The 57,671-nt window shown below is 34.7% G+C and carries 57 protein-coding genes, 1 pseudogene and 1 riboswitch (2 of these 59 running past the window's edge); of the genes and pseudogenes, 32 read left to right on the top strand and 26 right to left on the bottom strand.

Going from position 1 to position 57,671, the window contains the following annotated elements:
• From AK212_RS02010 to AK212_RS01985, 6 genes are all read right to left on the bottom strand, one after another.
• Positions 1-4: the 5' end (the start) of an amidohydrolase family protein gene (locus AK212_RS02010; RefSeq protein ID WP_053028884.1), read on the bottom strand. Its footprint begins 944 nt before the window's first position; 4 of the gene's 948 nt are visible here — the first part of the coding sequence; it begins with the start codon at positions 2-4; its stop codon lies beyond the left edge, outside the window.
• A gap of 6 nt (positions 5-10) precedes the next feature.
• Positions 11-643 (bottom strand): nuclear transport factor 2 family protein, encoded by a 633-nt coding sequence (locus AK212_RS02005; RefSeq protein ID WP_053028883.1) that lies wholly within the window; start codon positions 641-643, stop codon positions 11-13.
• 25 nt (positions 644-668) lie between these two features.
• Positions 669-1,505 carry an alpha/beta fold hydrolase gene (locus AK212_RS02000; protein WP_053028882.1) on the bottom strand — a complete coding sequence of 279 codons (837 nt, stop codon included), beginning with the start codon at positions 1,503-1,505 and terminating at the stop codon, positions 669-671.
• Between the two features lie 80 nt (positions 1,506-1,585).
• Positions 1,586-2,533 (bottom strand): amidohydrolase family protein, encoded by a 948-nt coding sequence (locus AK212_RS01995; protein WP_053028881.1) that lies wholly within the window; start codon positions 2,531-2,533, stop codon positions 1,586-1,588.
• A 226-nt stretch (positions 2,534-2,759) separates the two neighbouring features.
• Positions 2,760-3,464: an SDR family NAD(P)-dependent oxidoreductase gene (locus tag AK212_RS01990; RefSeq protein WP_053028880.1), complete on the bottom strand. Its 705-nt coding sequence runs from the start codon at positions 3,462-3,464 to the stop codon at positions 2,760-2,762.
• The gene (locus tag AK212_RS01985; protein WP_053028879.1) at positions 3,464-4,021 is read right to left on the bottom strand and encodes a TetR/AcrR family transcriptional regulator; all 558 of its coding nucleotides are present in this window, start codon (positions 4,019-4,021) and stop codon (positions 3,464-3,466) included. Before AK212_RS01985 ends, AK212_RS01990 begins: the two co-directional genes overlap by 1 nt.
• Positions 4,022-4,144: 123 nt before the next feature.
• Between AK212_RS01985 and AK212_RS01980 the strand changes: the two genes are divergently transcribed.
• Genes AK212_RS01980 through AK212_RS01970 form a run of 3 tightly spaced genes read left to right on the top strand, consistent with a single transcriptional unit; the run spans position 4,145 to position 5,678 of the window.
• On the top strand, positions 4,145-4,444 hold the full coding sequence (locus AK212_RS01980) for a DUF2316 family protein (protein ID WP_053028878.1): 300 nt from the start codon (positions 4,145-4,147) through the stop codon (positions 4,442-4,444).
• 12 nt (positions 4,445-4,456) lie between these two features.
• On the top strand, positions 4,457-5,275 hold the full coding sequence (locus AK212_RS01975) for an NmrA/HSCARG family protein (protein ID WP_053028877.1): 819 nt from the start codon (positions 4,457-4,459) through the stop codon (positions 5,273-5,275).
• Positions 5,276-5,300: 25 nt separating this feature from the next.
• Positions 5,301-5,678: a VOC family protein gene (locus tag AK212_RS01970; RefSeq protein WP_053028876.1), complete on the top strand. Its 378-nt coding sequence runs from the start codon at positions 5,301-5,303 to the stop codon at positions 5,676-5,678.
• 91 nt (positions 5,679-5,769) lie between these two features.
• Here AK212_RS01970 and AK212_RS01965 read toward each other — a convergent pair whose 3' ends face one another.
• The 7 genes from AK212_RS01965 to AK212_RS01935 all read right to left on the bottom strand — a co-directional run bounded on the left by AK212_RS01965 (position 5,770) and on the right by AK212_RS01935 (position 11,711).
• Complete coding sequence (locus tag AK212_RS01965) at positions 5,770-6,639, bottom strand: DMT family transporter (protein WP_053028875.1); 870 nt, start codon at positions 6,637-6,639, stop codon at positions 5,770-5,772.
• Positions 6,632-7,057: an NUDIX domain-containing protein gene (locus tag AK212_RS01960; RefSeq protein ID WP_053028874.1), complete on the bottom strand. Its 426-nt coding sequence runs from the start codon at positions 7,055-7,057 to the stop codon at positions 6,632-6,634. The genes AK212_RS01965 and AK212_RS01960 overlap by 8 nt, the downstream gene beginning before the upstream one ends.
• A gap of 347 nt (positions 7,058-7,404) precedes the next feature.
• Complete coding sequence (locus AK212_RS01955) at positions 7,405-7,641, bottom strand: DUF896 domain-containing protein (RefSeq protein WP_011274805.1); 237 nt, start codon at positions 7,639-7,641, stop codon at positions 7,405-7,407.
• A 12-nt stretch (positions 7,642-7,653) separates the two neighbouring features.
• Positions 7,654-8,598: an LLM class oxidoreductase gene (locus AK212_RS01950; RefSeq protein WP_053028873.1), complete on the bottom strand. Its 945-nt coding sequence runs from the start codon at positions 8,596-8,598 to the stop codon at positions 7,654-7,656.
• 207 nt (positions 8,599-8,805) lie between these two features.
• Entirely contained in the window at positions 8,806-9,372 is a 567-nt protein-coding gene (locus AK212_RS01945; RefSeq protein ID WP_053028872.1) for a TetR/AcrR family transcriptional regulator, read from the bottom strand.
• Positions 9,373-9,455: 83 nt separating this feature from the next.
• Complete coding sequence (locus tag AK212_RS01940) at positions 9,456-10,193, bottom strand: DUF4811 domain-containing protein (protein ID WP_053028871.1); 738 nt, start codon at positions 10,191-10,193, stop codon at positions 9,456-9,458.
• On the bottom strand, positions 10,194-11,711 hold the full coding sequence (locus AK212_RS01935) for an MDR family MFS transporter (RefSeq protein WP_053028870.1): 1,518 nt from the start codon (positions 11,709-11,711) through the stop codon (positions 10,194-10,196).
• 136 nt (positions 11,712-11,847) lie between these two features.
• Here AK212_RS01935 and AK212_RS01930 point away from each other — a divergent pair, with 136 nt between their 5' ends.
• The 12 genes and pseudogenes from AK212_RS01930 (at position 11,848) to AK212_RS01875 (ending at position 25,432) form a co-directional block, all read left to right on the top strand.
• Positions 11,848-12,441, top strand: a complete 594-nt coding sequence (locus AK212_RS01930) for a TetR/AcrR family transcriptional regulator (RefSeq protein ID WP_053028869.1) — start codon at positions 11,848-11,850, stop codon at positions 12,439-12,441.
• 221 nt (positions 12,442-12,662) lie between these two features.
• Positions 12,663-13,202 carry a M23 family metallopeptidase gene (locus AK212_RS01925; RefSeq protein ID WP_174841357.1) on the top strand — a complete coding sequence of 180 codons (540 nt, stop codon included), beginning with the start codon at positions 12,663-12,665 and terminating at the stop codon, positions 13,200-13,202.
• A 309-nt stretch (positions 13,203-13,511) separates the two neighbouring features.
• Positions 13,512-14,570: pseudogene (locus AK212_RS01920) on the top strand (PTS sugar transporter subunit IIC).
• Positions 14,571-14,711: 141 nt separating this feature from the next.
• Complete coding sequence (locus tag AK212_RS01915) at positions 14,712-16,139, top strand: phosphate--AMP phosphotransferase (RefSeq protein WP_053028867.1); 1,428 nt, start codon at positions 14,712-14,714, stop codon at positions 16,137-16,139.
• A 435-nt stretch (positions 16,140-16,574) separates the two neighbouring features.
• Positions 16,575-17,276, top strand: coding sequence for an aggregation-promoting factor C-terminal-like domain-containing protein (locus tag AK212_RS01910; protein WP_053028866.1), 702 nt, complete (start codon positions 16,575-16,577; stop codon positions 17,274-17,276).
• Between the two features lie 166 nt (positions 17,277-17,442).
• Positions 17,443-17,928, top strand: a complete 486-nt coding sequence (locus AK212_RS01905) for a glycosyl-4,4'-diaponeurosporenoate acyltransferase CrtO family protein (protein ID WP_053028865.1) — start codon at positions 17,443-17,445, stop codon at positions 17,926-17,928.
• Between the two features lie 2 nt (positions 17,929-17,930).
• On the top strand, positions 17,931-19,439 hold the full coding sequence (locus AK212_RS01900; RefSeq protein WP_053028864.1) for a phytoene desaturase family protein: 1,509 nt from the start codon (positions 17,931-17,933) through the stop codon (positions 19,437-19,439).
• Between the two features lie 13 nt (positions 19,440-19,452).
• The gene (locus tag AK212_RS01895; protein WP_053028863.1) at positions 19,453-20,580 is read left to right on the top strand and encodes a glycosyltransferase family 2 protein; all 1,128 of its coding nucleotides are present in this window, start codon (positions 19,453-19,455) and stop codon (positions 20,578-20,580) included.
• A 20-nt stretch (positions 20,581-20,600) separates the two neighbouring features.
• On the top strand, positions 20,601-21,458 hold the full coding sequence (locus tag AK212_RS01890) for a phytoene/squalene synthase family protein (RefSeq protein WP_053028862.1): 858 nt from the start codon (positions 20,601-20,603) through the stop codon (positions 21,456-21,458).
• A gap of 9 nt (positions 21,459-21,467) precedes the next feature.
• Positions 21,468-22,973: a phytoene desaturase family protein gene (locus tag AK212_RS01885; protein ID WP_053028861.1), complete on the top strand. Its 1,506-nt coding sequence runs from the start codon at positions 21,468-21,470 to the stop codon at positions 22,971-22,973.
• An 80-nt stretch (positions 22,974-23,053) separates the two neighbouring features.
• Positions 23,054-23,161: riboswitch (SAM riboswitch) on the top strand.
• Between the two features lie 78 nt (positions 23,162-23,239).
• Positions 23,240-24,400, top strand: coding sequence for an aminotransferase class I/II-fold pyridoxal phosphate-dependent enzyme (locus tag AK212_RS01880; RefSeq protein WP_053028860.1), 1,161 nt, complete (start codon positions 23,240-23,242; stop codon positions 24,398-24,400).
• 33 nt (positions 24,401-24,433) lie between these two features.
• Positions 24,434-25,432, top strand: a complete 999-nt coding sequence (locus AK212_RS01875) for a D-lactate dehydrogenase (protein ID WP_053028859.1) — start codon at positions 24,434-24,436, stop codon at positions 25,430-25,432.
• 159 nt (positions 25,433-25,591) lie between these two features.
• On the opposite strand, the gene copZ is transcribed toward AK212_RS01875, so the two are convergent.
• The 3 genes from copZ to AK212_RS01860 form a co-directional block, all read right to left on the bottom strand.
• Entirely contained in the window at positions 25,592-25,798 is a 207-nt protein-coding gene (gene copZ, locus AK212_RS01870; protein ID WP_053028858.1) for a copper chaperone CopZ, read from the bottom strand.
• Between the two features lie 88 nt (positions 25,799-25,886).
• Positions 25,887-28,274 (bottom strand): heavy metal translocating P-type ATPase, encoded by a 2,388-nt coding sequence (locus tag AK212_RS01865; RefSeq protein WP_053029055.1) that lies wholly within the window; start codon positions 28,272-28,274, stop codon positions 25,887-25,889.
• A gap of 251 nt (positions 28,275-28,525) precedes the next feature.
• On the bottom strand, positions 28,526-28,732 hold the full coding sequence (locus tag AK212_RS01860; RefSeq protein ID WP_053028857.1) for a hypothetical protein: 207 nt from the start codon (positions 28,730-28,732) through the stop codon (positions 28,526-28,528).
• A gap of 231 nt (positions 28,733-28,963) precedes the next feature.
• On the opposite strand from AK212_RS01860, the gene AK212_RS01855 reads away from it, so the two are divergent.
• The 3 genes from AK212_RS01855 (at position 28,964) to AK212_RS01845 (ending at position 33,648) form a co-directional block, all read left to right on the top strand.
• Positions 28,964-29,833, top strand: a complete 870-nt coding sequence (locus AK212_RS01855; protein ID WP_053028856.1) for an SDR family oxidoreductase — start codon at positions 28,964-28,966, stop codon at positions 29,831-29,833.
• Between the two features lie 486 nt (positions 29,834-30,319).
• The gene (locus AK212_RS01850) at positions 30,320-30,895 is read left to right on the top strand and encodes a sugar O-acetyltransferase (protein WP_053028855.1); all 576 of its coding nucleotides are present in this window, start codon (positions 30,320-30,322) and stop codon (positions 30,893-30,895) included.
• A gap of 248 nt (positions 30,896-31,143) precedes the next feature.
• Positions 31,144-33,648: a glycosyltransferase gene (locus tag AK212_RS01845; RefSeq protein WP_053028854.1), complete on the top strand. Its 2,505-nt coding sequence runs from the start codon at positions 31,144-31,146 to the stop codon at positions 33,646-33,648.
• A 243-nt stretch (positions 33,649-33,891) separates the two neighbouring features.
• Here AK212_RS01845 and AK212_RS01840 read toward each other — a convergent pair whose 3' ends face one another.
• Positions 33,892-34,842: an NAD-dependent epimerase/dehydratase family protein gene (locus tag AK212_RS01840; RefSeq protein WP_053028853.1), complete on the bottom strand. Its 951-nt coding sequence runs from the start codon at positions 34,840-34,842 to the stop codon at positions 33,892-33,894.
• Between the two features lie 279 nt (positions 34,843-35,121).
• On the opposite strand from AK212_RS01840, the gene pruA reads away from it, so the two are divergent.
• Positions 35,122-36,666: an L-glutamate gamma-semialdehyde dehydrogenase gene (gene pruA, locus AK212_RS01835; RefSeq protein WP_053028852.1), complete on the top strand. Its 1,545-nt coding sequence runs from the start codon at positions 35,122-35,124 to the stop codon at positions 36,664-36,666.
• 133 nt (positions 36,667-36,799) lie between these two features.
• Here the strand turns inward: pruA and AK212_RS01830 are convergent, their stop codons facing one another.
• Together AK212_RS01830 and AK212_RS01825 are read right to left on the bottom strand one after the other, a co-directional pair.
• The gene (locus tag AK212_RS01830; protein ID WP_053028851.1) at positions 36,800-37,249 is read right to left on the bottom strand and encodes a VOC family protein; all 450 of its coding nucleotides are present in this window, start codon (positions 37,247-37,249) and stop codon (positions 36,800-36,802) included.
• A gap of 132 nt (positions 37,250-37,381) precedes the next feature.
• On the bottom strand, positions 37,382-37,930 hold the full coding sequence (locus tag AK212_RS01825; protein WP_053028850.1) for a TetR/AcrR family transcriptional regulator: 549 nt from the start codon (positions 37,928-37,930) through the stop codon (positions 37,382-37,384).
• A gap of 274 nt (positions 37,931-38,204) precedes the next feature.
• Here AK212_RS01825 and AK212_RS01820 point away from each other — a divergent pair, with 274 nt between their 5' ends.
• Both AK212_RS01820 and AK212_RS01815 read left to right on the top strand, forming a co-directional pair.
• Complete coding sequence (locus tag AK212_RS01820; RefSeq protein ID WP_053028849.1) at positions 38,205-38,675, top strand: hypothetical protein; 471 nt, start codon at positions 38,205-38,207, stop codon at positions 38,673-38,675.
• Between the two features lie 161 nt (positions 38,676-38,836).
• Entirely contained in the window at positions 38,837-39,787 is a 951-nt protein-coding gene (locus tag AK212_RS01815) for a CorA family divalent cation transporter (RefSeq protein ID WP_053028848.1), read from the top strand.
• A gap of 227 nt (positions 39,788-40,014) precedes the next feature.
• On the opposite strand, the gene AK212_RS01810 is transcribed toward AK212_RS01815, so the two are convergent.
• Positions 40,015-40,335 carry a YrhK family protein gene (locus tag AK212_RS01810; RefSeq protein ID WP_053028847.1) on the bottom strand — a complete coding sequence of 107 codons (321 nt, stop codon included), beginning with the start codon at positions 40,333-40,335 and terminating at the stop codon, positions 40,015-40,017.
• A gap of 91 nt (positions 40,336-40,426) precedes the next feature.
• On the opposite strand from AK212_RS01810, the gene AK212_RS01805 reads away from it, so the two are divergent.
• The gene (locus AK212_RS01805; RefSeq protein ID WP_053028846.1) at positions 40,427-40,948 is read left to right on the top strand and encodes a methylated-DNA--[protein]-cysteine S-methyltransferase; all 522 of its coding nucleotides are present in this window, start codon (positions 40,427-40,429) and stop codon (positions 40,946-40,948) included.
• A gap of 84 nt (positions 40,949-41,032) precedes the next feature.
• Here the strand turns inward: AK212_RS01805 and AK212_RS01800 are convergent, their stop codons facing one another.
• Positions 41,033-42,199, bottom strand: coding sequence for a hydroxymethylglutaryl-CoA synthase (locus AK212_RS01800; protein WP_053028845.1), 1,167 nt, complete (start codon positions 42,197-42,199; stop codon positions 41,033-41,035).
• A 295-nt stretch (positions 42,200-42,494) separates the two neighbouring features.
• Between AK212_RS01800 and AK212_RS01795 the strand changes: the two genes are divergently transcribed.
• Positions 42,495-43,646: a thiolase family protein gene (locus AK212_RS01795; RefSeq protein ID WP_053028844.1), complete on the top strand. Its 1,152-nt coding sequence runs from the start codon at positions 42,495-42,497 to the stop codon at positions 43,644-43,646.
• Between the two features lie 4 nt (positions 43,647-43,650).
• Positions 43,651-44,925 (top strand): hydroxymethylglutaryl-CoA reductase, degradative, encoded by a 1,275-nt coding sequence (locus AK212_RS01790; RefSeq protein WP_053028843.1) that lies wholly within the window; start codon positions 43,651-43,653, stop codon positions 44,923-44,925.
• Positions 44,926-45,025: 100 nt separating this feature from the next.
• Here the strand turns inward: AK212_RS01790 and AK212_RS01785 are convergent, their stop codons facing one another.
• Positions 45,026-45,460, bottom strand: a complete 435-nt coding sequence (locus AK212_RS01785) for a CHAP domain-containing protein (RefSeq protein ID WP_053028842.1) — start codon at positions 45,458-45,460, stop codon at positions 45,026-45,028.
• A gap of 327 nt (positions 45,461-45,787) precedes the next feature.
• Positions 45,788-46,003, bottom strand: a complete 216-nt coding sequence (locus AK212_RS01780) for a sterile alpha motif-like domain-containing protein (RefSeq protein WP_053028841.1) — start codon at positions 46,001-46,003, stop codon at positions 45,788-45,790.
• A gap of 192 nt (positions 46,004-46,195) precedes the next feature.
• Here AK212_RS01780 and cidR point away from each other — a divergent pair, with 192 nt between their 5' ends.
• From cidR to ptsG, 5 genes are all read left to right on the top strand, one after another.
• The gene (gene cidR, locus AK212_RS01775) at positions 46,196-47,080 is read left to right on the top strand and encodes a cidABC operon transcriptional activator CidR (protein ID WP_053028840.1); all 885 of its coding nucleotides are present in this window, start codon (positions 46,196-46,198) and stop codon (positions 47,078-47,080) included.
• Positions 47,081-47,393: 313 nt separating this feature from the next.
• Positions 47,394-47,780 carry a CidA/LrgA family protein gene (locus tag AK212_RS01770; protein WP_053028839.1) on the top strand — a complete coding sequence of 129 codons (387 nt, stop codon included), beginning with the start codon at positions 47,394-47,396 and terminating at the stop codon, positions 47,778-47,780.
• 1 nt (position 47,781) lies between these two features.
• Complete coding sequence (locus AK212_RS01765) at positions 47,782-48,468, top strand: LrgB family protein (RefSeq protein WP_053028838.1); 687 nt, start codon at positions 47,782-47,784, stop codon at positions 48,466-48,468.
• Between the two features lie 52 nt (positions 48,469-48,520).
• Positions 48,521-50,260, top strand: a complete 1,740-nt coding sequence (locus AK212_RS01760) for a pyruvate oxidase (RefSeq protein WP_053028837.1) — start codon at positions 48,521-48,523, stop codon at positions 50,258-50,260.
• A 388-nt stretch (positions 50,261-50,648) separates the two neighbouring features.
• Positions 50,649-52,715: a glucose-specific PTS transporter subunit IIBC gene (gene ptsG, locus AK212_RS01755; protein WP_053028836.1), complete on the top strand. Its 2,067-nt coding sequence runs from the start codon at positions 50,649-50,651 to the stop codon at positions 52,713-52,715.
• Between the two features lie 60 nt (positions 52,716-52,775).
• On the opposite strand, the gene AK212_RS01750 is transcribed toward ptsG, so the two are convergent.
• The gene (locus AK212_RS01750; RefSeq protein ID WP_244881396.1) at positions 52,776-53,333 is read right to left on the bottom strand and encodes a LysE family translocator; all 558 of its coding nucleotides are present in this window, start codon (positions 53,331-53,333) and stop codon (positions 52,776-52,778) included.
• Between the two features lie 205 nt (positions 53,334-53,538).
• Positions 53,539-54,591 (bottom strand): zinc-dependent alcohol dehydrogenase family protein, encoded by a 1,053-nt coding sequence (locus tag AK212_RS01745; RefSeq protein WP_053028835.1) that lies wholly within the window; start codon positions 54,589-54,591, stop codon positions 53,539-53,541.
• Positions 54,592-54,792: 201 nt separating this feature from the next.
• Here AK212_RS01745 and AK212_RS01740 point away from each other — a divergent pair, with 201 nt between their 5' ends.
• Complete coding sequence (locus tag AK212_RS01740; protein ID WP_053028834.1) at positions 54,793-55,197, top strand: acyl-CoA thioesterase; 405 nt, start codon at positions 54,793-54,795, stop codon at positions 55,195-55,197.
• Positions 55,198-55,217: 20 nt separating this feature from the next.
• Positions 55,218-55,574 (top strand): thioredoxin family protein, encoded by a 357-nt coding sequence (locus tag AK212_RS01735; RefSeq protein ID WP_053028833.1) that lies wholly within the window; start codon positions 55,218-55,220, stop codon positions 55,572-55,574.
• A gap of 29 nt (positions 55,575-55,603) precedes the next feature.
• Here AK212_RS01735 and AK212_RS01730 read toward each other — a convergent pair whose 3' ends face one another.
• Positions 55,604-56,563, bottom strand: a complete 960-nt coding sequence (locus AK212_RS01730) for an L-lactate dehydrogenase (protein WP_053028832.1) — start codon at positions 56,561-56,563, stop codon at positions 55,604-55,606.
• Positions 56,564-56,726: 163 nt separating this feature from the next.
• Between AK212_RS01730 and AK212_RS01725 the strand changes: the two genes are divergently transcribed.
• A protein-coding gene (locus AK212_RS01725) for an alpha/beta hydrolase fold domain-containing protein (protein ID WP_053028831.1) crosses the window boundary here: on the top strand, positions 56,727-57,671 show its 5' portion. The gene runs 27 nt beyond the window's last position; 945 of the gene's 972 nt are visible here — the first part of the coding sequence; the start codon lies at positions 56,727-56,729; the stop codon falls past the right edge of the window.

Raw genomic sequence — 57,671 nt, 5'->3', positions numbered from 1 at the left:
TCATATTTTATTACGCTTCTTTCTCTTTTTCTTTAAAAGTTAGCCAATCATCAATTTCAGCATAATAGGCATTGACTTCGTTCGGTCTATCAATACCTTGTAGCTCACTATTCACATCATAGCCAATGGCATTTAATGCATAAGATAAGCAAGCATAGCTTGGACGATAATCTGCAAAGTCACCCTTTGGCAAATTAATCGTCGTTGGTTTAACCGGTGTTAAGCTATCTTTCTCGTATATACATTCAAGACGTGTAATATACCAAACGCCTTGTTTATCTTGTTCGAGACAATATACTAATTTGGCATCTGATTGTAATTCCATTTCAACATTTTGAATAGAAAGGCGTGTTTGAATGGTCGCTTGCATAATTGCTACAGCACGTGTGTCATTAATCCAAACTTGGGAATTATGGATTTGATGAGGGGCATAGCGATTCATTGCTTTAGATGAAGCGACAAACTCACTACCATTACCTTTAAACCATGAAATATTGATATAAGAATCATTTGCGAAACACGTTTCCATGCTCTCCCATAGGGCATTATCACGACAGAAACGTTCAAATTGAATAAGCTCAAGAATATTTTCTTTAGCGAGTAACGTTTCATTCGTATAAGGTTTATTTCTCGTGAAAAGCACTAAAATGACACTCCTTTAATTCAAATTAATCCCACAATTCAAGTAAAACGTTAGCGAAACCTTCAGGTTCTTGAACGTAACCTAAGTGACCACCTGGAATATCGATGATTTTGATGCCAGTTTCTTCAGAAATGAAGAAGTTAACTTCTTGAGGAAATGAACCTTTTGAAGCTGTACCATTTAATAAAGTAATGATATCTTTATATTTTTTGAAATCATCAATTGAAATATCAGATTCTGTATATTGACGAATTTCATATTTGAACCAACCTAACATTTCATCGAAACGTTTTTTACTGTCAGCATCATTTTCAGCTTGAGCTGGTTTTGACATGTATTGTTGATCTAATTTACTAATTTGTAACGTTTCGCCAAATAATTTCATTGCTTGAGGCATACCTTCATTAATCGCAATATCAATGATTTCAGCATTTTTATCTTGCCAATATTTCGCATCTGGTAAGAATGTGTTAATTGGTGGTTCGTGGAATGCGATTTTTTTTACGACATCAGGATGTTCTTTTAAAACGTGCATTGCCACGATTGAACCTGAGCTTGAACCTAATACATAGACAGGTTCATCACTTAATGACTTCGCTAATTCAGCGATATCTTGTGCGTCACGTTTAACACGGTAACGACTATCTGGATTGATTGCTTCTTCAGGTAGTGGTTCAATTAATTCACTTTGACCATAGCCACGGCGATCTACAGCGACAACTGTGAATTTATCTTTTAATTGTTGTGCAAGTGGCATGAAGATATCTCCAGTTCCGTTTGCACCAGGGATGAAGATGATTACAGGACCATTGCCCACTTTGTGATAATGTAATTTAGCACCTTGTAATTCTAATGTTTCCATTTATAAAACCTCCGATAAAAATTAATTTTAAGATAAAATATTGAATCGATATGAATTAAGCTTAGATTGCACTAACCCAATTATTTATCTAAGCCTAATAATTTAGCACCATTGGCATAACTAATTTTCTCTTGTTCTTCTTCAGTTAAACCTAGTTCGCTTAAGAATGTTCCTAGTTGCTCTGGCTCTACATATGGATAATCTGCTGAATATAAGATTCTATCAATACCGACTTCCGCTTTGACTAAATCAAATTGTGGTTTCGTTAACATACCACTTGGTGTAATGTAGAAATTATTTTTGAAATAATGACTAATTGAATGTTGTAGGTGATCTGCAAATAAAATGGAATCCATTCGTTCTAAGAAGAATGGTACAAATTCGCCCCAGTGTCCAATAATAATATTTAAGTTTGGATGACGATCAAATACACCTGAAAGTACTAAATGAATTGCATGAATACCTACATCAACATGCCAACCATAACCGAAACAAGCAAATGTAGCTGCTGTTACATCTGGATAGTTCCCTTTGTAGTACGCTTGATACACGTCACTTTGTACTGGAGATGGATGTAAATAGATTGGCGCGTTTAATGCTTCCGCGGCGGCGAATAATGGTTCGTATGCATCTTGATCAAGGAAACCGTTTTTAGGGTGTCCCATAATTAAGGCACCTTTGAATCCTAAGTCATTGATACAACGTTTAAATTCTTCAACTGTTGCCTCTGGTTCATTAATTGGTAACGTCGCAAACCCAACAAATCGATCTGGATATTTTTCAATATATTCTGCTAATGTATCATTCGCTTTTTTACATAAATCAATTGCGCGTTGTCCTTCTAAGTTTGATGGTGCGCCATTACCATAGGATAATACTTGCATTTCAACATCATGTTTATCCATAAAATGGATACGTTTATCATGATGTGAGATTTCATCAGCATCTGTGAAACCAGATTTTTGTTCAAGACCTTCAAGCATTGTTTTCATTGGTACACCTTTAGGGTCAGCAGACATATATTTCATTGTTTCCTTTTGAATTTCTTCTACAACATAATGTTCTTTAAAGTTAATGGGAGTGGGACAGAATTCTTTTGAATTCGTTGTCCGACCCCCGCAAGGATGACTAGAACTGAGAAAAGCTTGATTTAAGCGCCTTCTCAGTTCAGTCAGCTACTGCGAATTTGCTAAATAGCATTATTATATTATTTATGTCCCAGACTGCTCCTAAAATTTAAATAATTATTCAAAATTACCAAGGCATAGTGCCATTGCCATCAATAAAGGTACCTGTAGGGCCATCTTTATCAATAGTTGCAAGTTGAACAATAGGGATGATACCTTCAGATGCAGGTTTAGAATTGTTACTAAAATCTCCAACTAAATCCGTGTTGGTTGAACCTGGATCTGCAGCATTGATTTGCATATGCGGTAATCCCTTCGCATATTGTACGGTCAACATCGTTACGGCAGATTTTGATGAACAATAAGCTAATGAATTCACTTTAGATTCTTGTGTATCAGGGTTTGTTACCATGCCGAATGAACCTAAACCACTACTTACATTGACTACAACAGGTTGGTCAGATTGTTCAAGAAGTGGTATGAAGGTGTTCATCATACGTACGATACTAAAGACGTTTGTGTTATACACTTTCTCCACGTCTTCAACAGTTAAATCAGCAGGTTTAGCGAAACCACCTGAGATACCAGCATTATTGACTAATACGTCTAAACGTCCTTCTTGTTCTTGAATGGTTTTAAAAGCATTTTGAACTGAAGCGTCATCGGTAACATCTAGTTGCACATAATCTACGCCAAGTGCTTCAGCAGCTTTTTGACCGCGTGCTTCATCACGAGAGCCAATATAAACTTTATGTCCTTGTTCTTTTAGTGCTTTCGCAGTTTCAAAGCCTAACCCTTTGTTGCCACCAGTGATTAACGTGATTCTTTCCATTATTGCGTCACCTCTTTAGGTAAATATAGTTTGATTAAATTATTTCTAAATGTTTCATTAGAAAGTTGTCGTTCGTTTTTTTGAAATTCAAAGGTCTCAGTTGTTAAAGATTTTAATAGCATATCTGTTTTAAATATTGCCCAAGATTCGTCTGTATAATCATTAAATAAATCAAAGTAATATTGATTCAAATGTTTGAAGAAGTCACTTTCACGGAACAACTGGGCATTATCTTTACCTTCAATACAATGTAATAAACCACTATTATCCGTTTTAAATTTTAAAAATATATTCAGCGAATGGGCCATGATATCAGTTTTAGACGCATAGTGTGATTTGATTTCTAGCATTTGCGTCATAATGTCATCGAAGTCATGTTCGATAATGCGATAGCATAGGTCACTTTTATCTTTGAAGTGACGATAGAGTGTTCCCATACCAATATTCAATTCCTTAGAAATTCTATTCATACTTACATTTTCAACGCCTTCGGAATTAAATAATTCTAGTGCTTTGTCTTCAATACGTTGTCGATTCTTTAATGCATCCTTACGCATCATATCACCTCTTAAATAGATTTCATTGACAAACGGATAACTGTCCGTTTATTATAAATCTTGTTAATGATGAATACAAATATAAAGGGTTAATTAATTTATTTTTTGAAAAGAGGGGTAAATATGTCATTAAATAAACATCAAAGACACGTGACGAGTGAAGAGTTGAAAGCACATTTCTATGAATCAACATTAAGTATTGAAAATATTGCTCAAGAAATGAATATTTCTATTGAAGAAGTGGAAAGGGTATTAGACATGGATGCCCCAAATGGTTTCTTTGGCAATAAATTGCAAACATTTATACACTTAGTGTGGGATGTTCGTGATTTAATCAATGACAACATTAGACAAAACGGTGCTCAACCTGAAGATTATACGTATTTAAAAGGTGAAAAAGAAGATTATTGGTTTTTACAATAGGAGAGATAAATAATGAGTAAAAGTATATTAGTTATTGGTGCTACAGGAAAACAAGGTAATGCTGTGGTAAAACAATTATTAGAAGATGGTTGGCACGTTCGTGCTTTTACACGTAATCAACATAATGAAACGTTGACTTCAATCGATAATGACCATTTAGAGATATTTGAAGGAGATTTAAGTCATCAAGATAGCTTAACAAAGGCTATGGAAGGTCAATATGGTGTTTATAGTGTTCAACCTATTATTATTGATGATATTGAAGAAGAATTACGACAAGGTAAGATGATAATTAAAACGGCGGAACAACAAAATATCGAATATGTTGTTTATAGTACTGCGGGTGGTGTCAATCGTGATCGTACAGGTCCACATTTCGAAGCCTTGGCTGATATTGAAAATGAACTTAAAGACAGTACATTGAATTACACTATCATCAAGCCTTCGTTCTTTATGGATAACTTCTTAAGAATTACTAAAGTAGAGAATGGCGAAATTGTAATTCCTGAATTTATCGATAGAGATGTTAAATTTGCGATGATTTCTTCAATCGATATCGCTAAAATTGCAGCCAATGTGTTTGCGAATACTGACAAATATAAACACCAAGCCATTGAAATTGCTTCTGATGAACTTACACTCAAAGACGTTGTGAAAACATTTGCTACGGTAACTGGTAAACCTACAGAAATTAAAGGTTCATTTTCAAGTGGCACTGCTGAACGTGGTTGGCTTGAAGAAAAAGGTTATATAATTGATTTTAATCAAATGGATGAGATTAATCCCGGTCGTTTAACGTTAGAACAATGGATTAGTGAAGTGAACTATTAATTTTTTTTAAATGAGGGGGAAGAGTATGATTCAGTCAATGTGGTTTAATTTACATGTCGAAGATTTAGAACGTAGCGAGCAATTTTACAAAAATTTGGGCTTTGAAATCAATAAAAATCCAGATATGCTAGACAAAATGGTTGGTATTAAAATCGGACAAACAATTGTGATCTTAATTGAAAATAATCATTTTGAAAAAGTGACGCATGAATCAATTTCAAAACAACCTAATGAAGTCATCATATCTTTAGGTGTAAAAACGACTGATGAAGTGGATGAGTTAATGCATAAAGTGGAAGTGCTAGGCGGTAAAGTGATTGATGAGCCTGGGACTTATCAAGGATATTACGGTGCAACTTTTGCAGACCCAGATGGACATAAATATAATTTCTTAGTTTGTTAGTTCAATTAATTTTATAAAATACGCTAATTAATATACGCCCCAAAGTTAGAATGAGATCTAATTTTGGGGCGCATTTTTAATGAAAAAGTGATCATGAAGACGTTTTTTTATCTTTATATAGGTTCATATAAATGATAGAAATAATGATTAAAATCGCACCGGTTATGAATTTAGGTGTTAATGGTAAAGGGAAAAACGGGAAAGAAAATATAAACACAAATATAGGATTGAGGGTTCTTATAATATTCGCTTCACGAAACGAAATGTATTTCAAACCTTCATAAAATAATAAAAGTCCTATTACACCACTGCACAAAGCAGAAAGTAAAATAGAGAACAAACCTATGCCTATATGTATGGTATGTAAATGATTAGTCACAATTAATATGATACCTAGCAACAAAGTAGAAGTCGCCTGATTGTATAGTAAGATGGTTTTAGAATCAATGTCTTTAACGGTCTTTTTAGCTAACATATTCGTTAGCGCAAAAAAGAATGTATAAGATAGGGCGGCAATCACACCTAATATACTGTTAAAATCACCTGAAAAATGGGTAATCAAGAATGAACCTATAACAGCAAAAATTATAGGAAGGGTATCGTGTTTGCACAACGTTTCATTTAGAAAGAGAACTGAAAGAAACAACGCAAATATAATATAAAATCTTCCTAATAATCCAACACTAACTGGATCTAACAAACTTAAACTTACATATTGGAGTAAAATACCTATTGTATTAGTAATACCTAAGAGCCATATAAATTTGTTATGATAGATTTTTATTTTACTTTTATCGAATAATACAGTGATTAATAATATTAAAGTTGAAAACAAAGCATTAAAAAAACTTGCTTGAATAGGTGATAAATCAGTGAGTGAAAGTTTGTTTAATATTGGGGTTAAAGACATGATTGCTACGGAAATAATATTAAATAAATACCCTTTTTTAACCTTATTCATGGTATGCTCCTAAATATTTAAAAATTTCTTCATATAATCCATCTTGAAATGATAATAAATTTTTGTCTAATGGTTCTTTCGTAAGTATTCTTTCAGTAGTTTCTGAAAATTTCGGTATATCTTTAAAATAGCTTACTTCAGCTTTTGTAATTGTAGTGGTATGGCCACTTGGTAGTATATAGTAACCTAAATAGTCTATATCATTTTCATTGATGACAGCGCCAGACTCTTCATAAGCCTCTCTGATAGCTGTCTCATTCATCGTTTCATTATGGTTTACCTTACCTCCTGTTAATTCCCATGCTCTTTTTTTATTTTTAACAAAAACAAGATGTCCTTGATAGGTTAAAACAATTAAAACAGAATCATATTTTGTAACTGTCTCATTAAATTGAAGTTTGATTTGGTCTATGTTCATTTTCTTGAACCTCCTTTATAAAGTAATCTATAACTCACACTAATCAATGGATAAATATTATTTTATATTTATATAATAATAAAATTAATTATAATCCTTTTTCATTGAGAATGAAACTTTTCTAAAATAAAGAGTTGTGACAATTCGCTCTATATATAGAAATATTTATGTAAGTATACTAGCAATATGTGAAAGTAAACGAGTTAAATAAGTAGTTATTCGAGAGATAATGAAACGTAGTTGAGCGACTGAGGGAGTTTAAACTTTTCCTACAAGAACTATGTACAAAAAAAAGCTGCCCTCAAAGTTGGAACTTTAAGGGCAGCCTAAGTCTTAATAATATGCTTTTAATTTTCTTGAATATTGCCGTATTCTTCTCTTAAGTCATACACTTTATCTGGTGTAACGTCTTGTCCAAGTGGGTCTAAAACTTTCATAGTAGAGAAAGTATGAAGTACTTGACCTCTTATCATACCTAAATATTCTTGTCTTAATTGATGTTGTTCTTGTTTTTCTTCAACGCTCAAACTTTCAACTTTTTCTTTATTTGCTAATTGATTAATTCTATCTAGTAATTCTCTCATTATTTATTCCTCCTAATTTGTATGTGCTGGGAAGTGGGGTACAATATACGTTCCAACTTCTTCTATGAGTTCTTCGATATCACGATCATCATTTGTAAATCTTAAGATAATATGATTTGTATTAATTGATTCATAAGCTTTTAATATTTGTAATAAATTTTTACGTCCAGTACGGAAACCACCTTTGATCGGTTTAACGGTTTCATTTGGATTTCGGGATAAATCAATCATTAAAATATTCATAAATGGTTTGAAGCGGTCAGTACCACTGTGCCAAGCTTCAACTAATTTCTTTTGATCTTGAAAAGGTTGGGCGTAAAATAACCAACCATCCATATTTTCTTGAAGCCAAGCCATTGACTGTTTTGAATATCCGGTACCAAACATTGGAATTGTATGATGTTTTGGCAATGCTTGTAACTCTGAATCCTCATATAATTCAAAAATTGAATTTGAAATGTTGGGAGAATGTGATTGCCAAAGTGCTCTTAATGATTGAATGGTTGTTTGATAACGTTCTGTTAATTCACTTTCATCTACTTTAAATGCAGGGAATTCGAAAGAACGATCGCCGGTAGCCATACCGAGTAATAAACGTTGATTGGAAATGAGATCAAGTGAGGCTGCTGATTTAGCAAGGTGAATGGGATGTCGTAAGGTTGCTACGGTACTACCCGTACCTAGTGCAATCTTAGAGGTAAAGGCACTCAGATAGGTTAAAAAGACGAACGGATCATAATTCGTTGTAACCTTGCCTAAATGAGGACTGTACAATGGATTATCTCTCACAGATAAACTTGCAAACCCCAAGGACTCTGCCTTTTGAGCGTATCTCACTTGTTCATCAAAATCTATATTATTTTGTTGTTTATTATCAAATGGTATGGATAAACCTAGCGTCAATTTATTATTTTTGAACGTTCGTTTAAATCCCTTATGTTCATCGATATCTGACATGTCTTCCCCTCCTAACGCAATTAATATTAAAACAACATGTATTACTTAACTAACACTTGATGTATAAATGTAATATACGCCCTATTTGATTAACATGCAACATACATGCTTATGAAACATGTTGTTTAGACAACAATGCTCAGTATTTGTTGATTAGATTAGCTTTTTCCATAAAAAAACTTCCAAGGCTATGCCTCAGAAGTTGAATTATAAGTGTGTTATATGATGAATTAAGAAAGGTAAATTTTTATCTATAAAAGCTTCAGCTGAAAGTGAACTTGTATCGAGCCAATGTCGGGCGAGACCACATAATCCTGAAGCTAGAAAACTCGCACTGTTAACAAGTACGTCAATATCCTGTTCAGGATAGCTATTGCGAAGCATAATGGTAAAAATATCCTCTAATTCATTATTGATACGTTGATGGGCTTGGTTACAGAACGTTTCACTATTCATCTTGCATGAATCTTGTACTTCAACCATATAATTGGCAATAGATATAAATAGATTAGTAATGACGGCTTCATTAATCATATCAGAAATAGCTAACGTGTCATTTAGATCTTTCAGAATCGTTTCAGATAAAGTGTAATCGAGAATATCATATTTATCTGTAAAATGTGCGTAGAAAGTAGCACGGTTGACTGTAGCACGTTCAGTAATATCTTTAACTGTTATTTGTGACATCTTTTTCTCTCGGGAAACCTCTTGAAACGCGTCTACCAGTAGTTTCTTTGTTCTAATAATACGCGGGTCTACCTTAGTCGTAGTCATTATAGGCACCTCCCTTATTGACTTATTACTTACATTAAATTATCTGTCGAAAAGAGAGGGTTGTCAAAGTTCACGCTTGTTGGTTATTTAAGCATTTCTTTAATTTGTTTTGTAGCAAGTCGTTGTTTTTGATCGTTAATATAATTTTCAAGTTGTTTCTCAGACGCTTTAGGATGTGATTGTTTATACGCTATCATTTTATTTTGCAGTTCTTTTTTAATTCTATTTTGTGATTTTGATGATGCCATTTGATTTTTTTGAAGTTGCTTTGCTTGTTTTGCATCTAGTACGACCCATGTATCATTAGGTACTGTAACAATCGATGTTTGTTTGATAAGTTCTTTTTTATTGTTTCCAAAATCAAACAAATAACGGTAGAAGTCGTTTTTCCAAGTCCAATATGTTTTAGTTGTTTTAACTGTCGCTTGGTCTACATCTGCTGTTCTATAGAAAGCGTGTTTCTTTATTGAATCTGATAAATCTACTTTACTAGTACTAGGTTTAAAATGTGCTGATGGTTTGTCATCATTTTTATTTTCTTTATAAACCATGACATAATTATAAGAATTGTTACCTATTTCATTCGCAATTAACATGTTTGTAGGAGATTTTGTTGAGCCAGCAGAATAAATTTGTTTTTCGGGTTCAGTGATTGTTTCTTTCTCCATACCAAAATGATGCGTCATGTTTGCAACAATGCCAATGATTAATGCTGTAAATAGAACGGTGAATAATGAACCGATAATATAACGTGTTAGGCGATGTGGAATCAGTGTCCATGATGCAAATACGGCAATAGTTAGAATAATAAGTATAATCATTTAATTCTCCTCGCTTTCTGAATGATTCATTTTCAAGAAAGGAACGATGATTAATCCAATGACTGCAAATGCTACGCCAATTAAAAACGCAGTATTAAAACCATCAATAGATGCGTGTTGGGCGTGTTCGGCATAAAGTAATGGATTTGCATCTTTTAAACTTTTAGCTGGCATATGGTTGTTAATCATATTTTGCGTAATAGATGTTAGCAATGCGACTGCTATAGAAGATGCAACTTGTCTAGCAGTATTGTTCGCTGCCGTACCGTGTGTACCCATGCGCGTTGGCAAGGCATCCATTGCATTTGTTGTTAAAGGCATCATAATTAAAGCCACACCAAACATCCGTATTGAATATAAAACTAAGATAAGCGACGGTGATGTCGTATCCGTTAAAAAGCCAAACGGTAATGAAGCTAATGATAAAATTAAGAATCCAACAAAAGCGAGTCGTTTGATGCCAATTTTATTATAAAGTGCACCAGAAATAGGCGAAATAAACCCTAACATTAAAGCACCTGCAAGTAAGGTTAAACCAGACTCAAATGGTGAAAAACCATGAATATTTTGTAAATAAGTAGGTAGCATCATTTCCACACCATACATAGCCATTGTCACAACGATAAGGCCAATCGTTGCAATGACAAAGCCCTTGGATTTAAATACACGTAAATCTAAGAACGGGTCATCTAATTTAAACTGACGCATACAGAACCATCCGATAAGAAGGACGCTAATGATAAGCGGTAGTATGACATAACTAATACTTCCCCAACCCTCTCTAGAAACATTTGAAAAGCTCCATAAAAATAAACCAAATCCTAAACTTGATAAAATAAGTGACCACATATCTAGTTTGATCTTTCTATTTGGTATGACATCTTTCATAAAAATAAAACTTAATAAGAAAGCAATGACAACTATGATAATTGGAATCACAAAAATATTGCGCCAAGAATCACTGATTGTTAGACCAAGAATGATATGATCTTTATTTAATATCCAACCAGCAAATGTTGGTCCAAGTGCTGGCGCTAATCCAACGGCTAAACCACTCAATCCCATCGCAGTACCACGTTTGTTTGGTGGAAACATGTTAATAATAATGATTTGCATCAAGGGCATCATTAAACCAACAGCGATTGCGGTAACAATTCGACCAATTAAGAAAATAATCCAACTATCACTATTCGACGGTGCAATAGCAGTTAGTATTAAACCAATTAATAAAATGGCATATGCAATAACGTGTAACCATTTGGTTGAAAAACGAGTAGCTAAGTAGGCAGATAATGGAACCATTATGCCGTTAGCTAATAGAAACCACGTAGTTGCTTGTTGTGCAGTACTAAAATCAATATTAAAATCTTTCATTAATGTAGGTAGTGCTGTGCCTAATGATGTTTGCATTAAGGCGCCTGCAAATGTTGCAAGTAAAATGACAACCATAATCATCAATTTATTATAAGGTTTGCCATGTTCATCTAAGTCAAATGTAGTATTTATATTCTCTGACATAATAAGCCTCCTTTAAAAGTACGAACTTAATGTAACAACTTTCGAAGCGAAAAAGGAGAACAAAATAAAATATAATGTTTAAAATAATACACTATGTATCAAAATGTATTATAATACGATGCGAAAGGGTGATGAGATGGCTTATAGTAACAAAACACAATTGACGCAACGTCTACTTAGAGAAGCACTAATCAATTTATTAAATCACAAGCATTTTGAAGCAATTACAATTAATGAAATTACTCAAGAAGCGTATGTAACAAGAAGTACATTTTATAGATATTATGATGATAAATATGAATTGTTATCGGAAATTGAAGATGATGTTTTAAACTTTATTAAAACACAAAGAGAATTTAATGTAGAAAATGAAGATATTTTAGATGTGGGTAGCATCGCAAACTTATTCAAAGCGATTGATCCGTATTCAGAAGTATTAAAGGTATTGTTGACGAATGAAGGTATTCTAAGTTTCAAAATGAAAATTAGAAATGTAGTGTCTAAGCGTTTCGAATTTATAAATCATATTTCACAGGGCTCGAATCTTAAAAGAGAATTAGGTAAAGAATATTTAATAACGATCATTGTAAATACCTTTGAATATTGGTCAAAACATAAAAATGAAATCAATGTTGATGAAATAGCGCAATTTATTGTCGAAGTATATAAAGGTGGTATTTTTAATGCGTTAGATTTGAAGAAAGAGGATATTGAGCGATTAAAACAATAAATGATTTCATTTTAACAGGTCTCTAAGATTGAAAATAATGGATAAAAGCGACTATAAGAAACGAGTTTCTACTATTATAATAGTCAATTTTGTTCATTATCTAGTCAATTAGTCTGATTATAAGCAAAGTATACACTTTCTTGTCGTGATGTTTGATAATATACAGAATAATAATGAATTAAAAAGGAGCGCGATGTTTGAAACAATTTATCAAAGTAGTTATGACTATACTGATATGTGTAGGTATCGGTGTATCCGTAACTTATTTAATTCGTGAAATTGATATTCAACCATCTCAAATGTCTTTAAATGATGATAATCAATTTGGTGATTGGAAGCGTGATGGACGTTTGACGCATGGTTATGGCACATATAATCATGGTTTAGAGTTTGAAGGCAATGACAAACATTATGGTAATGATTATGACTTACCTGAAGATACTGAAGTGCTAGCAGCAACAGATGGCGTTGTCACCAAATTATTTGAAGATGAATTAGGTGGTAAGGTCTTACAAATCTCAGAATCAAACGGGCAATACCATCAGTGGTATATGCATTTAAATGATTTTAAAGTAACTCAAGGTCAACAAGTTAAAGCCGGAGATGTGATTGCTTTATCAGGGAATACAGGTGAACAGACAACAGGGTCACATTTACACTTTCAAAGAATGAAAGGTGGTATAGGCAATGATTATGCTGAAGATCCACAACCTTTTATTGAGCAACTGCCCGAAGAAGAAGAAAGTTTATTTAATATTTAATACGTCAAACGAAATTGATGGTATAAAAATCTGAAGCCTACGTCGTGTTTCAGGTTTTTTTAGTTTCAACATTGCCTGTCATATCACAAAGGGTAAATGTTTGGATATAAGGATTATCATTAAATGTTACTTTTTAGAGAAAAAAACAAAAATAATATTCTGAAAATTTAGAATTTATGATATAGTAAAATCTATCATTACTTATAGACGTGATTGCCATGAGGAGATGTTGAAACATCATAGCAATAACTCATAAGTAGGTTGATCAATTTAATAAGTGTGCAGAACAGACAACAGGAGGTTTTTTACATGACATCAACACTTAGAGAAATAGGCGTTAAAGATTTTACATTTAGAGTGCTATCGGGCGTAGCCATAGGTATCGTGGTGGGCTTAGTACCAAATGCCATTTTGGGAGAAATCTTTAAAGCGTTAATGCATCATCATCCAATTTTTGGGACATTGTTACATGTTGTACAAGCAATGCAATTTACAGTGCCAGCTTTAATCGGCGCACTCATTGCGTTGAAATTTGACATGACACCATTAGCCATTGCAGTAGTTGCTTGTGCCTCTTATGTAGGTAGTGGAGCCGCACAATTTAAACATGGCGCATGGGTGATTGCTGGTATCGGAGACTTGATTAATACGATGATAACAGCAACGATTGCTGTATTATTCATCTTATTAATAGAAAAACGTGTCGGCAGTATGGCGCTCATTGTATATCCAACGATTGTAGGCGGATTGTCAGCTACAATTGGCGTATTCATTTTGCCATATGTACACATGATTACAACTGGCATTGGTAATATGGTTAATAGCTTCACAGAATTACAACCTGTATTAATGTGTATGCTTATTTCTATGGTCTTCAGTTTTATTATTATTTCACCGTTATCAACAGTTGCGATAGCTATTGCAATAGGGATTACAGGTCTTGCGGCAGGTTCAGCATCTATTGGTATTTCAGCTACTGAAGCAGTATTGCTTATTGGTACTAGCAAAGTGAATCGAGTTGCAGTACCGATTTCTATATTCTTTGGTGGTGTGAAAATGATGATGCCTAATATGGTTAAATATCCAATCATCATGTTACCAATCCTTATAACTGCTGGTATATAAGGAATTGCAGGAAGTTTAATTGGTATTGCAGGAACGAAAGAATCGGCAGGGTTTGGTTTCATTGGTATGATTGGTCCAATTAGTGCTTTTAAATTTTTACATATTGATTCTGCCTTAGTGAGTGTCTTACTCATTATTTTAGGATTCTTTGTTGTGCCATTAGTAACTGCATTTGTTTTAGATATTATTTTCCGAAAAGTATTACGTCTATATACCAACGACATATATAAATTTATGGGTTAACGTCCTATTAAATAGGAATTGATAAAGTGTTGAATATCGCATTTTATCAATTCTTTTTATTTATAAAGATTGAGAAAAAATAGAAATAAATCGTGTTACAATAAAAATGAAATGATACGTTATAAAAAGGGTGAATGGTTAATGGCTAATAAAATCGAAAAACTAGCACTAAAGACAGCAGAACTTACAAGACAAACACATGATTTGGGTATTCCAATTATGATTTTATTTGAAGGGGTCCCTGCCTCTGGAAAAACACGCTTATCAAATGAATTATTACTTAACTTTGATGCGAAATATACACATTTTATTGCAACACAGTCACCTCAAAAGGATGATTTAAGATATCAATTCTTACAAAAATATTGGAATACATTGCCTAAAAAGGGTGATATCAATGTTTACTTTAGAAGCTGGTATTCTCATTATTTAGATTATCGAGAGAATGAAATTAAGCATGATAGATACAAAAACTATGATGTCTTAAAAGAACAAATTGCGTCTTTTGAAGATATGTTAATCAAAGATAATTATGAAATCATTAAATTCTTTATTGAAATTAATGAAGATAAAAGACAAGAACATATTAAGCAAACGAAAGAAAATCCATTAATGCGTTGGAAAGTTCAAGAATATGGCAGTGTCTTATCAACAGAAACATATTTAGAGGATATGCATCAATTTATTAAACAAGATCAACAATGGCAGATTATTGATTATACAGAACGACAATCAGCAATCGAAAAAATGTATGAACACATTATACAACGTTTAGAACAAGCCATTGCCAAATATCATGCGCAAGATAATGAACGTGATGGTGACTTTACTGAGCACTTTAGTACCAATATGTTTGATATCGAAGTAGATAAAGTATCCAAAGAAGCATACAAATCATTGATTAATGAATTACAAAAACGCATGCGAGAAATACAATTCGCATTATATGAGCGAAAAATCCCACTCATTCTTGTGTTTGAAGGCATGGATGCAGCCGGCAAAGGTGGTAATATCAAACGTATTAGAGAAAAGCTTGATCCAACTGGTTATGAAGTCAATGGCATTAGCGCACCTACTGACGTTGAATTAAAACATCATTATTTATGGCGCTTTGCAAAAGATATGCCACGAAGCGGACACATCGAGTTATTTGATAGAAGTTGGTATGGCCGTGTATTAGTTGAGCGTATTGAAGGATTTGCAACAATGAATGAATGGCAACGTGCTTATGAGGAAATTAATGCATTTGAAAAGATGTGGACAGATGAAGGTGCAATCATCTTAAAATTCTTCCTTACTTTAGATAAAGACGAACAGTTGAAGCGTTTTAAAGATCGTCAAAATAACGTCGATAAACAATGGAAAATCACGGATGAAGATTGGCGTAATCGTGAAAAATGGGATTTATACGTCGAAGCAAGTCATGACATGGTTAAAAAAACACATACAACCTATGCACCATGGTTAGTTGTACCCGCCGACCATAAGAAAACATCAAGAATAGAAATTATGAAATATATTATTCGTAAATGTGAAAAAGTATTATGGGGCGTTAAAGATTATGAATGAATTTGATTAAATAATAGGAACCAAGAAACGTTAGAAAATCATAGCGTTTCTTGGTTTTTTTAAAGTTATATAGATAAATTGAATAGTTCTGAGTTGTTAGAAATATTACGGGATTGTAACAAAATGGCAATTTGTAATATTACAGATAATGTAAAACAGTTGTAAATTTCTTAAAAAAGTATTGTAAATCCTTATTTCATGATGAAATTTTAAACCATTTGTTCAAAAATAATTGTTACAAAGCGAATTATTTATATTTCAATGTTACAAAACAAGGTGTCTATTGTAATTTTTTGTAAGAAAAGCGTAATACTACTGGCGTTTTTTTATGATATAGTACTTATTGTCAAAAGTTAAACACAGAGCAAAACACAATAACTAAAGAATATAACATAACGAAAATATAAACTAATTTTTTTGGAGGAATTTTTTATTATGAAAAAAACAGTAATCGCGTCGTCATTAGCAGTAGCTTTAGGAGTAACAGGTTATGCATTAACTACAGATAACAGTGCACATGCATCTGAATCAACTACTAATTATGCACAATTAGCTAACTTAGCTCAAAACAACCCATCTGAATTAAATGCGCACCCAGTACAAGCTGGCGCATACAACATCTCATTCGTTAAAGATGGTTTCAAATATAACTTCACTTCTGATGGTCAATCTTGGTCTTGGAATTACACTTACGTTGGTGGTGCTGACACAGTAGCAACTACACAAGCTGCTCCAGCTGCTCAATCAACTGATTACTCAGCTTCTTACAGCAACGAAGCGTCATCTCAATCAGTAAGCTCAAACCAACAATCAAGCAACACTAGTGTTAGAACAGTTTCTGCACCAACAACTACTTCATACTCAGCTTCATCAGCTTCAACTGGTGGATCAGTTAAAGCTCAATTCTTAGCTAACGGTGGTACTGAAGCTGCTTGGAACGCTATCGTAATGCCAGAATCAGGTGGTAACCCTAACGCAGTTAACCCAGCTGGTTACAGAGGTTTAGGTCAAACTATGGAATCATGGGGTACTGGTTCAGTAGCTCAACAAACTAAAGGTATGATTAACTACGCTAACAGCCGTTACGGTTCATTAGATGCAGCAATTGCATTCCGTAATAACAACGGTTGGTGGTAGGATTTACTCAGATAACTGGATAGCACATCGAGTTATCGAGGAAAGAGGTCGACATGATGGTCGGCCTCTTTTTTTGTATTTTAATAGACACTGTAGCATAACGTTTACCGATGAGGTTTATAGGGAAGATATTAGAACAATTATTATGTCGAAAGTGTTGAATGTTATGTCATTATGGAAAGTATTGAATTTAGGCTTAATACATAGTGTGTTCTGGACAACTACACAATTATCAATATCTCATTTGATGTTACGATGCCCGTCATCTTTCTTTGTGAAATATGATAAGGTTTTTACAATATGGTCGTGGGAAAAGAATGGCGCTTTATGGAATACACTATTGCGTATTAATAAGTGGAAACGCTTCATTCCAGAAGGTGCTAGATTCAATCATCATATTTATAATAAAAAGAGACTAGCTTCTTTTAAATTAGAAGACATACATATAATGATTGTAGAAATGCGTCGGGCAGAACTTGTGCATTGGTTATCAATGATACCAGTAATTATTTTTGTAAAAGCGCCTAAATATATACAATTTATCAATATGAGTTATGTTATTTGTGCTAATTTACCGATTATACTGACGCAACGTTATAATCGTCCAAGATTAGAATTGTACTATCAACGCAGAGTGAAACGGAGTGAATAGACTTGTCACATAAAAACATTATCGTTATCGGCGGTGGATTAGGCGGTATATCAGCTGCGATTCGTCTTGCACAAAGTGGTTTTAATGTCACACTTTACGAGCAAAATGATCACATCGGTGGTAAAGTCAATCGACTTGAAGCAGACGGATTTGGTTTTGACTTGGGTCCATCTATTTTAACGATGCCATGGATATTTGAAAGATTATTCAGCTATAGTAAAAAACAAATGAAAGATTACGTTACGATTGAACGTTTACCTTTACAATGGCGTAGTTTCTTTACAAATGGCAAAGTTATAGATTTATATGAAGATTTAGAACAAATGGGCATTAACAACAGTCAACTCACGAATGAGGATATCAAACAATTGCACCAATTTATGGATTATGCAACGCATATTCATCGTTTCACTGAAGAAGGTTATTTCGCACTTGGGCTTGATACGGTTTCGGAAATTATCAAATATCAAGGTCCATTGCGTTCAGTCAAAGGTGTAGATTACTTCTCAACAATGCAACAAGCCATCAATCGTTACGTCGAAAAGCCAGAGTTAAGAGATATGCTAGGTTATTTCATTAAGTATGTTGGTTCTTCATCTTATGACGCACCAGCCGTGTTAACAATGTTAATCCATATGCAATATGAACAAGGTTTATGGTATGTCAAAGGTGGCATTCACCACCTTGCACGTGCATTGGAGCGATTAGCTGTTGAAGAAGGTGTGACAATTCATACTGGCAAAGATGTACGTAGTATTGATACGTATTTTAATCATGTCACAGGCGTTAGATTAGATGATGGTTCACATGTAAGTGCTGATTACATCGTTTCTAATAGAGAAGTCATACCAACTTATCGTGACTTACTACACTTTTCAAATAAGCAATTAGCGCAATTAGAGAAGGTTTATGAGCCCGCAGCGTCCGGATATGTTATGCATTTAGGTGTAGACAAAACCTATCCTCAATTGGTCCATCATAATTTCCTTTTCTCTAATGATTCAAAGCGTAATTATCGAGAAGTGTTCCATGACAAAGTCTTACCACAAGACCCAACCATTTATTTAGTAAACTCGAATAAATCCGATCCGGCGCAAGCGCCAAAAGGGTATGAAAATTTAAAAGTGTTACCACATATTCCGTACATTCAAGAGCAACCATTCACTGAAGAACAATATAATGATTTTCGAGCACGTGTCTTGGATAAATTAGAGCGTATGGGGCTTACAGATTTACGTCAGCATATTGTATATGAAGATATTTGGACACCGCATGATATTGAACAAACCTATCACTCGAATAAAGGTGCCATTTATGGGGTAGTGGCAGATAAGAAGAAAAATAAAGGATTTAAGTTTCCTAAACAAAGTCAATACTTTGATAATTTATTCTTTGTCGGAGGATCCGTTAATCCTGGTGGTGGAATGCCAATGGTGACGTTAAGTGGTCAACAAGTCGCGGATAAAATTAATGCACTTGAACGTGCGCTTACGAATGATTCAGAGGATTAGAGGTAATACAAGTATGACAAAATTAGCGGCACTGCTTCATGGAAGTATAGGTTTATCGTTAGTCAGTGGTTATTTAATGTATAATCGCCGGCATCTATTGTCATTTGATAAAACACATATAGGAGACTTTAGACAAAGCATAAGTGTGGTCATTCCAGCGCGTAATGAAGCAAAAAGATTGCCAAAGTTATTACATAGTTTGTCACAACAGTCACTACAAGTTGAATGTATCGTCATGGATGATGATTCAAATGATAGCACTGCTGAAATTGCGCGAAAAATGGGCGCAAACGTGTATAATGTGACATATGATAGCCATGAGCCTACATGGGTTGGTAAGTCATATGCATGTTATCAAGGTGTTGACCACACAACATCAGACATCATTGTATTTATGGATGCAGATGTAACATTACAAAATGATGATGCATTAGAAGCAATGATTCAGACCTATGCACAGCAACATTATCGTGGTTTACTAAGTATTCAACCGTATCACAGTGTGCGGAAACCTTATGAACATTTATCGGCAGTGTTTAATCTAATGACAATTGTAGGTACAAATACATTTTCAACTTTAGCTAAAGCAAAGGGTGATGCATTAGCATTTGGCCCGGTAACCGTCATGAACAAAGCGGATTATATTAAGACACAAGGCCATAAAAATGCTGCGTCACAAATCATTGAAGGATTTGCTTTAGGCAAAGCGTTTCAACGTTGCCAGTTGCCAGTGACTCAATTTGAAGGTCAGGGCTACGTTAATTTTAGAATGTACGAATCAGGCGTTCAAACGCTCGTAGAAGGATGGACGAAGCACTTAGCGGTAGGTGCATCGTCAACACAACCGCATATTATGATGTTAATCATGTTATGGATGATAGGTAGTATCACTTCATTCAGTGCATTCATACTCAGTTTATTTAAACAAGGATTGTCATTTAGACGAGCGCTACTATCTTATGGCTTGTATACACTACAATTCAGCCGTTTACATCGTAGAGTAGGTAATTTTTCGCTTTTAGTCTTGATTTGTCATCCAATATTATTTTTAGTGTTTATTTTAATTTTTATCAATTCATTTCGTCACATCCATTACACAAAACAGGTAAAATGGAAAGGACGACGATTTAATATTAAATAATATTTAGCAGGGGGTTCTCCATGAGCACATTAGAAGAAAATTATCAATATTGTCATCAAATTATGAAAGATTACTCTAAGAGTTTCTCATATGCTTTTGATATGTTACCTGAGCAACAGCGACGCGCAATATGGGCAATTTATGCTGTTTGCAGAATCGTTGATGATAGTATCGATGTACATCAAGACGTGGATTATTTACATAAGATTCATCGTGATGTTGAATCTATTGAACATCAAACAATAACGACATTTGAAAGTGATGCACGCATTATGACGGCTTTTGCTGATGCAGCGACACATTTCCAAATGAATTACCAAGCCCTCTATGACTTAATTGATACCGTAGAAGCCGATCAACACTTCGAGATGTTTGAAACAGATCGTGGTCTACTCGATTATTGTTATGGGGTAGCAGGAACAGTTGGGGTATTACTGATTCCTATTTTGGCAACGCCACCGTCAGACGAAGCTTATGCGTATGGTAAGCAATTAGGTGAGGCGCTTCAACTCACGAATATACTACGTGATGTTGGTGAAGATTATCGAAACGGGCGTATTTACTTTAGTAAAGCACGCTTAAATGAGTTTAATGTTTCAATTGCAGATGAAATGGAACGCGATCAACCCTCTGACAATTACATCAAAATTTGGGAATTCTATGCGACACTAGCGGATAATAACTACGATATGGTATTGAATCATCTCGATGTTTATAATGAAGAATCTCGTATGATTATTGAGTTAGCAGCTCAAGTCTATCGCGGTATACTAACTGAGGTACGTAAATCATCATATTCATTGAAAGAACGCGCATATGTTTCTAAATGGAAAAAACATAAAATCTACCGTAACTTAAAGAAAAAATATAAAGATTAGGTGAGATGTATGAACATAGCAGTAGTAGGTGCTGGTGTTACCGGCTTAGCAGCTGCCGCACGATTGGCCGCGCAAGGTCATCAAGTAACCATTTTTGAAAAGAATGAACAAGTCGGTGGCCGTATGAGTCAATTTAAGAAGGATGGTTTTACCTTCGATATGGGACCGACCATAGTGATGGTTCCAGATGTTTATAAAGCAGTATTTGAAGAATGTGGCAAACGTTTCGAAGATTATGTCGATATGAAACCACTCACACATATTTTTGATATCTATTTCTCAGATAAAGATAAAGTAAGTGTATCGACGGATTTGGCACAACTAAGCCAGACGCTAGAAGAGATAGAGCCAGGCTCAACGCAAGGATTTATGCAGTTTTTAACGGATATACATAAACGTTATGAGGTAGCGCGTAAATATTTCCTTGAGCGCACGTTCCGTAAGCCAAGCGAATTTTATAATCCGTTAACGTTATATCGTGGACTTAAACTGAAGACGTTTAACAATGCGAATCAATTAATAGATAATTATGTATCTAATGAAAAAATACGCAAGCTACTTGCATTTCAGACATTATATATCGGTATTGATCCGAAACAAGGTCCATCAATTTACTCTATTATTCCGATGATTGAGATGGTTCATGGCGTCCATTATATCAAAGGTGGCATGTATGGCTTAGCCCAAGGCTTATTACAGCTTGGTCATGACTATGGTGTCAATGTTGAACTCAATGCAGACGTGCAAGAGATTATCATTGATCCTAAATTTAAGCGTGCAGATGGCTTACGCGTTAATGGTGATATTCGACGTTTCGATAAAGTACTATGTACAGCTGACTTCCCATATGTGGCACAACATCTCATGCCTCAGCACGCGCCATTAAAGCGCTATTCTCCTGAAAAGGTGGAGAACATGGATTATTCATGTTCAGCATTTTTAATTTATGCAGGTATTAATCGTCAATTACGTGATAAATTGCATGTCCATAACGTGGTATTCGCTAAAGATTTTAGAGGTAATATTGATGATATCTTCAGTGGAAAGATGCCAGATGATCCATCATTATACCTTTACTTCCCATCTGTAGAAGATGAAGCATTAGCACCTGAGGGTCAGACAGGCATGTACGTATTGATGCCAGTCCCAGAATTAAAAACAGGCAAAATTGACTGGCATGACCCTACAATAGTAGAGAAGGCGAAAGACGTCATCTATAACAAACTTGAAACGATTGAAGCACTTAAAGATGTCCGTCAAGATATCGTATCTGAAACGGTTTTTACACCGCTTGATTTTGAGCAACGCTACAATGCTAAGTTCGGTTCAGCATTTGGACTCATGCCAACGCTGACACAAAGTAATTACTACAGACCAGCCAATGTTTCAAGAGACTACAAAGACTTATACTTTGCAGGTGCAAGTACACATCCGGGTGCAGGTGTACCAATCGTTCTAACGAGTGCTAAAATTACGGCAGAAGCAATGCTTGAAGATATTAATCATGGTGTATAATCTCCATAAAGTAAATGAATCAGAAAATTATAAATATTGACAATCATTATTGAACTGATACAATGAATATTAATTCAATAGACTTATCCAGAGAAGTGAAGGGATTTGGCCCGATGAAACTTCAGCAACAGACTTAAAAGATAAAAGTACTGTGCTAATTCCAAAGAGGTATACCTCAAAGATAAGTGTCATAGTTATAACTAAGCTATATGTCACTCTCTTTTGAGCGTGATATATAGCTTTTTAATTTTGTAAGGGGGTAAATCATGACAATTTCAAATAAGCTAGCGCATATTCCAGATAGTTACTTTGGTAAGACAATGGGACGTAAAGTTGAACATGGTCCATTGCCGTTAATCAATATGGCAGTGGGCATACCGGATGGTGAAACGCCTAAAGGTATTGTTGATCATTTTGCAGAAGCAGTTCGAATTCCAGAGAATCAAAAGTATGGCGCCTTTCATGGTAAAGCATCATTTAAAGAAGCGATTGTTAATTTTTATCAACGCCAATACGGTGTCACGTTAGATAAAGAAGACGAGGTGTGCATACTTTATGGTACAAAGAACGGTTTAGTGGCATTACCGACATGTATTGTTAATCCTGGAGAGAATGTGTTATTGCCAGATCCTGGTTATACAGATTATCTTGCTGGTGTCTTGCTTGCTGATGCCAATCCAGTACCACTTAATTTGGATCCACCAGATTACTTGCCAGATTGGCGTAAAGTAGATGCACAAACATTAGCGGATACGTCATTAATTTATTTAACTTACCCAAATAATCCTACAGGTTCAACAGCCACTAAAGCGGTATTTGATGAAGCTATTCAAAGATTTAAAGGTACACGCACAAAGATTGTTCATGACTTTGCATATAGTGCTTTTGGTTTCGATGCTAAGAACCCGAGTATACTCGCTTCTAAAGATGCAAAGGAAGTAGCCATTGAAATTTTTTCATTGTCAAAAGGGTATAACATGTCAGGTTTCAGAGTAGGCTTTGCGGTAGGGAATAAAGACATGATACAAGCACTAAAGAAATATCAGACACATACGAATGCGGGTATGTTTGGTGCCCTTCAAGATGCAGCAACGTATGCGTTGAATCATTATGATGCCTTTTTGGATCAACAAAATGACACATTTAAACGACGTCGTGATGCTTTTGAGAAGCGATTAAAGGAAGCAAATTTACCATTTGTGCATTCTAAAGGTGGTATCTATTCATGGCTTCAAACGCCACCGGGTTATGATAGTGAATCGTTCGAACAATATTTATTAAAAGAGCAGTCCATCCTAGTAGCACCAGGTATTCCATTTGGAGAAAATGGGCGTCATTATGTGCGCATTTCTTTGGCACTGGAGGATGATGTATTGACTGAAGCGGCGAATCGACTCGTATCGTTATCTAATTTGTATAACGTATAGCACTAAGACGAACATGAGAAAGGATGATAGATAATGACTAGAATAAAAATGATGAGTGTACGTGATGAAGATATTCCTTATATTGAAGAATGGGCAGAACAGCATAAGGTTGAAATAGAATTAAACAAAGAGATATTGACGGAAGATAATGTGGATAGTGTTCAAGGATTTGATGGGTTATCTTTATCTCAACAACATCCAATATCTGAAGACGTATTTGCGAAACTTCAACGTTTCGGGATTAAACATATTGCGCAACGTAGTGCTGGGTTTGATACGTATGATTTAAATTTAGCTACACAATACGGCATCATTATATCTAATGTTCCATCTTATTCACCAAGTTCCATTGCAGAGTTTGCCGTGACACAAGCAATTAATATTGTTAGAAATCAAAATGACATTCAACGTAAACTTCAAGCATATGATTTTAGATGGGAACCTTCAATCTTGTCACGTTCAATCAGTGATTTAACGGTTGCGGTTATCGGAACTGGACGTATTGGTTCCATTGCAGCAAGAATCTTTGCCAAAGGGTATGGTAGTCATGTTGTTGCCTATGATCCATTTCCAAATGAGCAAGTTGCACAGTATGTTACGTATAAAGAAACATTAGAAGACGCATTGCAGGATGCTGATATTGTCACAGTTCATATTCCAGCAACAAAATATAATCCGCATCTTTTTAATGAAGCATTATTTTCTAAATTTAAAAAAGGCGCTGTATTTGTCAACGCGGCTAGGGGATCAATTGTAGATACACGAGCATTGCTAGATGCCATTGATTGCGGACACATTAAAGGTGCTGCGTTAGATACATATGAGCATGAACGTGGATTATTCCCTGGAGATTATCGTGATAAAGCAATTAATGACGATTTATTAGATGAATTAATTGCTAGAGAAGATATCTGGTTAACACCGCATATCGCGTTTTATACTGATGCGGCAGTTAAGAATTTGATTGTGGATGCACTTGATGCAGTCCTTGACGTGTTGAATACAGGGACGACGCAATTAAGAGTAAATTAAAAAAGAAGTTAGGCGTGGCACACTGAATGTTTTGTAACCCCAGCTTGATTAGCTTGTAGCATTTCATTCAGAAATACGTTTTGCAGGGGTTTGCCACGCCTAACTTCTTCTATTTCACTTTTCGAATTCGCCTAAATCCTAAGCGCTTTTGTTCGGACCTTATTTTACATCGTAGCCTTGATCTTCAATGGCTTCTTTCATTTGTTCAACTGATACTCTGTCTTCGTCATAATCGACGCGAACTTGATGTTTGTCTAAGTCTACTTCAGCTGAAGTAACACCATTTAATTTAGCTAGTGCTGATTCCACTGCGTTTCTGCAGTGGTCGCAACTCATACCTTCAACATTCATTACTTTATTAATCATAATGATCACCTCCGACGTTCTTAATAGTATATACCCATATTTTACTCCTTTTTAATAAACAAAGAAATAAAATAGAAATGCTTCAAAATTATAGTTTCATTCGTCTTAGTCGTAAAGCGTTACTTACAACACTAACTGAACTTAAGGCCATTGCAGCGCCAGCTATCCATGGTGCGAGTAATCCCATTGCTGCAATAGGGATGCCTGCAATGTTATATCCAAATGCCCAGAATAAATTTTGTTTAATGTTGCGAATGGTCTTATGACTCGCGTGGATGGCTTTAGGTACTAACTGAATATCGCCTCCTAGAATGGTGATATCTGCAGCTTCTATCGCTACTTCAGTGCCCGTTCCCATTGCAATACCAATATCTGCTTTAACCAGTGCAGGGGCATCATTGATACCGTCACCTACCATAGCAACGTTATGCTGCTGCTCTTGTAACTGCGTGATATGTTGTGCCTTATCTTGTGGTAGAACTTCGGCAATGACTTGGTCAATACCAACTTCATTGGCAATTGCACGTGCAGTTCGTTCATTATCACCAGTTAGCATAACCGTTTTAATATGCATAGCTGATAGTTGTTGGATGGCGTTTTTGGCGGAAGGTTTAACTGTATCTGCAACAGCAATCATGCCCTTAAGTTTACCACCATATGCAATTAACATTACGGTTTGACCATCAGCTTCCATATATGTCATCTTCTGTTTCATCGTATCTATGTTGATGTGATGTGCTAGCATCAATTTTTTGTTGCCGACAAGTAACTGAGTCCCATCGATCATCGCTTGTATACCGTGGCCTGGTAATGTTTGATAGTCAGTGACGTCTACCAATTGCACACGTTGTTGTTCAGCATAGTTAACAATTGCGGTAGCTAAAGGGTGTTCAGAGTTCTTTTCAGCGGAGGCCACTAAAGCTAGTGTATCTTCATCCCCATCTAAATAAGTAACTTCTGGTTTACCATGAGTCAATGTGCCTGTTTTATCGAACACAACCGTATCAACTTGATGTGTGCGTTCGACATACTCGCCACCTTTGAATAAAATACCATTTTCAGCAGCGCGACCTGTACCAACCATGATAGACGTTGGTGTCGCCAATCCAAGCGCGCATGGACAAGCAATAACTAAAACGGATATCGCAGCAACGAGTGCATCCTCAAATTGACCAGGATGAACGATGGTAATCCAAATGAGGAAAGTTAATAATGCGATAGCAATTACAATTGGTACGAAATAGCCAGATATGATATCAGCTAAACGTTGAATAGGTGCTTTAGAACTTTGAGCTTCTTCAACGACTTTAATAATGTTAGAAAGGGCAGTATCCTTTCCAACTTTAGTGGCTTTAATTGTAATTACACCATTTGTATTTATCGTTGAACCGATTACTGCATCATCAACCTGCTTATCAACGGGCATGGATTCACCAGTCAACATTGACTCATCTATAGCAGTTTCACCTTTGATGATTTGACCATCAACCGGTATCTTTTCACCTGGCTTAATTAACAAGAGATCATTCACACTAACTTGATTCAGAGGTACCATTTGTTCGATGCCATTGTCATCAATGAGGCGTGCCTCTTTTGCTTGTAAATTCAGTAATTCACTTAATGCATGTGTTGTTTGCGATTTAGCGCGTGCCTCTAAGTATTTTCCGAAAAGAATTAACGTGATCAGCACAGCACTTGTCTCAAAATATAGGTGAGGCATATGTGTCGAACCGGCTAACCATTTGATCATTTCATAAATACTGTAAAAGTAAGCAGCGCTAGTGCCTAATGCGACAAGCACATCCATATTAGCGCCACCGTTGCGCAAGTTCTTATAAGCGCCAACATAGAATTGCCAACCAATGATGAATTGGATAGGTGTCGCAAGTATAAATTGGAACCAAGGATTCATTAAGATATCTGGTAAATGCATATTAAAGAGATGAACGAACATTGTCATGAGTAACGGTAATGCCAGAATCGCTGAGATGATTAATTTGTTTCGCTTATGTTTCAAAGCGCGTTGTTTGCGTGTAGTTTGATCTTCTTCAGTTTGTTTAGGTTGTGCATCATAACCTAGCTTTCTAATACGTTCTATTAAAGTATCTAAATCGGTTTGACCGGGATAGTAAGCTACCGTGGCTTGCTCAGTCGTTAAATTGACAGATGCTTGTTTGACACCTGTAGTTTTATTTAATACTTTTTCAATACGATTTGAACAAGCAGCACAAGTCATACCACTTATATCTAATTCAGCTTTATCTATGACTACATCATAGCCAAGCTTTTGAACGGTCGAAACGAAGTCATTGATTTCATAGTCATTTGAATCATATTCGATTGTTGCCTTTTCAGTCGTTAAATTAACCTGTGCGTTAACATTATCCATTTTGTTTAATCGCTTTTCGATACGGTTAGAACAGGCGGCACAAGTCATACCGGTAATATTCAATGTAGTATGTTGTTTATTGCTCATTAGGACACCTCCATTACAATTCATACATAATATACCCCCTTAGGGTATTCAAGTCAATGCTTCTGTTCTGCTTTTGAATAAAAAAGTGCCCTCCAAAGTGTTCATTTTTCAATGTCTACTTTGAAGGGCACATATCAAGTCTATATCTTAGACTACAAGTGTATATGAGCAGTCGTGGACTGAATTCAACATGCACTTGAATGTCTTCTTATTGCCAAAATATCATTTTATTGTGTGGTTGATATCGTATTTTAGAAAAAATCGGATGGTTTAAAATGGTCTAAATTTAAATCTTTATAGTTATTAAAATCAAAATTGGATATATTTTGAACTAATTCGCCATTTTTAGCTTGATTGTAATAATAGTTCGCTTCATTCATTACATCATGATCTTGGAAGGTCTTTACAATACCAAGTATGATTAGTAATGCAATAATACCTTTAAATAAACCTCGCATATCGTCGCACTCCTTTATCTGTATGTTCTCGTTAGTGGCTTAAGTTATATCTTTAATAGAAGTTTAATTTAATTATATAAGGTTTCGTACTAAAATGCATGAGACCAAGGAACTGACTTCTCATCATTCTAAAGTTGTAATGAATTGGGACGTTGATAAACAGATAACCACTTTGTTTCAAATGCGACATTAGTGGGAACGGTTAAGTAAATGGATAAGGAGTGGTAACGAATGAATTTATTAGAATTTCATAAGCAAATTAAAGGCTATACTCAAGGTCATCAACCAGGTACTGAGAAAGATATGAATCCTAGACCAATTTCAGAGCTAGATGACTATAAAGCAGCAGGTAAACTGCAAGGTAAAGTTGCATTAATTACTGGTGGTGACTCAGGTATTGGTCGTTCTGTTGCGATATTATTTGCTAAAGAAGGCGCGGATGTAGCAATTGGTTATTACGATGAGCATGAAGATGCTGAGGAAACCGTTCAACGTTTGAAAGACATCGGTGTTAAAGCTAAAGCGTATGCACATGATTTAAAAGATGCACAGCAATCTAAAGATTTAGTGCAACAAGTGGTTCAAGACTTTGGCGGATTAAATATTCTAGTAAATAACGGTGCTGTTCAATATCCACAAGACCATTTTATGGACATAACGCCGGAACAATTTAAAGAGACATTCGAAACTAATATATTTGGTATGTTCTTCTTATCACAAGCGGCCGTTCCATATTTAAGTGATAACGATACGATTATTAACACAACAAGTGTAACAGCATATCGTGGTTCAGGTCATTTGATTGATTACGCTTCAACTAAAGGCGCGATTGTTTCATTTACACGATCATTAGCTACAACACTAATGGAGAAAAATATACGCGTCAATGGTGTAGCGCCAGGACCGATTTATACGCCTTTAATTCCAGCTACCTTTGATGAAGACAAAGTGGAAAATCAAGGTGGCAATACACCAATGGGTAGACGTGGACAACCTGCAGAACTTGCGCCAGCCTATGTGTTCCTTGCAACAAATGCAGATAGCTCATATATCACAGGTCAAATTATTCATGTTAATGGTGGCGACTATATTACAACGTAAATGGAAGTTTTATCATATTTAATGTCTAGGATGTCATGGTTATAGCACTGGTTATGGTCTGGGACATATATAATCTAATAATGCTATTTTGGAAATTCGCCATGGCTGACTGAACTGAAAAGACACTTAAGCCATGCATTTCACAGTTCTAGCTGGGCCCCAAGCAAAGAGCATTTCATCAAGAAATTCTACAAGCAAAGCAAGCTGGGAGTGGGGCCCCAAGCAAAGAGAGTGTGTCATTAAGAAATACTACAAGCAAAGCAAGCTGGGGTTGGGGCCCCAGCAAAGAGAATTTCATTAAGAAATTCTACAAGCAAAGCAAGCTGGGGTTGGAGACGTTTTTAAAAAGAATGTTGTCTCACTCCCGGCTTTTTGGTTGTTAGACATAAAGTCTGCATTTCTTTAATGGAAAGGGAATTTCAGTGCAAAAGCGTCTTGATTCGTTTAAACTTTATGATAATAATTGAAAGAAGGTGAGTGAGTACGATGACAGAGAAAGATAAAATGTTAGCACATCAATGGTATGATGCGAATTTTGATAATGATTTAGAAGCAGAACGTATACGAGCTAAAGATTTATGTTATGACTTTAATCACACACGCCCAAGTGATGATAGCAAACGACAAGCAATCTTAACTGAATTATTTGGCGCCCAATTAGAGCATATTACAATTAATAGTCCCTTCGATACAGATTATGGGTGGAATGTTAAATTAGGTAAGAACATCTTTGTTAATAGTAATTGTTACTTCATGGATGGAGGTGGCATCACGATTGGTAATGATGTATTTATAGGTCCATCTTGTGGCTTCTATACTGCCCATCATCCATTAACGCCTAAAGAACGTAATGCAGGTTTAGAGTTGGCCCAGCCTATCACAATTGGGAATGACATTTGGTTTGGAGGCAATGTTGTAGTTACACCTGGTGTAACGATTGGTGATGGCTCAGTTATTGCAGCTGGAAGTGTAGTGACTAAAGATGTACCACCGAATAGCCTAGTTGCGGGCGTGCCTGCTAAAGTAATAAGAGAAATTGATGAAAGAGATGCCCCTAAATAGTCATGGCATCAATCAGGTATAGATAACCTTTGAGTCGTCCAGTGGCTCAAAGGTTTTTCTATCTAAAAATTTAATATACAAAACGCATTATTTTAATAATATATAATATAAATAAATGATATAATATGTTTAGACTGTATATTGGAGTCCATCTCCATACATACTTAAGAATCAAAATGTAATTCAACACATTCATTTTATGACATCAACTTAAGAGAATGAAATACAACTTAGAAAGGAAAATGAATATGGCACTGAAGACATTTTTACAAAATCAAAGTCGTCGTAAATTTAAATTTATAACGACGCCTTTACAAAGAAGAAATAACTCAGCTTATACACGTAAAATAATGCGTTATGCGCACAATTATGAAGCGAATAAAGTTAAACAACACGATATTCTATATCAAGTAAGAGATGGGAAGAGTATTACAGATAGTCCATATGCTATCTTTAAACGTTTGATTCATCATCCCAAATACCGTAAATATACGCATAAATGGGTCGTCGACACTACCGAAACGTTAGAATTTTATAAAAAGAAATTTGAGAAATATAAAAATATTGAATTCGTGATTAAAGAATCTCCAGAGTATATAAGGGCACTAACCGAATGTAAGTATCTAATTAACAACTCAACGTTTCCAGCCTATTTCATTAAAAAGCCTGATCAAATTTATGTGAACACATGGCACGGTACGCCACTCAAATATATGGGTCTAGACCTTGAAAATGGCTTACGTGGTTCGCAAAATATTATTAAAAACTTTTTATCGAGTGATTATATCATAAGTCCTAATCGCCATACGTCAGACATTTTTGAAAGGGCATTTAGATTGGACAATATTTATGGTGGGCAAATTTTAGAAATTGGGTATCCAAGAATCGATCTCACATTGAATAGTGATTCAAAAATGCTTATTAATGAATTAAGATCATACATTGATATTACTGATGAGAAAGTATTGTTATATTGTCCTACTTGGAGAGGGGATGATGTCAACACGCCTGAGGAAAGTTTAAATCATATTGTCGAAGAAGTTGAAAAATTAAAACATCATCTCGATTATCAAGTATTAGTAAAGGTACATCCATTTATTTATAAAAAAGCAATTAAAAATGAAGCACTAAAACCTTATCTTATTCCAGATTATTTTGATACAAATGAAATATTAACATTTGTTGATTTAATGATAACGGATTATTCAAGTATCTTCTTTGATTATTTAGTCACAAATAAACCCATTGTCTTTTATACACCTGACTACGAAGCATATCAATTTGAAAGAGGAATGTATATCAATGCTCAGGATTTACCGGGACCGGTTGTGCATACCATTGATGATGTTGTGCAAGCGATACAACAAAAAACATATCAATTAAGTAAGGTGCAACATAACTATCAAACGTTTAAAAACACGTATGCGTATCTAGATGATGGAAATGTTACTGACAAGGTGATTGAGCGCGTATTCACCTCAAAACATAAGCGTAAAAAGAAAAAGAAATGTGCTAAAAAACGACTATTAATTTATCCTGGTGGGATGAAAAATAATGGTATTACCTCTTCTGTTATCAATTTATTAGAGAATATTGATTACAATCAATATGACGTTACGCTATTTACGAATCGAAGTAATAATGAAGAAATCTTGAATAACCTGAATAATGTTAACCAAAATGTAAGAATTATTTTAAGAGTTGGCCCATTAGCAGCGTCGTTAAAAGAGACGTATAAAGTAGACTTCGTCAGACAACGAGGGCTAATAAGTGCATTAGAACGTTTCTTATATCCAAAACATGTATATGAACGTGAGATGCGTAAAATATTAGGTGAAAGTCAATTTGATTATGCGATAGATTTCAGTGGGTATTCTATGTTTTGGGCGAATCTTATTTTAGCTACGACTGCTAAACGTAAATTGGTCTACCTTCATAGTGATATCAAAGCGGACATGGAGAAAATCGTCAACGGTGTGAAACCGCATTATCAAAATTTAAAAGGTTTGATCACATTGTATGATCAATTTGATAAACTGGTATGTGTTTCTGATGCATCAAAAGAACAAAATATGCACAATATTGCTAAAAAAGCATTAAATAAGAAATTTGTAGCGTCAAGAAACACGATTAATTTAAGTAAAATATCGCAATCCATGTTAGATAATGCTGACCAATTTGAGAAAAATAATGTACCGGTGCTCGTCGGTGTGAATAAAGGGAAAGTGACGTCGGTACCTTTTAAAGAGGATGATTTTAAAATTGTGTCGGTTGGCCGTTTATCACCTGAAAAAGGGTTTGATTTATTAATTGAAGCGGTTGGCAAGGTTATCGTGCATTATCCTAATACGAAATTATATATTATGGGAGAAGGTCCATTAAGACATAAATTAGAACAACAAATTCGTAAGTTGAAGTTAGAACAACATGTCTTTTTATTAGGACAACGAAAAAATCCATTCTATATTATGAAACAAGCAGATGTTTTATCGTTAACGTCTTATTATGAAGGCCAATCAATGGTTCTACTTGAAGCACTATCACTTGGTATGAATGTATTGGCATCGGATATCATTGCGAATCGTTATGTATTAAACAATGGTAAGTATGGGATGTTAGTGAGTCATGATGTCAATGATATTAAGCACGGCTTAGAGCGTTTTATCAAACATCAAACACCCAATTATGAGACGTTTAACGCTCAAGAATACAATCAATTAGCGATAGAAGAGTTCTATAACCTTCTAAAATAATCAGTAAATACAATATCTATTGAACTTAAAAATTCCTAATCCTAAAAGCATTTGAATGTGTAACAATCATGATTGGGATAAAGTAAGTAATAATTTCATGGGGTTAATAGAACGATAAGAAGGGAGTGGGACGACGAATTCAAAAGAATTCTGTCCCACTCCCTACAAATATATTGACAGTAGTTGACTGAATTAAAAGGGCATTTGCAACAAGATGCTTTTAATTTATCTGAGTCGATGCTTTTATAATTTTACTTTATGTTCTTTGTTATATGCCAAATAAGATTGAATGCCTTTAGCTATATCATATTGAGGATGATAACCCAATGATTCAAGTGGTGTAATGTCAGCACAAGAATGTTTAATATCTCCAAGTCTTGGTGCTTTAAATTGGTATGGGATACTGTAATTGAAGCCCTTTTCAAACGCTTTAAAAACTGCTTTCAGATTTGTTTGTATGCCCGTACCTACATTGAATATTGAACCACTTGTTGCTGGAGTATTCAGCACAAGCCACATAGCGGCAATTAAATCATCAATGTAAACAAAATCACGAGTTTGTTCACCATCACCATAGTAAGTAAATTCAGTCTGATGCGTAAATTTATGATTCATTATTGAGATGACACCTGAATAATCCGAGTTAGGATTTTGTCTTGGACCATAAACATTAAAGAATCTGAGACAAGCGCAGGGCATATCATATAAATGATGATAAATCTTAGCATACTGCTCTCCAGCGTATTTCTGTATTGCATATGGAGATAATGGCGATGGTTTAGAGTGAGAAACGGATTTAGGTAAACTTGGTAGATCACCGTAAATGGCTGCCGATGAGGCAAATATGAATTTTTTAATTTGCTTATTGTACGTTCGAATGGTTTCTAAAAGATGAACTGTGGCATCAATATTAATTTGATTAGATAAAGATGGCTTCTCAATTGTTTCAACAACACTCACCATGGCTGCTAAATGAATAACATAATCAAATTGCTCTTGACGTATTAATTGCGTTACAAACTCAAAATCGGTGATATCCTTAACGTAAATATGTTCTTTATTAACAAAGGGAATATTATGTAAGTATCCTGAACTTAAATTATCGATAACATGTACCTCGATATTTTGCTTAACAAAATGTTCGGCTACATGTGAGCCAATAAATCCTGCTCCGCCTGTAATTAATGCTTTCATTTGTGTACTTCCTTTTCTTGATGTCGTTAATTTGTGTAAATTTATTATACTTTATTTTTATAAAAATATAAAATTATAATAATATCGTTTGCATGTGTTTTGAGTGAAACACCACATCTGACTAATAATTAAAACTTTTCAGATAATATGTATGTAAGCGATTGCAAAAATAACCCGAAGCATAGTAGAATGAAATTAATGATACAAATTATCATTTTAAGTAAGTCAATGTTTTACTGATTTTTATAATTCTTACAAATACATAGGGGGTAATTAAGAATGGTAGTACCTTTCAAAAATGAACCTGGGATTGATTTTTCAGTACAAGAAAATGTAGAAAGATTTCAAAAAACGTTAGAACAAGTTAAAAGTGAATTTGGTCAAACACTTCCAATTGTGATTGACGGTGAGCACATTACTAAAGATGATACATTTGATTCAATTAATCCAGCTAATACATCGGAATTAATTGCTAAAGTATCTAAAGCAACTAAGGAAGATGTTGATAAAGCATTTGAATCTTCAAATAAAGCATATAAAGCGTGGCGTCAATGGTCACATAAAGATCGTGCAGAATTATTATTACGTGTAGCAGCAATTATTCGTCGTCGTAAAGAAGAAATTTCTGCGGTTATGGTATACGAAGCAGGTAAACCTTGGGATGAAGCAGTAGGCGATGCGGCTGAAGGTATCGACTTTATCGAATACTATGCACGTTCAATGATGGAATTAGCAGATGGTAAACCGGTATTAGACCGTGAAGGGGAACATAACAAGTACTTCTATAAATCAATTGGTACAGGTGTAACGATTCCACCTTGGAACTTCCCATTTGCGATCATGGCTGGTACAACATTAGCACCAGTAGTAGCTGGTAATACAGTTCTATTGAAACCTGCTGAAGATACAGTATTAACTGCGTATAAATTAATTGAAATTTTAGAAGAAGCAGGTCTTCCTAAAGGTGTTGTCAACTTTGTACCTGGTGATCCTAAAGAAATTGGTGACTATTTAGTTGATTCTGTGCATACACACTTTGTTACGTTCACAGGTTCTCGTGCAACTGGTACACGTATTTATGAACGTAGTGCAGTGGTTCAAGAAGGCCAAACATTCTTAAAACGTGTTATTGCAGAAATGGGCGGTAAAGATGCGATTGTCGTTGATGAAAATATTGATACGGATTTAGCTGCAGAGTCAATCGTAACGTCAGCATTTGGCTTCTCTGGCCAAAAATGCTCAGCATGTTCACGTGCTATCGTACACAGTTCAGTTTATGATGAAGTCTTAGAAAAAGCAGTAGCATTAACAAAAGAATTAACAGTTGGCAATACTGTAGATAATACATTTATGGGTCCTGTAATTAATAAAAAACAATTCGACAAAATTAAAAAATATATCGAAATTGGTGGTAAAGAAGGTAAAATTGAAATTGGCGGCGAAGCTGATGATTCAACAGGTTACTTCATTAAACCAACCATTATTTCAGGATTAAAATCATCTGACCAAGTAATGCAAGAAGAAATCTTTGGTCCGGTGGTTGGCTTTACTAAATTTGATAATTTCGAAGAAGCAATTGAAATTGCGAATGATACAGACTATGGTTTAACAGGTGCAGTGATTACGAATAATCGTGAGAACTGGATTAAAGCAGTGAATGAATTCGATGTAGGTAACTTATACCTTAACCGTGGATGTACTGCAGCAGTTGTAGGTTATCATCCATTTGGTGGCTTCAAAATGTCTGGTACAGATGCCAAAACAGGTAGTCCAGACTACTTATTAAACTTCTTAGAACAAAAAGTCGTTTCAGAAATGTTCTAAGATCAAAAAACATTTTATAAATATAAAGCTGGGAGTGGGACGATGAATTTAAAAAGAATTCAGTCCCACTCCCTTATATTATAGATTCTATTACAGCGCATTGTTAATGAAATAAAACAGAAAGTGATGTGGATTATGAATTAAGTTGTGTGTAATCTTGCCCGTGTAACATCCATCGTACGCCATATTTATCAGTGAAGGCACCCATTTTTCCACCCCAGAATTGTTCTTTAAGCGGCATTTCGATGTTTACAGAGTCGTGATTTTTAATTTTATCGTAAAATTGTTGAACTTTATCTGAATCGTTATGATCATTGACATCGAAATCGATAAGCAGTGAAATACCATTATTAATATTCTCTACACGTCCAAATGAATCGGAACATAAGATTTTGACGCCTAATACTTCGAATTCTGCGTGCATAGTAGCGTCCGCAGCTTGTTCTTTCGTCATGCCAAATTGTTCTGCTTGTGCTTCGCTAATGTCTAATCTTTTAACGTTTGTAGCGCCAAAGACGTCCTCGTAATAGGATATTGCCTCTTTTGCATTTTCGAATGCTAAATATGGAAATAATTCAGTCATGATTTAACCCCTTTTTATTAGTTTATAACCAATGCCATTATATATTGATTTATAATAAATAGCGATTAATACCTATTGACGACTATAAAAAACATGAAGAAGTAGCTTTGATGCCTACTTCCTCATGTTGATTTAATCGTGTGCTTTGACATTGATAAGTTTATGAAAAATTTGGTCCATTTGCTTAGGTTTGATTTCTACATTTTCATCCTTTTTCCAATCCATAAATGCATTTAGCACGGAACCGAAGACATAGAATACTAAACTCTTAGGAACGACACCGTCAACAGTAATGCGATGCATGTTTGCTTTGAAGTCGTTCTGCATGATTTCAATCAAATAGTTATTGCGCGCTTCATAAAATGCTTTATCATTGAATTGTTTATGTTCAATTCTAGATATTTCTTCTTTATTAAATGTATTGGCTAGTGTTTGAAAAGGATTATTCAAACGTTCTTTAATGTCAGTCGCAAAATAATCATCATGTGTTAATTTCAATAGCTGATTTAATAATTCGAATTTATCATAAAAGTGTTTGTAAAACGTCGTGCGATGCACACCAGCATTTTTGCAAATCATATTTACCGTTATAGTTGAAAATGCTTCTTCTTCTAGCAACGAATATAGACTATCTGTTAATGCTTTTTTGGTCTTAATTACCCGTAAGTCTTTATCATTCAAAATTGTTCTCCCCTAACATCTATAGAAGAATCTAATCATTTTATAGAAACATAATATCTAATTATAGATTATATAAATACATAAATAAACATGTATTTACATTAAAGATGTAAATAACGTATAAAAATTAAACTGATATGAAAATTCTGAAATATCGTGTACGATGATTTAGACGATGCGTTTCAAAGCATTGTGAAAGGGTATATGTTATGCAAATAGAAACATTGCTTAACGAATGATATTAAACGAGTTCTGTATGGGAGGATTTTCAATTATGAAAGGCAGTAAACAATTAGATCAAATTAAAGAAGATAATAAGAAGCAACTTAAGAAATTATTTAAATATGATAAAGATAGCGCGCTAACATTTAGTAAAGAAGACCGTGAAAAGGTTCAAGATAAATTTGGCGTTTATGTTATTTTTGATAAGAAAACGCCTATTTTCGTTGGACAAACTGGTGGTTACTCTACAGGTTATCAACTAATTACTAAGGATTTATTTAATAAATTAGGTCAATATAATTTAAAATCAGGTGTAGGGACGACTAAATTTAAAAAAGGCTTAGCACAACAAAAAGGGGTCAATGTAGACGATATAAAATCAATTACAGCTGAAGATTACAATTTGAAATTCCAATATGTCAATGTTAAGAATGAACCAGCATTCATCAACGTTTTAGAAATTTTAGCCATTGAATATGCTAAAGACAAAGGTTATGAATTATATAATTTTAATCAAAACTAATGTGATTACTTTACACGTGTAATATGATTGGGAATTAAGGTTAAGACATTAACGGATTTAAGCAATGTATTTAATGCGACTTTCCGTGTGTCTTAGCCTTTTGTTTTTATTTTCTGAAAAGTGGTATGGAAGAATAAAAGAAATAAAAAGTAGGAGATACTATGGCAATCCGTGTCCACTATCAAGACCAAGCACATCGTTTTCATACTGCATGTACATTTTCAGCTATACCTGAAGATGCTAGACTTGTATGGGTTGATTTCGAAAATCCAACTCAAAATGATCAAGCAATACTGACGCAACGGTTCAATATTGCTAAACACCACATAGAAGCGTCTGAATTTACAGTAACAAGACCTAAAATAAGTACCCATCCGCATAAACAACATTTATATCTCATACTCCATGCGATAAGTCACAATGATTTTTCAGCAGAACCACTAAGTATAACTGTAAAGCATAATTGGATGATTACCGTACATAAATATCCTATGAAGGTTTTATCAGACATCATTTCGTCATTCAATACGTTGCCGAAAGAGATAACTGTAACTGAACTGGTAGCCGTCATGATTGATAGATTTACAGAGGAATATTTTAACTATGTCAATCGTGTGGAAGACATTGTCTTTTCTTTTGAAAATCAGAATGTAGATAAAGTTAATAACCGTAAATTAATGGATGATGTCTATCGCATTCGCTCTGAAATTATTAAATTAAAGCGTATATTGATCCCAATGGAACAACTACTAAATGAAATGATAGATGAAACATCATTAAACGTATCACACGAGTATCAGTTATTGATTAAGCATATTCATAGTAGGTTATTAAGACAGAACGATACGTTAATGGCATGTGAACATATTACAGATGATATTAAAGATAATAATGAGTCTTATCGTTCTAATAGAATTAATGGCGTGATGAATGTGTTAACGATTATTTCATCCATATTCTTTCCATTATCATTTTTAACGGGATGGTATGGCATGAATTTCTCCTATATGCCTGAACTCGATTGGCATTATAGTTACTTTGTCTTTATAGCTATTTCGTTCATAGTTGTTGTATCACTCATTACACTTTTTAAAAAGAAAGATTGGTTCTAACACAAATAAAGCGTGGGGAGTGGGACAGAATTCTTTTAAATTCGTCGTCCCACCCCAGCTTGCTTTGCTTGTAGAATTTCTTGATGAAATTCTCTTTGCTGGGGCCCCGCCCGCAAGGGTGACTAGAACTGAGAAAAGCTTGATTAAAGCGCCTTCTCAGTTCAGTTAGCTACTGCGAATTTGCAAAATAGCTTCATTATATTATTTTTGTCCCAGACTGCACTTTATTAATGATTATGTGTCTCTTCGGTAACGTGTTGACTATACTTTCGTTTGTAATATCTTGATAGTTTCATATCATGAACAAAAGAAATTACAGGTCTTGCAGTCATTTGAAGACTACCAATCACAAATAATATTGTGCCAGCAATCATAGTTTGATCACTAAAGAATAAAAAGCTTCCTATCAAGAATATAATGCCTAATACAATATCATTGATTTGATATAGGGCTTTGTAGAAGAATGAAATTTGTTTAGCATGATCATCTTCATTAAATCGGTTTGTATTGAAATGTAAATCAACATCATCTTTATTTAAACCAGCCACCAGTACACCTCCATTATTTAAGTATTGTTACATACTTCCCGTTGTACATTGGCATCAAACTTCGTCATAATGGTCAGAAAGGAGGGGTTTGATGGCGTATTCAATGCTTTACGAATCACCCGTGCAAAATTTAGAACTCATTAGTGATGGCAAGTCACTCACGCATCTACTTTATAAATATCAGGACACGACAGTGACACATCCTACTAATCCGGAGCTAGATGTCTTCAAAAAAGCAGTTAAATGGTTAAATCAATATTTTGATGGACAGCGTCCGACTATTGATTTTTCGCTTAAACCAGAAGGTACTGAATTTCAAAAAAGCGTATGGCAGAAATTACAACACATAGAATATGGTCAATTAAAAACATATGGTGAGATTGCACATCTTGTAGGAGAAGAACGCGGTAAACCCAATATGTCTGCACAAGCAGTGGGTGGCGCAGTAGGTAGTAACCCTATTTCAATTATTATCCCATGCCACCGTGTAGTTGGAAAAGATGGTAGCTTAACAGGATATGGTGGCACAATTAATCATAAAATCAAACTACTCGAACTTGAACAAGTAGACATGACTCACCTGTATCGACCTAAACATTCAACCAAACCGTGATCATAGTGAATATAAATAAAAAGAGGCATAAGAGACACCTTGCTAAAAGTGCATGTCTCTTACGCCTCTTTACTATGAATGATGTTATTCAGGACGGTGATATTGACGAATATCATCTTGAATACGTTCTAAATAGTAAATAGATGTGTCGTCATTTGATTGTTCCGTATCATGATCGAATTCTAAATTATCGAAACGTTTAAAGAAACTTTCGTAGTCTTCAACTGAGACTTCATGACGATCATTCAATAATGCCTTATGTCCATCAATATCTAATTGTTTATCGTAACCCTCAACTAGAGTGGCACTAAAGAATTCTCCAACTGAACCTGAGCCATAGCTAAATAATCCAATTGTTTGACCACCTTTTAGTGATCGATTCTCTAATAATGAGATTAAGCTTAAATATAATGAACCTGTATAAATGTTACCTACATAACGATTGTAGTATACTGCATCTTCATAACTAGAAGTTAAACGTTCTTGTGTTGTTTCATCGGCATCATTAATAATAGAATCCAATGCTTTTTTACCCATTTTAGTAAATGGTACGTGGAAACATAATGATTCGAAGTCAGATAGTGATTTACCTTCACGACGCGCATATTCATTCCAACTTTCTTGGAATGATTTAATATAGGCATCTTTAGATAAAGCTCCTGCAACTAATGGGTATTGATGTCCAGTTGGTCTCCAGAAATCATAAACATCCTCTGTATATGCAACAGCGTCATCATTTAAGACTAAAATACTAGGATTATGAGAAATTAACATAGCCACTGCGCCAGCACCTTGTGTTGGTTCACCACCAGATTGAATACCATAACGTGCTGTATCACTTGCGATGACAAGGACTTTTTCTTCAGGACGTTTCTCAATGTAGTCTTTAGCTAATTGGATGGCAGGTGTTGCAGCATAGCAAGCTTCTTTCATTTCGAAGCAGCGTGCAAATGGCTGAATACCTAATAAATTGTGTATTTGAACTGCCGCAGCTTTGGCATTATCAATTGCAGATTCAGTCGCTACAATGACCATTCCAATATGTTTTTTATCATCATCTGTTATAATATCTTTAGCAGCATTAGCCCCCATAGATACAATATCTTGTGATACTGGACTGACTGCCATTTGGGTTTGACCAATCCCAATTAAAAATTTATTTGGATCAACTTGGCGAGCTTCTGCAAGCTTAGCCATGTCTACATAGTATTTAGGGACGTAAAAGTTAATTTTATCAATTCCTATACTCATGGGCACTACATCCTTTCATTATTCTAATTTTTATAATTCATATTAATAGTAGCTTTTTGTGACAATTTCATTTAAAATGCTCACTAACAGAAAGCGTTTTCATTCTGATGGTTAAATGCAATAACGCATGTCGTTTAATAGCGTAATATAATAAAATACGTGAAACCGCATGGTATAACATTGAGTTTGAGAAAACTTCTATCGGCTATTATTAATAATCATATTAATAGTTATTTTACCAAATTAAATAACTAAATTACAATTTATATATAAACTACATATAAGGAGATAAAGAATGAAAAAAATTGCTATAGTCAGTGCTAAAAGAACACCAATCGGTAGATATAAAGGGAAATTAAGAAATTATTCTGCAGTTGAATTAGGAACGACAGCTTTGAAAGGTGCCATCGAAGCTGCGAACATTGATCCTAATATCATACAACAAGTTATTTTTGGAAACGTATTACAAAGTGGCGTAGGACAAAATCCAGCACGCCAAATTGCGATCAAAGCCGGTGTACCTGATACAACACCAGCTATGACAATTAACGAAGTATGTGGTTCTGGGCTTAAAGCGATCATATTAGGGAAACAGTTAATTCAATTAGGCGAAGCGGATGTTGTTGCAGTCGGTGGGGTTGAAAGTATGACCAATGCCCCTCAATTAATTTTGAAAGAGGGTCAAGAACCTGTTGAAAGCTTTATGCACGATGGCTTAACAGATGCGTTTCATTATGTACCAATGGGCGTAACAGCTGAGAATATCGCTGAAAAATATGACATCACACGTGAAATGCAAGATGAATTTGCAAATCATTCACAAGCAAAAGCAGCAAAAGCGACTCAAGAAGGTAAATTTAATAATGAAATTATTAGCATGACAGACGCTGAAGGTGAAGAAATGACTTCAGATGAAGGTGTGCGTCCAAATAGTAGTGTTGAGAAACTTGCAACATTAAAGACAATATTTAAAGAAGATGGCACAGTCACAGGTGGTAATGCTTCAAGTATTAACGATGGCTCATCTGCGCTTATCTTGATGGAAGCATCGTATGCGAAAGCACACGGGTATGACATTCTTGGTATTGTTGGAGACTATGCTGAAGTAGGTTGCGATCCTCAATATATGGGCTATGCACCATTCTATGCTGTTGAGAAGTTACTGAATAAAACAGATAGTAAAATCGATGATGTCGATATTGTAGAGATGACTGAAGCATTTGCGGCACAAAGTATACCAGTTAAAGATAATTTGCATATTCCAGATGACAAGTTAAACATTTATGGTGGTGCGATTGCATTAGGACACCCAATTGGTGCAAGTGGTGCTAGACTTGTCACAACATTAGTGAATGCACTTGAACAAGAGAATAAACGCTCTGGTATTGCAACGGCATGTATCGGTGGCGGACTAGGCATCGCTTTAATGATCGATAAAGGGGAATAATAGTATGAAGCAATTAGATAAGTCGTTTCGACATTTATCTCGTGAATATAAATTAAAACAACTCGTTGATTATGGGTGGCTAACAGATGACAACTATCATGTATTATTAAATAATCCATTAATTAATGAAGAGGTTGCGAATAGTTTAATCGAAAATGTAATAGGCCAAGGAACGTTGCCTGTAGGTTTATTACCTAAAATTATTGTTGATGACAAAGCATATGTTGTACCAATGATGGTTGAAGAACCTTCTGTTGTAGCTGCAGCAAGTTATGGTGCCAAATTAGTCAACAATACAGGTGGTTTTAAGACGGTTAAAAGTGAACGCTTAATGATTGGTCAAATCGTCTTTGATGATGTCAACGATACAGAGGCATTAGCCCAAGACATTCAAGCATTAGAACCACAAATTAAGCAAATTGCAGCTGAAGCATATCCATCAATTATAGAACGTGGCGGTGGATATAGACGAATTGAAATCGATACGTTTCTAGAACATCAACTATTGTCATTGAAGGTTTTTGTTGATACTAAAGATGCAATGGGTGCCAATATGCTTAATACGATTTTAGAAGCTATTACAGCACATTTAAAGAATGAATTTCCAAATCGTGATGTGCTTATGAGTATTTTGTCTAACCATGCGACAGCCTCAGTCGTACGTGTACAAGGTGAAATTGATATTAATGATTTAAATAAAGGTGATCGTTCTGGAGAAGAAGTTGCACACCGCATGGAACGTGCCTCAGTATTAGCACAAGTTGATATCCACCGTGCAGCAACGCATAATAAAGGGGTAATGAATGGTATCCATGCAGTTGTCTTAGCAACAGGGAATGATACACGTGGTGCTGAAGCGAGCGCACATGCATATGCAAGTCGTGATGGGCAATATAGAGGTATCGCAACCTGGAAATATGATAAAGAACGTGGACGTTTAATTGGAACGATAGAAGTACCGATGACATTAGCTATTGTTGGTGGCGGTACAAAAGTGTTGCCAATTGCGAAAGCTTCACTCGAATTATTAAATGTTCAATCAGCACAAGAACTAGGTCAAGTTGTTGCTGCCGTGGGATTAGCGCAGAACTTTTCAGCGTGTCGAGCGTTAGTTTCTGAAGGTATCCAAAAAGGCCATATGAGCTTACAATACAAATCGTTAGCCATTGTTGTAGGTGCTAAAGGTGATGAAATCGCGCGTGTTGCCGAAGCATTAAAACAAGCGCCTAAAGCAAACACTGCGACAGCGCAACAAATTTTAGAAGATTTACGACAATAATGATATATAGAAAAGCCACTACGTATGACTTAAGGACTGTATTTAAGTACCTTACTCATGGTAGTGGCTTTTATTTATTCATTTAATATCATGATTTCATTTAGTAGATGTAATTATAATTACGCGCTGACCATTTACTTAAGTAACGAGTACCGTAACCATTTGGTCTATTATAGTTATATTCAGAAACTTTAATACTTCCATTTTTATATACGGCTTCGACAACAGCAACATGACCATAATAACCTGCAGTAGATTGCATTACTGCGTAGCGTTTAGGTGTATGACCAGTTCTATAACCAGAGCGTTGTGCGTTGTAATACCAATTCTTAGCATTTCCCCAACGATTTGATACAGGTTTACCTAGTTGAGCACGACGTTGATATGCCCACCAAGTACATTGACCTTTCGTATAGTAATTATAAGAAGCGGCTTCAGATACGTGCGTGTGTTCAATCGTTTGATATGTAAAAGTTCCTGCGAACATGATTCCGGTAGCGAGTAAAAGACGTGAAAATAATTTTTTAAATTTCATTGTGTTCTCCTCAAAATATAAAAGAATTAAAAACTGTATTAATCATATTCGTTAAAAAGGTCTAATACAATATAAGAAACGAATTATACAAATAACTGTAATATATATGAAATATAACAGCGTAATTTGTAACTTATTTTACATTAAAGTGAATTTGCACAATTTCACACAGTAGCATAGTAATGTTTTAAAGTTCGAAAGACTTTTAATTTCAAATGCGAGGGTGGACAACGAATTGCATTAGAATTCTGTCCCACTCCCCAAAAAAGCGCCATAAAGGCGCTTAGTGAGATGATACGTCCATGATGTATAATAACAAGTTAGAAATCATACATTTGTGAATTGGTTAAAAACAGCCAATGCTCTTTTAACGATAGTCACGGGTATGTTTTCTGGACATGGATTATTTCGAAAATATGACAATACTTCTACTTGGCTCTTCACGTCTTTAGGGAAATTGCTATCTTGATTAATCCAATTTACCAATTCACCTAATGGTGTGTCATCACCAACAAAATTTTGCATAAATTCGTAAAAGCTCAATGCCTCACCTCTTTAATTAAATTGAGCCTATGTGATTATAACATTTTTTGAAAAGGAAACATATAGGGTCAAACATTGAAATTTAAATATCATAGTGCATGGAAACATATAGTTTTACTTTAAATATTTTTATTTTCTCAAAAATATTTCGTGTATAATGAAATTATAATAATGAACAAAGAGGGTGAGCATTTGGATATCAAACATATGAAATATTTTATGGAAGTGGTAAATCAAGGTGGTATGACAAATGCTTCAAAATCTTTATATATCGCTCAGCCAACGATTAGTAAAGCGATTAAAGATATTGAAAATGAATTAAAGATGACATTATTTGATCGTCAAAAACGCTATCTCGTACTCACGGATGCAGGTAAAATATTCTACAAAAAATGTGAAGAAATTATTGCCTTATATGATAATATTCCTTTTGAAATTAATGGACTATTGGGATTGGAAACAGGCCATATCAACATTGGAATGTCAGCAGTGATGGATATGCAACAATTTATTTATATTCTTGGTGAGTTCCATAAACTATATCCTAACGTGACATACAATTTAAATGAGAGTGGCGGTAAATCGATAGAAACACGTCTGATCAATGACCAAATTGATATTGGTATTACAACTATTCCGATCGATGAAAATGTCTTTGATTATTTACCTTTATACAGTGAAGATTTAAGGCTGGTTGTAAGTAAAGAGCATGAACTTGCTACACGTGATTCAGTGACGATGGCTGAGTTGAAGAATGAAGATTTTATACTATTTAACGAAGATTTTTACCTTAATGATAAAATTATTGCTGCAGCTAAAAATGCAGGTTTTCTTCCAAATACAGTTTCGAATGTTTCGCAATGGAACTTTATTGAGTACTTATTGCTAGCACATTTAGGTGTAAGTATCTTACCAGAACATATTGCAAATATGCTCAAAGATAATATTAAAAGTATTAAAATTGAAGATACAGGTATGAGCTGGGAATTAGGTGCCATTTGGAAAAAAGATAAACTATTAAGTCATGCAACATCTAAATGGATAGGTTTTATGAGTGAACGATTGAAATATGATTAAAATTATAGGTCCATACAATTATATAAACTGAAATAATGTCTTATATCATATGTTTTATTTAAGGGTTGGAATGTGTATTCGCATTCCAACTTTTTTATGTAATCAAAATGAAGCCTTGAATACATTTTTCACAATATAAACACATTATTTGAAACTACTAACGATAATCGTTAAAGCGATTACATAGAAAAAAACTATAGGTCGTATTTAAAATGGATATTTTTCTATTTTTGAACGTTGAATTAGAATGATGAATATAGGTTCAAAATTCACTGTAACAATTTCGACATATTTTAGTGGGAGGTCAGTCATCTTGAAAAAATTATTATTTATTTCAAAAGTTATCATACAAATTGCCATTATCATTGTCATTAGTTACTTAGGTAGTTTGTTGCAAACATTATTGCATATACCACTAGCTGGAAGTATCGTAGGCATGATATTGTTGTACATTTTACTTGAGTTGAAAGTGATACGCATGAATTGGATATCTGAAGGTGCAGAATTCCTATTAGCTACAATGGTGTTTTTCTTTATACCTTCCGTTGTAGGTATTATGGATATTGTGTCTGATATCACGAAGAGTTATATCATTTTCTTCTTATTAATTATTGTAGGTACAAGTTGCGTTGCACTTGCTTCTGGTTACATTGCTGAAAAGATGGTTAAACAACCTAACGTTAAGAGAGGTCATCAATAGTATGACACTTATTCAAGCAATCTTAATGATATTGTTAACCGTCGTTATGTATTTTGCTGCAAAAAAACTACAACAAAAATACGATAATCCATTTTTGAATCCAGCATTAGTTGGTTCAGTTGGCGTCATTATCGTATTATTGTTAACACATCAAAACTATCATGATTACATGACAGGTGGTAAGTGGATTAACCATCTATTAAATGCCACTGTTGTATGTTTAGCTTACCCACTATATAAGAATCGACATAAAATCATTGAAAATTTAAGTATTATCTTTACGAGCGTGATGGTTGGCGTAATACTTAATTTTGTGTTAGTGTTTACCTCGTTGAACTTATTGGGTTATGACGAGGAAACCATCGTAACAATATTACCACGTTCGATAACAGCTGCTGTTGGTATTGAAGTTTCACAAGAGTTAGGTGGTACGGATACGATAACAGTCTTATTCATCATCACTACTGGAATAATCGGTAGTATGATGGGATCAATGTTATTGAAAGTAGGTAATTTTAAGACCTCTATAGCGAGAGGTTTAACATATGGGAATGCATCACACGCGTTCGGTACCGCAAAAGCGTTAGAACACGATATTGAATCCGGTGCATTCAGTTCAATTGGAATGATATTGACTGCTGTCATAAGTTCAATACTTATTCCAATCATGATTATTTTGTTCTACTAAAGGGAATATATACTTAGTACTCGTTGAAAAAGAGAAAGGGGCTATTGTAATAATGGCGAAGATAAAAGCAAACGAAGCATTAGTAAAAGCGTTAGAAGCATGGGATATTGACCACTTATACGGCATTCCTGGGGATTCAATTGACGCAGTAGTAGATAGTTTACGTACAGTTAGAGATTCATTTAAATTCTATCATGTGCGTCATGAAGAAGTAGCAAGTTTAGCTGCAGCTTCATACACTAAAATGACAGGAAAAATTGGGGTAGCATTAAGTATCGGTGGTCCTGGTATCGTTCACTTATTAAATGGTATGTACGATGCAAAAATGGATCGTGTTCCTCAATTAATCTTAGCAGGTCAAACAAACAGTACATTATTAGGTACAAAAGCATTCCAAGAAACAAACATTACAGATATGGTTTCAGATGTTTCTGTATACAACCACCAAATTAAAAAAGGTGACAACGTATTTGAAATTGTAAACGAAGCAATTCGTACTGCATACGAAAAACGTGGTGTCGCAGTAGTTGTATGTCCTAACGACTTATTAACTCAAAAAATTAAAGACACTACAAACCGTGCTATAGATACTACTAAACCTAAAGCACCAACGCCAACACTACGTAGCATTAAAAAAGCTGCAAAATTAATCGATAAAAGTAAAAAACCAGTTATGATCGTTGGTGTAGGTGCACAAAATGCTAAAGATGAATTACGTGAATTTGTTGAAGCAGCTAAAATTCCAGTTATTCATACGTTACCAGCCAAAACAATCATTCCTGATGATCACCCATATAGCATTGGTAACTTAGGTAAAATCGGTACAAAAACATCTTATCAAACAATTCAAGATGCCGATTTATTAATCATGGCAGGAACAAACTATCCATACGTTGATTACCTACCTAAGAAAAATATTAAAGCTATTCAAATCGACACAAACCCAGATGTCATTGGTCATCGTTTCAGTGTCAACGTAGGTATCGTTGGTGACGCTAAACTTGCTTTCCACCAATTAACTGATAGCATTAAACACGTACCACAACGCCCATTCTTAGAAAAAACATTAGAACGTAAAGCTGTTTGGGATAAATGGATGGAACAAGACATGAATCAAGAAAGTACGCCAATCCGTCCAGAACGCTTAATGAAAGCTATTAGCAAATATAGTGATGACGATGCGGTATTCTCAATAGATGTAGGTACGTCTACAGTTTGGTCAACACGTTACCTAAACTTATCAGTTAATAATAAATTTATTATTTCTTCTTGGTTAGGTACAATGGGTTGCGGTCTACCAGGCGCAATTGCTTCTAAAATTGCATTCCCTAAACGCCAAGCAATTTCTATTAGTGGTGACGGTGCATTCCAAATGGTAATGCAAGACTTTGCAACTGCTGTTCAATATGACCTACCAGTGACAATTTTTGTTATGAATAACAAACAATTATCATTCATTAAATATGAACAACAAGCTGCTGGTGAATTAGAATATGCCATTGACTTCTCTGATATGGATCACGCTAAATTCGCAGAAGCTGCTGGTGGTAAAGGTTATGTCTTAAAAGACCCAAGCCGTATTGATGAAGTAGTAGAAGCAGCGTTAAATGAAAATGTACCAACTATCGTTGACGTACATGTTGATCCAAATGCTGCACCATTACCAGGTAAAATTGTGAACGAAGAAGCAATTAATTATGGTAAATGGGCTTACAGATCAATCACTGAAGATAAAAAATTAGACTTCGACGAAATTCCACCAATTTCAGTTGCTGCTAAACGTTTCTTATAATAAATATTCAGCGCTCTCATAACGCTTGAGACAAAATTGCCGACAAAACTTTGATTTTGTCGGCAATTTCTATTTAAAAAGTATTGAAACCGTTTTATCATAGGTATATAATATAAATTAATTGAAAAAAAGAACTGCGTGTTACTATTAGATTAGGCATAAGCAATCAATGAGACTAAGGCATGGAATAGCCTTAGTAAAAATACATTTCATAATTTGGGTTACTTAGAGATGTATTTTTGAAAGTAGAAGAGAAATTAAAGGGACGAGTGTACATGATTTTAAATCACTGTATCGCTATGCATTTCTCAAACTTACTTTTCTTAGTATTGCTTATGTCTTTTTTTATGTTATCGTGTTCAAATTTAGGTAGAAGGGAATAAGGATTATGTTTAAGAAATTTTTCGGTCAATTGCAACGTATCGGTAAAGCCTTAATGTTACCAGTTGCAATTTTACCAGCTGCCGGGATTTTATTAGCGTTCGGTAATGCGATGCACAACGAACAACTTGTTAGCATTGCACCGTGGCTAAAAATGGACGTCTTTGTGATGATTTCATCTGTTATGGAAGCGGCTGGACAAATTATATTTGATAACTTGCCATTGCTATTTGCAGTGGGTACAGCACTTGGATTAGCTGGTGGAGACGGTGTTGCCGCTTTAGCAGCTTTAGTAGGTTACTTAATTATGAATGCCACTATGGGTCAAATTATGCATATCACAATAGATGATATTTATAGTTACGCTAATGGCGCTAAAGAACTAAGTCAAGCTGATAAATTACCAGCATATGCCTTAATTTTAGGTGTTCCAACACTTCAAACGGGTGTGTTCGGCGGTATCATTATGGGGGCACTTGCTGCTTGGTGTTATAACAAATACTACAATATTACATTGCCACCATTCTTGGGATTCTTTGCAGGTAAACGTTTCGTGCCAATCGTGACATCAGTAGTTGCAATCATCACAGGTATTGCATTATGTTTCGTTTGGCCACCAATTCAAGAAGGGTTAAATAGCTTATCAAACTTCTTATTGAATAAGAACTTAACATTAACAACATTTATCTTTGGTATTATTGAGCGTTCATTAATTCCATTCGGATTACATCATATTTTCTATGCGCCGTTCTGGTTCGAGTTCGGACAATATACAAACCATGCAGGTGAACTCGTTCGCGGTGACCAACGTATTTGGATGGCTCAATTGAAAGATGGCGTACCATTCACAGCAGGTGCATTTACTACTGGTAAATATCCATTTATGATGTTCGGTTTACCAGCTGCTGCATTAGCATTCTATAAAAATGCACGCCCTGAACGTAAAAAAGTAGTTGGTGGTTTAATGTTATCAGCTGCTTTAACATCATTCTTAACTGGTATTACAGAACCATTAGAATTCTCATTCTTATTCGTAGCACCATTATTATATGTTATTCATGTATTTTTAGCAGGATCATCATTCTTAATCATGCATTTACTTGATGTTAAGATTGGTATGACTTTCTCTGGTGGATTTATCGACTATATTCTTTATGGTTTATTAAACTGGGATCGTACGCATGCGTTATTAGTTATTCCAGTTGGTTTAGTCTATGCAGTTGTTTACTACTTCTTATTTAGCTTTGCAATTAAGAAATTCAATCTTAAAACGCCTGGCCGTGAAGATGAAGAACAAGAAATTCGTAACTCAAGTGTAGCAAGATTACCATTTGATGTATTAGACGCAATGGGCGGTAAAGAAAATATCAAACATTTAGATGCTTGTATCACACGTCTTCGTGTTGAAGTAAATGATAAATCTAAAGTCGATGTACAAGGTTTGAAAGCGTTAGGTGCTTCAGGTGTGCTTGAAGTAGGTAATAATATGCAAGCAATCTTCGGTCCGAAATCAGATCAAATTAAACATGATATGTCACTTATCATGAAAGGTGAAATCACTAAACCAAGTGAAACAACGGTTACTGAAGAAACATCAGATGAACCTATAAACGTGGAAGAAATTAAAGAGACAGAAATCTATGCACCAGGAACTGGACATATTATTCCATTATCAGAAGTACCTGATAAAGTATTCTCAGAAAAAATGATGGGTGACGGCGTTGGATTTGTACCTGAAAAAGGAGAAATCGTAGCACCATTTGATGGTACAGTTAAAACTATCTTCCCAACGAAACACGCAATCGGATTAGAATCTGAATCTGGTGTGGAAGTACTTATTCATATTGGTATTGATACAGTGAAATTAAATGGTGAAGGTTTCGAAAGTCTTGTAAATGCTGACGAATCAGTTACACAAGGTCAACCTTTAATGAAAATCAACTTAGCATACTTAAAAGAACATGCACCAAGTACAGTAACACCAATCATTATTACAAACTTGGGAGATAAAACATTAACAGTAGAAGATGTTGAATCAGTAGACCCAGGTAAAGCAATTATGAAAATTAAATAATATTGAAATAAACCTCTTGTCAGAAATAATGACAGGAAGTTTTTTAATCGGGAAAATGAACTACCAAAGATCCACAGCACTATAAAGTAATAAAGCTGTGATAACGATATTAATGATTTTATAATGTTGTTGATAGATTCGATTCATCACTTGGCCTAATAGACTCCAAACGATTGCACCAGCAATACCGATGACAATAAGTAAAATTGAGCGTACAAAAGTAGAATTCCAAGCATCAGGTAATGTGAATGTTGTTAAACCAGTTAAAAAGTATAACATTGCTTTAACATTCGTAGCTTGAATGAGGATACCTTTAAGTACAGGACGTTCTAATGCTTCTTTCGCACTATCAGGCTTTGAAATCAATACATGATACGCAAGATATAATAAATAAAGCGTACCAACAATCTTCATAATGATAATAAAGCTATGGTTATGTTTTAGTGGCTCTGAAAATAATAAAGCAATTGCGAGTGTAAATAAAATACCTATGAAAACACCCAAATTAAAAGGTAAAGCGCTTATGAAGCCTTTACGTTGACCTTCGGACATCGCCATGATGGTGTTAGGTCCAGGTGTGAATGACATGGTAGTAATAAACAGTAAGTAAGAGAACAATGACCATCTATCTCCTCGGAAAGTTGAATAAATCCATTTTAACACCAAATTAAATAAAAAATGAGATTAAATTTAGATAATTCTGATAATTATAATTGGATTCTATATAAAAAGACCTTTAACCAATGACTATGCATTTTGAAATCAATGCTTAGAATGGTTAAAGATCTTATAGAAATTAATAATATAAAGTGATGATTAAGGATTATTGTGTTATATCATTCTCGATAAGTAATTTAATCGCTTTATGATCTGTAGCGTTTCTAAACAAATCATAGGCATGTGCAATATCACTTAACTTACTATAATGTGTAACCAATTGTTCAGGTTGGATAATTTTACTTTTCAAAGCTTCTAACAGTTCTTCAGTTGTATTTGCAGACACAAGTCCTGTTGTTACGTTAATATTTTTAATCCATAATTTATCGATATCGAATTGAACCGGTAAACCGTGGACACCTACGTTAGCAATTGTGCCATCGACGCCAATTAATTTTTGACATAAATCGAATGTTTGCGGAATACCGACTGCTTCTATTGCTACGTCTACACCACGATGATTCAGTGATTTGACTTGCGCAATAGCTTCTTCCACATTGCTAGAATTAACGGTATGCGTTGCACCTAATTCTTTCGCAGTTTGTAAACGATTATCATCCAAATCAATCATAATGATTTTAGAAGGTGAGTAAAATTGTGCAGTTAATAATGCAGCTAATCCGACTGGTCCAGCTCCCACAATTGCAACGGTACTACCCGGTTTCACTTTCCCTTTTAATACACCAATTTCATATCCAGTAGGTAATATGTCGGATAACATGACTAATGCTTCGTCAGGTAAAGACTCTGGTGCATGATATAAAGAGTTATCTGCGAAAGGAACTTTAACATATTCGGCTTGTGTACCGTCAATTAAATGACCTAAAATCCAACCACCATCATTTTCACAATGCGCATAGATGCCTTTTTTACAGTAATAACATTTGCCACATGAAGAAATACAAGACACGATAACTTTGTCGCCAACTTTAAAATTGTTGACACTTGAACCAACAGATTCAACAATACCAATACCTTCATGACCTAATGTTGTATTTGCAGGCACTTCAGGTGTATCACCTTTAATAATATGTAAATCCGTACCACAAATCGTCGTTTTGACCATTCTGATAATAGCATCTGTACTTTCAGTTACAACTGGCTTCTCTTTGTCAATGAGTTTTGCGACACCTGGCTTTTCATAAATATAAGCTTTCAAATGAATCATCCTCCTATTAATTGTGAATTATTTCACAATAATTATAGCATGTTAATTTGATTATGTATTTAATAAAAATAATATATAATAAAATTGACATATATAAGTCTGCCATCATGAAATTTATAGTTAAAGTGGATGAAAAATGCATTTAATCGTCGTAAAATATAATTGAAAGATGATTTAAAGGAGAGTATATCTATGGAAAATGAAGGCTTATTAGTAGCTGAAAAAGAGATTGAAGTAAATAATTACGACATTGATGCGATGGGTATCGTGAGTAATATTGTATATATTCGCTGGTTTGAAGATCTACGTACAATATTCATTAATAACTACATGACCTTCTCAGAAATGATGAAGCAACATATATCGCCAATATTAATGAAAACAGAAATAGAATATAAAGTTCCGATAACGATACATGATAAGCCAGTAGGACGATGCTGGTTTGTTCAAGGTGGAAGAATGAAATGGGTATTTAAATTTGAAATTTCTTCCGGAGATAAAGTGCATTGTATTGGATATCAAACGGGTGGTTTCTTTGATTTAGAACGTCAAAGAATAACTAAGATGCCAGAAGTATTTCAAGATTTATTAAAATAAGTGAAAGTGTGGGTGAGAAAATGACGAAGCATTTGAGTACTATTGAAGCTTTTCATCAATTTATTAAAGACCATCAACTAGTAGTTGTTCATGTAATGCGAAATCATTGTTCGGTATGCCATGCGGTGTTACCTCAAATTGAGGATATTGTAGCTACTTATCCTCATGCAGAACTTGCCATTATAAACCAATCAGATATCGAAGCAATTGCAGGTGAGTTATCTATATTTACTGTGCCTGTAGATTTAATTTTTATGGATGGTAAAGAAATGCATCGTCAAGCACGTTTTATAGATATGCAACGTTTCGAACACCAATTGGATTTAATGTATGATAGCTGTTTTGGAACAGGGGATGGAACTTTGAATTCAAATTGAATTCTATCCCTATCCCATGTGTCCGTTATTTATTTACGCATACGTTGAATGATATCATCGGCACGTTGTTGATAGGTTGCTATCACTTGGGCTGATTGATGTAATTGTGCGTGTTCATCTTCGGATAAAGCGAATTCAAAGACTTTATCTGCTCCGTTACCGTTAATGATTGTTGGCACACCTATATAGACATCGGTCAGTCCATACTCGCCTTCTAAATAGCTTGATACATTCATGATGATCTGTTTATTGAATAGAATCGCCTCTACAATTCGAACTAAACTAAGCGATATGCCGAAATTGGTTGTGCCTTTTCGAACATAAATATCATAACCAACTTGCGTTGTCTGTTCTGCTATGGATGCTTTAAACGCTTCAATATTTGTATCAGATGGCAATAAATCTAGGATGGATTCACCTGCAATTTGAGCATGTGACCATACTGCGACTTGCGAATCTCCATGTTCGCCAATAATGGGCGCATATACTTGATTTGGTGCAACATTAAACGCGCGACTTAAGAAGAATTGAAAACGAGCCGTATCTAAAGAAGTACCTGATCCAATGATTTTATTTTTAGGGAAATTTGAAACGTGTTTAACAACATAGCTCATAATATCTACAGGATTAGAAGGTAATACAAAGTAACCATCAAAGCCACTATCGACAATGTGTTGAACCATTGGAACAAAGATATCGACATTATCTTCTAATAATTTAAGTCGTGTTTCACCTTTAGCGAGTTTCGCACTTGCACAGATCACCACAATATCTGCATCTTTACAATCTTCGTACTGTCCTACATGTACATTAACGAAGTGATCACCAAATGGCGTAGCATGATTCAAATCCCATACATCCGCTTTCGCTTTATCCTCGTCAATATCAATAATTGCCAATTCGTCGACTAATCCTTTAGCTACAACTGCGTGGGCAAACGCAGAACCTACATAACCACTACCTATAAGAACAATTTTATGACGTGACATCAATGCTTGCCTCCTCTTTTAAATTGAAAATTCAGATAATTGATATAAGGATAGCACGTTTGACTTAAATTGAAAATATTGTTTGATATTCTTAGTGTTAATTACTAAATGATTTGGAATTTAAGGTTTATAATATATAAATGTATAGGAGGTCATCAAGACGATGAAAAAAAGTGTATTAACAGTAGCAACATCTGCGATATTAGGTACATTAGCATTTATTAAAGTAAAAGAAAAACGTAGTTATAAGAGTTATATAACTGAAAAGTATATACGAATGTCTGGTATGAAAAAAACATTTGAGAATGAGGCAGATGCTAAAAAAGCATTAGAAGAAACTAAAACAATTACGGCCGGTAAATATGGTGGCACAAGTTATGAATTTAAACATGATGTTCGAACAAAAAGTTGGAATGGCTGTGTGACATATATTGTGAATGATCAATGTAATCATCAACAAAAAGTGGTGTTATATATTCATGGTGGTGCGTGGTTCCAAGATCCGCTAGAGAACCATTTTAATTTTATCGATGAACTTGCAGGACAACTTGATGCGAAGGTCATTATGCCAATTTATCCAAAAGTGCCTCACCGTGATTACCGCACGACATTTGAATTATTAAAGCTCATTTATGATAAACAGGTTGCCAAAGTTGAACACACAGATCAACTCATTATTATGGGAGACTCAGCAGGTGGACAAATCGCATTATCATTTGCAGAATATTTAAAAGCAGAAACGACGTTGCCTCAACCGGGTCATATCGTAATGCTATCACCAGTGTTAGATGGTACGATGCGCAATCCAGATGCTAAAACATATGAACGCATCGATCCTATGTTGGGGATAGAAGGTAGTCAATACTTCATCAAATTATGGGCAGGTGAATTACCAATTGAGGATTATAGAATTTCTCCGATTAATGGTGATTTAGAAGGATTAGGACGATTATCCATCTTCATCGGTACGAAAGAAACGTTATATCCAGATGCTTTAAAATTATCTAAAATGTTGAATGCGAAAGGCATTGAACATGATTTTATACCGGGATATAATTTATTCCACATTTATCCGATTTTCCCATTACCAGAAAGACAGAAATTCTTT

The organism is Staphylococcus borealis (assembly GCF_001224225.1).
Classification (GTDB): domain Bacteria; phylum Bacillota; class Bacilli; order Staphylococcales; family Staphylococcaceae; genus Staphylococcus; species Staphylococcus borealis.
The sequence above is the reverse complement of the archived record's forward strand: the minus strand, read 5'-3'. Positions and strand labels throughout refer to the sequence as shown.

Coding starts and splice junctions, on each gene's coding strand:
- AK212_RS01785 (WP_053028842.1), bottom strand. CDS start 45,460: ATGAAATTTAAAAAATTATTTTCACGTCTTTTACTCGCTACCGGAATC.
- AK212_RS01890 (WP_053028862.1), top strand. CDS start 20,601: ATGAGCACATTAGAAGAAAATTATCAATATTGTCATCAAATTATGAAA.
- AK212_RS01990 (WP_053028880.1), bottom strand. CDS start 3,464: ATGGAAAGAATCACGTTAATCACTGGTGGCAACAAAGGGTTAGGCTTT.
- AK212_RS01980 (WP_053028878.1), top strand. CDS start 4,145: ATGTCATTAAATAAACATCAAAGACACGTGACGAGTGAAGAGTTGAAA.
- AK212_RS01965 (WP_053028875.1), bottom strand. CDS start 6,639: ATGAATAAGGTTAAAAAAGGGTATTTATTTAATATTATTTCCGTAGCA.
- AK212_RS01940 (WP_053028871.1), bottom strand. CDS start 10,193: ATGATTATACTTATTATTCTAACTATTGCCGTATTTGCATCATGGACA.
- AK212_RS01930 (WP_053028869.1), top strand. CDS start 11,848: ATGGCTTATAGTAACAAAACACAATTGACGCAACGTCTACTTAGAGAA.
- pruA (WP_053028852.1), top strand. CDS start 35,122: ATGGTAGTACCTTTCAAAAATGAACCTGGGATTGATTTTTCAGTACAA.
- AK212_RS01860 (WP_053028857.1), bottom strand. CDS start 28,732: ATGCGAGGTTTATTTAAAGGTATTATTGCATTACTAATCATACTTGGT.
- AK212_RS01955 (WP_011274805.1), bottom strand. CDS start 7,641: ATGAGAGAATTACTAGATAGAATTAATCAATTAGCAAATAAAGAAAAA.
- AK212_RS01730 (WP_053028832.1), bottom strand. CDS start 56,563: ATGTCACGTCATAAAATTGTTCTTATAGGTAGTGGTTATGTAGGTTCT.
- AK212_RS01855 (WP_053028856.1), top strand. CDS start 28,964: ATGAATTTATTAGAATTTCATAAGCAAATTAAAGGCTATACTCAAGGT.
- AK212_RS01815 (WP_053028848.1), top strand. CDS start 38,837: ATGGCAATCCGTGTCCACTATCAAGACCAAGCACATCGTTTTCATACT.
- AK212_RS01795 (WP_053028844.1), top strand. CDS start 42,495: ATGAAAAAAATTGCTATAGTCAGTGCTAAAAGAACACCAATCGGTAGA.
- AK212_RS01895 (WP_053028863.1), top strand. CDS start 19,453: ATGACAAAATTAGCGGCACTGCTTCATGGAAGTATAGGTTTATCGTTA.
- AK212_RS01880 (WP_053028860.1), top strand. CDS start 23,240: ATGACAATTTCAAATAAGCTAGCGCATATTCCAGATAGTTACTTTGGT.
- AK212_RS01760 (WP_053028837.1), top strand. CDS start 48,521: ATGGCGAAGATAAAAGCAAACGAAGCATTAGTAAAAGCGTTAGAAGCA.
- AK212_RS01740 (WP_053028834.1), top strand. CDS start 54,793: ATGGAAAATGAAGGCTTATTAGTAGCTGAAAAAGAGATTGAAGTAAAT.
- AK212_RS01805 (WP_053028846.1), top strand. CDS start 40,427: ATGGCGTATTCAATGCTTTACGAATCACCCGTGCAAAATTTAGAACTC.
- AK212_RS01910 (WP_053028866.1), top strand. CDS start 16,575: ATGAAAAAAACAGTAATCGCGTCGTCATTAGCAGTAGCTTTAGGAGTA.
- AK212_RS01845 (WP_053028854.1), top strand. CDS start 31,144: ATGGCACTGAAGACATTTTTACAAAATCAAAGTCGTCGTAAATTTAAA.
- AK212_RS01875 (WP_053028859.1), top strand. CDS start 24,434: ATGACTAGAATAAAAATGATGAGTGTACGTGATGAAGATATTCCTTAT.
- AK212_RS01885 (WP_053028861.1), top strand. CDS start 21,468: ATGAACATAGCAGTAGTAGGTGCTGGTGTTACCGGCTTAGCAGCTGCC.
- AK212_RS01975 (WP_053028877.1), top strand. CDS start 4,457: ATGAGTAAAAGTATATTAGTTATTGGTGCTACAGGAAAACAAGGTAAT.
- AK212_RS01950 (WP_053028873.1), bottom strand. CDS start 8,598: ATGTCAGATATCGATGAACATAAGGGATTTAAACGAACGTTCAAAAAT.
- AK212_RS01985 (WP_053028879.1), bottom strand. CDS start 4,021: ATGCGTAAGGATGCATTAAAGAATCGACAACGTATTGAAGACAAAGCA.
- AK212_RS01970 (WP_053028876.1), top strand. CDS start 5,301: ATGATTCAGTCAATGTGGTTTAATTTACATGTCGAAGATTTAGAACGT.
- AK212_RS01905 (WP_053028865.1), top strand. CDS start 17,443: ATGTCATTATGGAAAGTATTGAATTTAGGCTTAATACATAGTGTGTTC.
- AK212_RS01800 (WP_053028845.1), bottom strand. CDS start 42,199: ATGAGTATAGGAATTGATAAAATTAACTTTTACGTCCCTAAATACTAT.
- AK212_RS02000 (WP_053028882.1), bottom strand. CDS start 1,505: ATGGAAACATTAGAATTACAAGGTGCTAAATTACATTATCACAAAGTG.
- AK212_RS01790 (WP_053028843.1), top strand. CDS start 43,651: ATGAAGCAATTAGATAAGTCGTTTCGACATTTATCTCGTGAATATAAA.
- AK212_RS01945 (WP_053028872.1), bottom strand. CDS start 9,372: ATGACTACGACTAAGGTAGACCCGCGTATTATTAGAACAAAGAAACTA.
- AK212_RS01925 (WP_174841357.1), top strand. CDS start 12,663: ATGACTATACTGATATGTGTAGGTATCGGTGTATCCGTAACTTATTTA.
- AK212_RS01935 (WP_053028870.1), bottom strand. CDS start 11,711: ATGTCAGAGAATATAAATACTACATTTGACTTAGATGAACATGGCAAA.
- AK212_RS01820 (WP_053028849.1), top strand. CDS start 38,205: ATGAAAGGCAGTAAACAATTAGATCAAATTAAAGAAGATAATAAGAAG.
- AK212_RS01735 (WP_053028833.1), top strand. CDS start 55,218: ATGACGAAGCATTTGAGTACTATTGAAGCTTTTCATCAATTTATTAAA.
- AK212_RS01840 (WP_053028853.1), bottom strand. CDS start 34,842: ATGAAAGCATTAATTACAGGCGGAGCAGGATTTATTGGCTCACATGTA.
- AK212_RS01850 (WP_053028855.1), top strand. CDS start 30,320: ATGACAGAGAAAGATAAAATGTTAGCACATCAATGGTATGATGCGAAT.
- AK212_RS01915 (WP_053028867.1), top strand. CDS start 14,712: ATGGCTAATAAAATCGAAAAACTAGCACTAAAGACAGCAGAACTTACA.
- AK212_RS01865 (WP_053029055.1), bottom strand. CDS start 28,274: ATGAGCAATAAACAACATACTACATTGAATATTACCGGTATGACTTGT.
- AK212_RS01765 (WP_053028838.1), top strand. CDS start 47,782: ATGACACTTATTCAAGCAATCTTAATGATATTGTTAACCGTCGTTATG.
- AK212_RS01830 (WP_053028851.1), bottom strand. CDS start 37,249: ATGACTGAATTATTTCCATATTTAGCATTCGAAAATGCAAAAGAGGCA.
- AK212_RS01960 (WP_053028874.1), bottom strand. CDS start 7,057: ATGAACATAGACCAAATCAAACTTCAATTTAATGAGACAGTTACAAAA.
- copZ (WP_053028858.1), bottom strand. CDS start 25,798: ATGATTAATAAAGTAATGAATGTTGAAGGTATGAGTTGCGACCACTGC.
- AK212_RS01995 (WP_053028881.1), bottom strand. CDS start 2,533: ATGAAATATATGTCTGCTGACCCTAAAGGTGTACCAATGAAAACAATG.
- ptsG (WP_053028836.1), top strand. CDS start 50,649: ATGTTTAAGAAATTTTTCGGTCAATTGCAACGTATCGGTAAAGCCTTA.